The organism is Leisingera sp. ABM4_101 (assembly GCF_056158725.1).
In genome coordinates this window covers 1142583-1198691 of record NZ_JBSWTV010000002.1, presented here as the reverse complement: position 1 = coordinate 1198691, position 56109 = coordinate 1142583, and the positions used below count along the sequence as shown (strand labels likewise).

Annotated in this window: 58 protein-coding genes and 1 riboswitch (2 of these 59 running past the window's edge); of the genes, 30 read left to right on the top strand and 28 right to left on the bottom strand. The window is 63.1% G+C overall.

Annotated elements, in window-relative coordinates; all coding sequences use genetic code 11:
* The 16 genes from ACXAEK_RS06755 to ACXAEK_RS06680 form a co-directional block, all read left to right on the top strand.
* A protein-coding gene (locus ACXAEK_RS06755; protein WP_475040702.1) for a hypothetical protein crosses the window boundary here: on the top strand, positions 1-305 show its 3' portion. 223 nt of this gene lie to the left of the window's left edge; the window shows 305 of its 528 coding nt (coding positions 224-528); its start codon lies off the left edge, out of view; its stop codon occupies positions 303-305.
* A 210-nt stretch (positions 306-515) separates the two neighbouring features.
* Entirely contained in the window at positions 516-2036 is a 1521-nt protein-coding gene (gene ffh / locus ACXAEK_RS06750) for a signal recognition particle protein (RefSeq protein ID WP_475040700.1), read from the top strand.
* A gap of 3 nt (positions 2037-2039) precedes the next feature.
* On the top strand, positions 2040-2591 hold the full coding sequence (locus ACXAEK_RS06745; RefSeq protein ID WP_475040698.1) for a GNAT family N-acetyltransferase: 552 nt from the start codon (positions 2040-2042) through the stop codon (positions 2589-2591).
* A 149-nt stretch (positions 2592-2740) separates the two neighbouring features.
* Entirely contained in the window at positions 2741-3307 is a 567-nt protein-coding gene (locus ACXAEK_RS06740; RefSeq protein ID WP_475040696.1) for a GNAT family N-acetyltransferase, read from the top strand.
* Between the two features lie 61 nt (positions 3308-3368).
* Entirely contained in the window at positions 3369-3971 is a 603-nt protein-coding gene (locus tag ACXAEK_RS06735) for a GNAT family N-acetyltransferase (RefSeq protein WP_475040694.1), read from the top strand.
* A 114-nt stretch (positions 3972-4085) separates the two neighbouring features.
* Entirely contained in the window at positions 4086-4394 is a 309-nt protein-coding gene (locus ACXAEK_RS06730; protein WP_475040692.1) for a chorismate mutase, read from the top strand.
* A 59-nt stretch (positions 4395-4453) separates the two neighbouring features.
* On the top strand, positions 4454-4822 hold the full coding sequence (rpsP, locus tag ACXAEK_RS06725; protein WP_475040690.1) for a 30S ribosomal protein S16: 369 nt from the start codon (positions 4454-4456) through the stop codon (positions 4820-4822).
* A 4-nt stretch (positions 4823-4826) separates the two neighbouring features.
* Positions 4827-5465, top strand: coding sequence for a 5,6-dimethylbenzimidazole synthase (gene bluB, locus ACXAEK_RS06720; protein WP_475040688.1), 639 nt, complete (start codon positions 4827-4829; stop codon positions 5463-5465).
* A gap of 6 nt (positions 5466-5471) precedes the next feature.
* Positions 5472-5612, top strand: coding sequence for a hypothetical protein (locus ACXAEK_RS06715; protein ID WP_019296656.1), 141 nt, complete (start codon positions 5472-5474; stop codon positions 5610-5612).
* Positions 5613-5616: 4 nt separating this feature from the next.
* Positions 5617-6120, top strand: a complete 504-nt coding sequence (rimM, locus tag ACXAEK_RS06710) for a ribosome maturation factor RimM (protein ID WP_475040687.1) — start codon at positions 5617-5619, stop codon at positions 6118-6120.
* A gap of 173 nt (positions 6121-6293) precedes the next feature.
* On the top strand, positions 6294-7103 hold the full coding sequence (gene trmD, locus ACXAEK_RS06705; protein ID WP_475040686.1) for a tRNA (guanosine(37)-N1)-methyltransferase TrmD: 810 nt from the start codon (positions 6294-6296) through the stop codon (positions 7101-7103).
* Between the two features lie 127 nt (positions 7104-7230).
* The gene (locus tag ACXAEK_RS06700) at positions 7231-7566 is read left to right on the top strand and encodes a YegP family protein (RefSeq protein WP_475040684.1); all 336 of its coding nucleotides are present in this window, start codon (positions 7231-7233) and stop codon (positions 7564-7566) included.
* A gap of 342 nt (positions 7567-7908) precedes the next feature.
* Entirely contained in the window at positions 7909-8283 is a 375-nt protein-coding gene (gene rplS, locus ACXAEK_RS06695; protein ID WP_475040682.1) for a 50S ribosomal protein L19, read from the top strand.
* Between the two features lie 11 nt (positions 8284-8294).
* Positions 8295-8516 (top strand): 50S ribosomal protein L31, encoded by a 222-nt coding sequence (gene rpmE, locus ACXAEK_RS06690; RefSeq protein WP_039132115.1) that lies wholly within the window; start codon positions 8295-8297, stop codon positions 8514-8516.
* Positions 8517-8630: 114 nt separating this feature from the next.
* A complete protein-coding gene (locus ACXAEK_RS06685) occupies positions 8631-10721 on the top strand; it encodes a DEAD/DEAH box helicase (protein WP_475040680.1) in 2091 nt (696 codons plus the stop codon).
* A gap of 111 nt (positions 10722-10832) precedes the next feature.
* On the top strand, positions 10833-11642 hold the full coding sequence (locus ACXAEK_RS06680) for a division plane positioning ATPase MipZ (RefSeq protein WP_475040678.1): 810 nt from the start codon (positions 10833-10835) through the stop codon (positions 11640-11642).
* 18 nt (positions 11643-11660) lie between these two features.
* On the opposite strand, the gene ACXAEK_RS06675 is transcribed toward ACXAEK_RS06680, so the two are convergent.
* On the bottom strand, positions 11661-12890 hold the full coding sequence (locus tag ACXAEK_RS06675; protein WP_475040676.1) for an adenylate/guanylate cyclase domain-containing protein: 1230 nt from the start codon (positions 12888-12890) through the stop codon (positions 11661-11663).
* A gap of 51 nt (positions 12891-12941) precedes the next feature.
* On the bottom strand, positions 12942-13382 hold the full coding sequence (locus ACXAEK_RS06670) for a MarR family winged helix-turn-helix transcriptional regulator (protein ID WP_475040674.1): 441 nt from the start codon (positions 13380-13382) through the stop codon (positions 12942-12944).
* A gap of 71 nt (positions 13383-13453) precedes the next feature.
* Here ACXAEK_RS06670 and hmgA point away from each other — a divergent pair, with 71 nt between their 5' ends.
* The 9 genes from hmgA (at position 13454) to ACXAEK_RS06625 (ending at position 21286) form a co-directional block, all read left to right on the top strand.
* On the top strand, positions 13454-14809 hold the full coding sequence (gene hmgA, locus ACXAEK_RS06665) for a homogentisate 1,2-dioxygenase (protein WP_475045212.1): 1356 nt from the start codon (positions 13454-13456) through the stop codon (positions 14807-14809).
* Between the two features lie 105 nt (positions 14810-14914).
* Complete coding sequence (gene fahA, locus ACXAEK_RS06660; protein ID WP_475040673.1) at positions 14915-16171, top strand: fumarylacetoacetase; 1257 nt, start codon at positions 14915-14917, stop codon at positions 16169-16171.
* Between the two features lie 83 nt (positions 16172-16254).
* Positions 16255-17205, top strand: coding sequence for an MBL fold metallo-hydrolase (locus ACXAEK_RS06655; RefSeq protein WP_475040671.1), 951 nt, complete (start codon positions 16255-16257; stop codon positions 17203-17205).
* A gap of 5 nt (positions 17206-17210) precedes the next feature.
* Positions 17211-17477: a hypothetical protein gene (locus ACXAEK_RS06650; protein WP_475040670.1), complete on the top strand. Its 267-nt coding sequence runs from the start codon at positions 17211-17213 to the stop codon at positions 17475-17477.
* Positions 17478-17618: 141 nt separating this feature from the next.
* The gene (locus tag ACXAEK_RS06645) at positions 17619-19229 is read left to right on the top strand and encodes an FAD-dependent oxidoreductase (protein ID WP_475040668.1); all 1611 of its coding nucleotides are present in this window, start codon (positions 17619-17621) and stop codon (positions 19227-19229) included.
* A 5-nt stretch (positions 19230-19234) separates the two neighbouring features.
* Positions 19235-19450, top strand: coding sequence for a DUF2783 domain-containing protein (locus tag ACXAEK_RS06640; RefSeq protein WP_475034193.1), 216 nt, complete (start codon positions 19235-19237; stop codon positions 19448-19450).
* The gene (locus ACXAEK_RS06635; RefSeq protein ID WP_475040667.1) at positions 19447-19989 is read left to right on the top strand and encodes a VOC family protein; all 543 of its coding nucleotides are present in this window, start codon (positions 19447-19449) and stop codon (positions 19987-19989) included. Before ACXAEK_RS06640 ends, ACXAEK_RS06635 begins: the two co-directional genes overlap by 4 nt.
* Before the next feature lie 58 nt (positions 19990-20047).
* Positions 20048-20686, top strand: a complete 639-nt coding sequence (gene maiA, locus ACXAEK_RS06630; RefSeq protein WP_475040665.1) for a maleylacetoacetate isomerase — start codon at positions 20048-20050, stop codon at positions 20684-20686.
* 126 nt (positions 20687-20812) lie between these two features.
* Entirely contained in the window at positions 20813-21286 is a 474-nt protein-coding gene (locus tag ACXAEK_RS06625; protein WP_475040663.1) for a nuclear transport factor 2 family protein, read from the top strand.
* 51 nt (positions 21287-21337) lie between these two features.
* Here ACXAEK_RS06625 and ACXAEK_RS06620 read toward each other — a convergent pair whose 3' ends face one another.
* From ACXAEK_RS06620 to ACXAEK_RS06610, 3 genes are all read right to left on the bottom strand, one after another.
* Entirely contained in the window at positions 21338-22321 is a 984-nt protein-coding gene (locus ACXAEK_RS06620; RefSeq protein WP_475040661.1) for a GlxA family transcriptional regulator, read from the bottom strand.
* 22 nt (positions 22322-22343) lie between these two features.
* Positions 22344-24818: a GcvT family protein gene (locus tag ACXAEK_RS06615; RefSeq protein ID WP_475040659.1), complete on the bottom strand. Its 2475-nt coding sequence runs from the start codon at positions 24816-24818 to the stop codon at positions 22344-22346.
* Positions 24819-24970: 152 nt separating this feature from the next.
* The gene (locus ACXAEK_RS06610) at positions 24971-26491 is read right to left on the bottom strand and encodes a trimethylamine methyltransferase family protein (protein WP_475040658.1); all 1521 of its coding nucleotides are present in this window, start codon (positions 26489-26491) and stop codon (positions 24971-24973) included.
* Between the two features lie 95 nt (positions 26492-26586).
* Between ACXAEK_RS06610 and ACXAEK_RS06605 the strand changes: the two genes are divergently transcribed.
* Positions 26587-27501 (top strand): LysR substrate-binding domain-containing protein, encoded by a 915-nt coding sequence (locus ACXAEK_RS06605; protein ID WP_475040657.1) that lies wholly within the window; start codon positions 26587-26589, stop codon positions 27499-27501.
* 1 nt (position 27502) lies between these two features.
* On the opposite strand, the gene ACXAEK_RS06600 is transcribed toward ACXAEK_RS06605, so the two are convergent.
* From ACXAEK_RS06600 to ACXAEK_RS06585, 4 genes are all read right to left on the bottom strand, one after another.
* Complete coding sequence (locus ACXAEK_RS06600; RefSeq protein WP_475040655.1) at positions 27503-28363, bottom strand: metal ABC transporter permease; 861 nt, start codon at positions 28361-28363, stop codon at positions 27503-27505.
* Entirely contained in the window at positions 28363-29241 is an 879-nt protein-coding gene (locus ACXAEK_RS06595) for a metal ABC transporter permease (RefSeq protein ID WP_475045210.1), read from the bottom strand. The genes ACXAEK_RS06600 and ACXAEK_RS06595 overlap by 1 nt, the downstream gene beginning before the upstream one ends.
* Positions 29241-30146: a manganese/iron ABC transporter ATP-binding protein gene (locus ACXAEK_RS06590; protein ID WP_475040654.1), complete on the bottom strand. Its 906-nt coding sequence runs from the start codon at positions 30144-30146 to the stop codon at positions 29241-29243. The genes ACXAEK_RS06595 and ACXAEK_RS06590 overlap by 1 nt, the downstream gene beginning before the upstream one ends.
* 98 nt (positions 30147-30244) lie before the next feature.
* Positions 30245-31147, bottom strand: a complete 903-nt coding sequence (locus tag ACXAEK_RS06585) for a metal ABC transporter substrate-binding protein (RefSeq protein WP_475040653.1) — start codon at positions 31145-31147, stop codon at positions 30245-30247.
* A 330-nt stretch (positions 31148-31477) separates the two neighbouring features.
* Here ACXAEK_RS06585 and ACXAEK_RS06580 point away from each other — a divergent pair, with 330 nt between their 5' ends.
* Positions 31478-31831, top strand: a complete 354-nt coding sequence (locus ACXAEK_RS06580) for a hypothetical protein (RefSeq protein ID WP_475040651.1) — start codon at positions 31478-31480, stop codon at positions 31829-31831.
* A 27-nt stretch (positions 31832-31858) separates the two neighbouring features.
* A complete protein-coding gene (locus ACXAEK_RS06575) occupies positions 31859-34903 on the top strand; it encodes a M10 family metallopeptidase (RefSeq protein ID WP_475040649.1) in 3045 nt (1014 codons plus the stop codon).
* 72 nt (positions 34904-34975) lie between these two features.
* On the opposite strand, the gene ACXAEK_RS06570 is transcribed toward ACXAEK_RS06575, so the two are convergent.
* The 6 genes from ACXAEK_RS06570 to ACXAEK_RS06545 form a co-directional block, all read right to left on the bottom strand.
* Positions 34976-36547 (bottom strand): alkaline phosphatase family protein, encoded by a 1572-nt coding sequence (locus ACXAEK_RS06570; protein ID WP_475040647.1) that lies wholly within the window; start codon positions 36545-36547, stop codon positions 34976-34978.
* Between the two features lie 140 nt (positions 36548-36687).
* Positions 36688-37443, bottom strand: coding sequence for a maleate cis-trans isomerase family protein (locus ACXAEK_RS06565; RefSeq protein WP_475040645.1), 756 nt, complete (start codon positions 37441-37443; stop codon positions 36688-36690).
* 14 nt (positions 37444-37457) lie between these two features.
* Positions 37458-38624 (bottom strand): M24 family metallopeptidase, encoded by a 1167-nt coding sequence (locus tag ACXAEK_RS06560; protein ID WP_475040643.1) that lies wholly within the window; start codon positions 38622-38624, stop codon positions 37458-37460.
* Complete coding sequence (locus ACXAEK_RS06555; protein ID WP_475040641.1) at positions 38617-39807, bottom strand: diaminopropionate ammonia-lyase; 1191 nt, start codon at positions 39805-39807, stop codon at positions 38617-38619. Before ACXAEK_RS06555 ends, ACXAEK_RS06560 begins: the two co-directional genes overlap by 8 nt.
* Before the next feature lie 2 nt (positions 39808-39809).
* The gene (locus tag ACXAEK_RS06550) at positions 39810-40955 is read right to left on the bottom strand and encodes an amidohydrolase (protein ID WP_475040639.1); all 1146 of its coding nucleotides are present in this window, start codon (positions 40953-40955) and stop codon (positions 39810-39812) included.
* 143 nt (positions 40956-41098) lie between these two features.
* Positions 41099-41641 carry a hypothetical protein gene (locus ACXAEK_RS06545; RefSeq protein ID WP_475040637.1) on the bottom strand — a complete coding sequence of 181 codons (543 nt, stop codon included), beginning with the start codon at positions 41639-41641 and terminating at the stop codon, positions 41099-41101.
* A gap of 237 nt (positions 41642-41878) precedes the next feature.
* Here ACXAEK_RS06545 and ACXAEK_RS06540 point away from each other — a divergent pair, with 237 nt between their 5' ends.
* Positions 41879-42358: a YHS domain-containing (seleno)protein gene (locus ACXAEK_RS06540; protein ID WP_475040635.1), complete on the top strand. Its 480-nt coding sequence runs from the start codon at positions 41879-41881 to the stop codon at positions 42356-42358.
* A gap of 108 nt (positions 42359-42466) precedes the next feature.
* Here ACXAEK_RS06540 and ACXAEK_RS06535 read toward each other — a convergent pair whose 3' ends face one another.
* From ACXAEK_RS06535 to miaB, 12 genes are all read right to left on the bottom strand, one after another.
* Entirely contained in the window at positions 42467-43099 is a 633-nt protein-coding gene (locus ACXAEK_RS06535) for a (d)CMP kinase (protein ID WP_475040634.1), read from the bottom strand.
* Complete coding sequence (aroA, locus tag ACXAEK_RS06530; RefSeq protein WP_475040632.1) at positions 43096-44442, bottom strand: 3-phosphoshikimate 1-carboxyvinyltransferase; 1347 nt, start codon at positions 44440-44442, stop codon at positions 43096-43098. Before aroA ends, ACXAEK_RS06535 begins: the two co-directional genes overlap by 4 nt.
* 86 nt (positions 44443-44528) lie before the next feature.
* Positions 44529-45305 (bottom strand): tRNA (guanine(46)-N(7))-methyltransferase TrmB, encoded by a 777-nt coding sequence (gene trmB, locus ACXAEK_RS06525; protein ID WP_475040631.1) that lies wholly within the window; start codon positions 45303-45305, stop codon positions 44529-44531.
* A gap of 104 nt (positions 45306-45409) precedes the next feature.
* Positions 45410-46054 carry a COG3904 family protein gene (locus tag ACXAEK_RS06520; RefSeq protein WP_475040630.1) on the bottom strand — a complete coding sequence of 215 codons (645 nt, stop codon included), beginning with the start codon at positions 46052-46054 and terminating at the stop codon, positions 45410-45412.
* A 277-nt stretch (positions 46055-46331) separates the two neighbouring features.
* Positions 46332-47513, bottom strand: a complete 1182-nt coding sequence (metK, locus tag ACXAEK_RS06515) for a methionine adenosyltransferase (RefSeq protein ID WP_475040629.1) — start codon at positions 47511-47513, stop codon at positions 46332-46334.
* A gap of 6 nt (positions 47514-47519) precedes the next feature.
* A riboswitch (SAM-SAH riboswitch) is annotated at positions 47520-47569 on the bottom strand.
* Between the two features lie 61 nt (positions 47570-47630).
* A complete protein-coding gene (gene lnt, locus ACXAEK_RS06510; protein WP_475040628.1) occupies positions 47631-49130 on the bottom strand; it encodes an apolipoprotein N-acyltransferase in 1500 nt (499 codons plus the stop codon).
* Positions 49127-50026: a hemolysin family protein gene (locus tag ACXAEK_RS06505; RefSeq protein ID WP_475040626.1), complete on the bottom strand. Its 900-nt coding sequence runs from the start codon at positions 50024-50026 to the stop codon at positions 49127-49129. Before ACXAEK_RS06505 ends, lnt begins: the two co-directional genes overlap by 4 nt.
* A gap of 22 nt (positions 50027-50048) precedes the next feature.
* Positions 50049-50561, bottom strand: coding sequence for an rRNA maturation RNase YbeY (gene ybeY / locus ACXAEK_RS06500; protein ID WP_475040624.1), 513 nt, complete (start codon positions 50559-50561; stop codon positions 50049-50051).
* A gap of 80 nt (positions 50562-50641) precedes the next feature.
* Positions 50642-51652, bottom strand: coding sequence for a PhoH family protein (locus ACXAEK_RS06495; protein WP_475040623.1), 1011 nt, complete (start codon positions 51650-51652; stop codon positions 50642-50644).
* Between the two features lie 141 nt (positions 51653-51793).
* Positions 51794-52099, bottom strand: a complete 306-nt coding sequence (locus ACXAEK_RS06490; protein ID WP_475045208.1) for a hypothetical protein — start codon at positions 52097-52099, stop codon at positions 51794-51796.
* Between the two features lie 13 nt (positions 52100-52112).
* Positions 52113-52658 carry an OmpA family protein gene (locus ACXAEK_RS06485; RefSeq protein WP_475045206.1) on the bottom strand — a complete coding sequence of 182 codons (546 nt, stop codon included), beginning with the start codon at positions 52656-52658 and terminating at the stop codon, positions 52113-52115.
* 308 nt (positions 52659-52966) lie between these two features.
* Positions 52967-54289: a tRNA (N6-isopentenyl adenosine(37)-C2)-methylthiotransferase MiaB gene (gene miaB / locus ACXAEK_RS06480; protein ID WP_475040622.1), complete on the bottom strand. Its 1323-nt coding sequence runs from the start codon at positions 54287-54289 to the stop codon at positions 52967-52969.
* Positions 54290-54415: 126 nt separating this feature from the next.
* Between miaB and ACXAEK_RS06475 the strand changes: the two genes are divergently transcribed.
* Positions 54416-55285 (top strand): glycosyltransferase family 2 protein, encoded by an 870-nt coding sequence (locus ACXAEK_RS06475; protein ID WP_475040620.1) that lies wholly within the window; start codon positions 54416-54418, stop codon positions 55283-55285.
* Between the two features lie 70 nt (positions 55286-55355).
* On the opposite strand, the gene ACXAEK_RS06470 is transcribed toward ACXAEK_RS06475, so the two are convergent.
* Positions 55356-56109, bottom strand: the 3' portion of a protein-coding gene (locus ACXAEK_RS06470; protein WP_475040618.1) for a hypothetical protein. The gene runs 41 nt beyond the window's last position; the window shows 754 of its 795 coding nt (coding positions 42-795); the start codon falls outside the window, past its right edge — the gene reads right to left on this strand; its stop codon occupies positions 55356-55358.

The window sequence follows — 56109 nt, the reverse complement described above, 5'->3', positions numbered from 1 at the left end:
TCGACCGCCCCGGCGGCAGCGTGGTGATCCGGCGCCAGTCGATGTTCGGCTACAACCAGGTGGAGCACCGCCTCGCAGACCTCTCCCACGCCGAGGTGGAAAGCACCACCAGCCGCCGCGAGGGCCGCACCCGCACGCTCCACCGCCCGGTTCTGGTGCTGGACGGCGGCATGAGCGCCGGCCGCCACCCGGTGGTCGAGGCCTACACCAATGGCCGCGGCGCCCAGCGGCTGAGCGATGCGATCAATGCCTGGCTCCCCGCCGAAAGCCCGGCAAAGGTTGACTCCGGCCCCCAATCCGCGTAACGCCTGCCCCAACATCCGGGAGATCTGAGTTTTCCGGTCCCTGCCCGTGCCAGGGATCGCCCCCCACCAGCGTGGTACGCCCGTGGGGGCAAACTCGTTTGGTTTGCCCCAACGACTGACACGAGGACCGGCGGGCATTTGCGCATGGACCGCATGTCCCCTACATACGGGGGCGCCACGTATTGAAACCGGCAACAGGAGGCCGCAGGCATGTTTGAAAATCTATCCGAACGCCTTTCCGGCGTCTTTGACCGGCTGACCAAACAGGGCGCCCTGAACGAGGAAGACGTCAAATTCGCCCTGCGCGAAGTCCGCGTCGCCCTGCTGGAAGCCGACGTCTCGCTGCCGGTTGCCCGCGACTTCATCAAGAAGGTGCAGGACCAGGCCACCGGCCAGGCGGTCACCAAATCCGTGACCCCGGGTCAGCAGGTCGTGAAGATCGTGCACGACGCGCTGGTCGACGTGCTGCGCGGCGACGAGGACCCTGGCAAGCTCAAGGTCGACAACCCGCCCGCCCCCGTCCTGATGGTCGGCCTGCAGGGCTCCGGTAAGACCACCACCACCGGCAAGCTGGCAAAACGGCTGAAGGAGAAAGAGGGCAAGAAGGTCCTGATGGCCTCGCTCGACGTCTACCGCCCGGCGGCGATGGACCAGCTGGCCGTCCTCGGTACCCAGATCGGCGTCGACACCCTGCCCATCGTGCCCGGCCAGAAACCCGTCGACATCGCCAAACGCGCCAAGCAGCAGGCGATGCTGGGCGGCTATGACGTCTACATGCTCGACACCGCCGGCCGCCTGCACATCGACGAGACCCTGATGCAGGAGGTCGAGGACGTCCGCAACGTGGTGTCCCCGCGCGAGACCCTGCTGGTGGTCGACGGCCTGACCGGCCAGGTCGCGGTTGAGGTGGCCGAGGAATTCGACGCCAAGATCGGCATCTCCGGCGTGGTCCTCACCCGGATGGACGGCGACGGCCGCGGCGGCGCTGCGCTGTCGATGCGCGCCGTCACCGGCAAGCCGATCCGCTTTGTCGGCCTCGGCGAGAAGATGGACGCCCTGGAAACCTTCGAGGCCGACCGCATCGCCGGCCGCATCCTCGGCATGGGCGACATCGTGGCGCTGGTCGAAAAGGCCCAGGAAACCATCGAGGCCGAACAGGCCGAAAAGATGATGAAGCGCATGATGAAGGGTCAGTTCAACATGAACGACCTGAAGATGCAGCTTGAACAGATGCTCCAGATGGGCGGCATGGAGGGCATGATGCAAATGATGCCCGGCATGGGCAAAATGGCCAAGCAGGTGCAGGACGCCGGCATGGACGACAAGGTGCTCAAGCGCCAGATCGCCATGATCCAGTCGATGACCAAGAAGGAACGCGCCAACCCCGCCCTGCTGCAGGCCTCCCGCAAGAAACGCATCGCGGCCGGTTCCGGCATGGAGGTCTCCGACCTCAACAAGCTTCTGAAGATGCACCGGCAGATGGCCGATGTGATGAAGAAGATGGGCAAGATGGGCAAAGGCAAGATGCTGAAGCAGGCCATGAAGGGCATGTTCGGCAAGGGCGGCATGCCGGATATGGGCGGCATGGATCCCAGCCAGATGGACCCCAAGGCGCTGGAAGCCGCGGCCAAGGCAATGGGCGGCAAAGGCGGCCTGCCCGGCGGCCTCCCCGGCCTCGGCGGCGGCATGGGCCTGCCCGCGGGCCTCAGCGGTTTCGGCAAGAAGAAGTAAGCCATGCAGCTCCCCGCCATCCCTCAGCTTGAAACCGAACGCCTGGTCCTGCGCGGACCGGAGGCGGCGGACTTCGGGCCGGTGGCAGCGTTCTTCGCGGATGAGGCACGCTCCTGGGGATTTGGCGGCCCGCTGGACCGTAACGAGGCTTGGCGCTGGTTCACCATGTCGGTGGGCCACTGGGCAATGCGCGGCTTCGGCTTCTGGACCATCACCTGCAAGGACAGCGGCGCGGCGCTTGGCATCACCGGCATCTGGCAGCCCGAGGGCTGGGCGGAACCGGAACTGGGCTGGGTTGCCTTCCCGGCGGGCGAAGGCCGCGGCGTCATGGCCGAGGCCGCTTTGGCGGCGCGCACCCATGCCTATGAGGTCATGGGTCTGCCGGCGCTCAGCTCCAATATCTTCCCTGGCAATACACGTTCGGTGGCATTGGCCGAACGGCTGGGTGCCGTATTTGAAAAAGAAATCGACAACCCGAAACACGGGCGCGAGCTGGTTTACCGCCACCCCGCCCCTGCTGCGCCCAGCGACGGCGGGATGGAGGCTTACGTATGAGCTTTCATCAAATTGACCTGAAAACCACTGCTCTGCCTGTGGTTGCCGCAGCCCGTTTAACTGAAAATTACGCCCTCTCCCCGATACTCCATCATTGGATGGGTAAATTATATGCCGGGCGGCCCGCCGCCCGGGCAAAGGGGTGTAATATGACTGACGTGCGAAAGCCGTTTCCACGGCTTGTATCTAAACGGCTGATGCTGATCTCTCCGGCAGACCCGGAGTTTGACGCCAATGCCGCCTTCCTCGACGCCGGCGCGCCGCGCTTTATCGATGCGGCGGAGGATCCCGATTCGCTGTGGTGGTCGATTGCCACCATCATCGGCCACTGGCACCTGCATGGCTACGGACTGTTTGCCGTGGTCGAGCGCAGCACCGGCACAACCGTGGGCCTGGTCGGCCCCTGGTTCCCCAAAGGCTGGCCGGAACCGGAACTGTCCTGGCACCTGATGGAGCCTGGCCGCGGCAAAGGCTATGCCAGCGAAGCCGCGCAGGCCGTGCTTGACTGGCTGTTCACCGAGGCCGGCTGGGACTCGATCGTCTCCTATGTGCCAGAGGAAAACGACGCCTCCGTCGCGCTGGCCCGCCGGGTCGGTGCGCGGCCCGAAAAACCGGTTTCCTTCCGCCTGCAGCCCGCGCCGAACATCCGCGCCTGGCGCCACATGCCGCCGCCGCAGATTTCCGGCCCGCAGGCCGTACGGGGCCTGCTGCACTGATGCGCCGGTACGGGATCATATCCCGGCTGTGCCGCGCCCTTCCCCTGGAAGGAGCGCGCTGATGCCGTTTGACATCCCGGTGATCGAAACCCGCCGCCTGGTGCTGCGCGGCCCCGCGCCGCAGGATTATCCTGACTTCAAGGCCACCTTCAGCTCCTACCGCTCGCGCTTCATGGGCGGGCCGCTGAACACCTACGAGGCCTGGATGCTCTATGCCGCCGAGATCGGCCACTGGCAGGTGCGCGGCTTTGGCATGTGGATGATCCACGACAAGGGCACGGATGAAACCTACGGCATGGCCGGCGGCTGGCAGCCCGCAGGCTGGCCGGAGCGCGAAATCGCCTGGATCATCTGGCCCGGCGCGGCCGGCAAGGGCTATGCGCTGGAGGCGGCCCATGCTGCCCGCCAGTATTTCTATTCGAAACTAGGCTGGGAGACTGCGGTCAGCTATATCGACCCGAAGAATCTCGACTCGATCCGGCTCGCGGAACGGCTTGGCGCCAGGAAGGACCACGAGGCCGCCACCATTGACGGCAATGACGCGGTCTACCGCCACCCCGCCCCGGACGCCCTGAAGGACAGCCAGATTGCGCATGGCATCGAAATGGAAATCGGGCATTACGCCGACCCGCTCTTCAAACCGGAGGGCTGGGCCATTGACTGATGTGCGCGTGATTTCCCGGATGCTGCGCTGCGGCGGTGCACAGGGGGTGCACAGCCGGTGCACGCCTGGCACCCCTTTGAGACACACCCGGCCTGCTGCATTGCGGAGAACCCGATGACAACAGATACCCAAGACCCCGCCGCCCGCGCAGCCCAGCTGCTGAAGGGCCACCGCGAAAGCATCGACCGCCTGGATGCGATCCTCGTCTATACCCTGGGCGAGCGCTTCAAGCACACCCAGGCGGTGGGCCGGCTCAAGGCCGAACACGACCTTCCCCCGTCCGATCCGACCCGCGAAGCGGCGCAGATCGCACGGCTCGAAGACCTGGCAGATCAGGCCGATCTCGACCCTGAATTCGCCAAGGCTTTCTTGAACTTCATCATCGGTGAAGTCATCCGCCACCATAAGAAACACCAAGAATAACAACGACAACAGGACAACCGGGGCATACCCCGGACAACGCCATCAAAGGAGATGTACCCATGGCAATGAAAATCCGTTTGGCCCGCGGCGGCTCCAAAAAACGCCCCTTCTACCGCATCGTGGCTGCTGACAGCCGCATGCCGCGCGACGGCCGCTTCATCGAGAAGCTGGGCACCTACAACCCGCTGCTGCCGAAAGATTCGGAAGACCGCGTGAAAATGGACCTGGAGCGCGTGCAGTACTGGCTGAGCCAGGGCGCCCAGCCCACCGACCGTATCGCCCGCATGCTGGAAGCCGCCGGCGTCCGCGAGAAGGCCGAGCGCAACAACCCGAACAAAGGCACCCCGGGCAAGAAAGCCCAGGAGCGCGCCGAAGAGAAAGCTGCAAAGGCTGCTGAAGCTGCCGAAGCAGCTGCAGACGCGGAATAATTCCGTGGAGCTGCGGGGCGCTTTTCCCGAGGAGTTCCGCAGCCAGCTTGATCTGCTGATGCGGCTCCGGCGCGACGTGCGCCGGTTCCGCAGCGATCCGGTGGAGGAGGCAGTGCTGATGCGCTGCCTCTCTGCCATTCAGCTTGCCCCCTCGGTGGGGCTGAGCGAACCCTGGCGCATCCTGCGGGTGGACAGCGGCACCGCCCGCGCCGCTGCGCTGAAGAATTTCCAAGCCGCCAATGCCCAGGCGCTGACCGGTTATTCCGGTGAAAAGGCCGAACGCTATGCGGAGCTGAAACTGTCCGGCATGCGCGAAGCCCCGGTGCAGCTGGCGGTCTACTGCGATGATGAGACCCTCCAGGGCCACGGGCTGGGCGCGGCAACCATGCCGGAGATGCGGCGCTACTCTGTGGTCACCGCCATCACCCTGTTCTGGCTGGCGCTGCGCGCCGAAGGGCTGGGCCTGGGCTGGGTTTCGGTGCTGGATCCCCAGCAGCTGAACCGCGATCTGAATGCACCCGAGGGCTGGCAGCTGATCGGTTATTTTTGCGTCGGCTACCCGGAACGGCTGTCAGACACGCCCGAACTGGAAGAAAAAGGCTGGGAAAGCCGGATGGCGGATCTGCCGCTCGAAACCCGCTGAGGCCTCATGGGACGGTTGATCCGGCTTGTGTTTTTTGTTGCAGTGGCCTTTACCGCGGGCATCTTCTTTGAACGCAACCACCAAAGCGAACTCTGCGAACAATCCGGCGGCCAATGGCTGCGCGCGGGGTTCTGTGCAAAGGACTGATACCATGAGCGATCTGATCTGCGTGGGCGCAATTGCCGGGTCCTTCGGGGTGCGCGGCGAGGTGCGGCTCAAAAGCTTCTGTGCCATCCCGGAGGAGATCGAGGACTACTCGCCGCTCAGCAGCGAGGACGGCTCCAAGACCTACTCGCTGACCATTACCCGCCCGATCAAGAACGGTTTCGCCGCCCTGCTGAGCGGTATTGAAACCAAAGAGGACGCCGACGCCATCAAGGGCCTGCGCCTGTTCGCCCGCCGCGATCAGCTGCCGCAGCTGCCGGATGATGAGTTCTACCATGCCGATCTTGTCGGGCTGGAGGTCTATGACACCGGCGGCACCCTGCTGGGCACGGTGAAATCGGTGCAGAACCATGGCGCTTCCGATCTGCTGGAAATCCATGGCCCCGGCCTGAAGGCCACGGTGCTTCTGCCCTTCACCCTGGAGGCGGTGCCGACGGTGGACCTGAACCAGGGCCGCATTATTGCCGACCCGCCGGAAGGGCTGTTCTGAAACCTGCATAGGGGGCTTTGCCCCCTCGCGCCCCTGGCGCTCACCCCCAGGATACTTCCCGCCAGAAGAAAACCGGATCCCTTGTTCATCTGGCCTGAAATATCCCGGAGCGCGAGGCAGAGCCTCGCATAACTCCGCTTTCTTCGCAGCGCTCCATCGCCTATGAGAACGCCATGACCGACACGCCCTCCCGATCCCACGGCCGCAAGGCCATCCGCCCCACGCTGAAACCGCGCGAGCTGATGACGCCGACGCCGGACCTGGCAGGCGTGTGGAAGGCCAAGATCATCACCCTGTTTCCAGGGGCCTTTCCTGGTGTGCTGGGCGAAAGCCTGACCGGCAAGGCGCTGCAGGAGGGTCTTTGGCAGCTGGAGACCACCGATCTGCGCGAATTTGGCGTCGGCAAGCACCGCAATGTCGATGACACGCCCGCTGGCGGCGGAGCAGGCATGGTGCTGCGCGCTGATGTGCTGGGCGAAGCGATCGAGCACACGATGGCAGACACCCGCGGCAACTGGCCTCTGGTCTACCTGACCCCGCGCGGACAGCCGATGAACCAGCAGATGATGCAGGGTTTCGCCCAATGCGACGGCATCACCCTGCTGTGCGGCCGGTTCGAAGGCGTCGATGAACGGGTGCTGGAACACTACGGCATCCAGGAGGTTTCCCTGGGTGATTTTGTCATGACCGGCGGCGAGCTTGCGGCACAGGCGCTGATCGACGCCACGGTGCGGCTGATCCCTGGCGTTCTGGGCAACCAGGCCTCGACGGAGGAGGAGAGCTTCTCCTCCGGTCTGCTGGAGCATCCGCAGTACACCCGCCCGGCCGAATGGAAAGGCCGCGGCATCCCCGAGGTTCTGATGTCCGGCCACCACGGCAAGATCGCCGGCTGGCGCCATCACATGAGCGAAGAGATCACGAAGGCCCGGCGCCCTGATCTTTGGGAGGCCTTCCAGCGCGCCAAGGACAGCAGCAAACCCTGATCCGGGACTTCCGGAGAGGCCGCAAGTGGCGCGGCCGCCGCGCTTTTTCCCCGGGAGAAGCCGTTGCCGCAATTCAAAACCCGTGTTTTACTCTCCCTGCATAAGTTAAATGACAGGAGTGAACAGGGTGGCTGGAAAATTTGAACTTTACGAAGACAAGGCAGGTGAATTCCGTTTCCGCCTGAAGGCAGGCAACGGCGAGAACATCCTGGCAAGCGAAGGCTACAAGCAGAAAGCCAGCGCGGAAAACGGCATTGAGTTGGTCAGGAAGAATGCCGGCGATGATGCGCGCTACGAACGCAAGGAAACCTCGGCCGGCAAGCATATGTTCAACCTGAAAGCCACCAACGGCCAGGTGATCGGCACCTCGCAAAGCTATGCCAGCGCTTCGGGCCGCGACAATGGCATCGAGTTGGTCAAGAAAAACGCGCCGGACGCAGCCCTGGACGATCAGACCGCGTAAAGGCCTGAAGAGCCGGGGGCGGCAGCCCCGAATCTTTTCCGAAATGATTTGGCAAGAGTTTTCAGAAAACTCTTGCTGACCATGCAGCTCAGCACTTGTTTTACTGGTCCTGCGGACGTATATAGCGCCGGTCTGGATTCGCATTTGCGGCTCCGGGCCGTTGGCTGTTGGATCGCTCACCTGAAAATCTTCTTCGGTTTTCCCCGGGATCCTGCTGCCGGCAGCAAGGAACAGACGGCGTGATCTCTGGCGGGCGCAACGGCGGACCCGGTGAAGACCAGGAGCTCTCATGACGGCACAAACCTCTGCGGAATAAACCGCAGGCAGATTAGGAGAGTTGCGATGGACCTGATCGCACAGCTGGAGGCGGAACAGATCGCCGCCCTGGGGAAAGAGATCCCCGACTTCAAAGCCGGTGACACCATCCGTGTCGGCTACAAGGTGACCGAAGGTTCGCGTTCGCGCGTTCAGAACTACGAAGGCGTTTGCATCAGCCGCAAAAACGGCTCGGGCATTGCCGGCTCGTTCACCGTCCGCAAGATTTCGTTCGGCGAAGGCGTGGAGCGTGTGTTCCCGCTGTATTCGACCAACATCGACAGCATCACCGTTGTGCGCCGCGGCCGCGTGCGCCGCGCCAAGCTGTACTACCTGCGCGCGCGCCGCGGCAAGTCGGCCCGTATCGCAGAAGACGCGAACTACAAGCCCAAGAAAGCCTGAGGAGTGGTATCATGAAAAAAGACACCCATCCCGACTACCACTTCATCGACGTCAAAATGACCGACGGCACCATCATCAAGATGCGCTCCACCTGGGGCTCCGAGGGTGATCAGCTGGCACTCGACATTGACCCGACCGTGCACCCGGCCTGGACCGGCGGCACCTCGCGCCTGCTGGACGCCGGCGGCCGCGTGTCGAAGTTCAAAAAGAAATACGAAGGCCTGGGCTTCTAAGCCGCCTGCCGTATTTTTCAGAACTCCCGAAGGCTGCCCCGGACGGGCAGCCTTCTTTCTTTTTCTTCTGACGCTGGGGCCGGATCATTGCCCCGCGGGAAAGACAGCCCCCTCGTGAAACAAGCCCTGGCCAACGCACTGCAAGAACGCGGATATGAAACCCTGACCCAAGTGCAGGAGGCCGTGACCCAGCCCGAGGTGGAAGGGCGCGACCTGCTGGTGTCTGCGCAGACCGGCTCCGGCAAGACCGTCGGCTTTGGCCTGGCTTTGGCCCAGGATCTGCTGGGCGAAGACGAGGTGTTCGGCGACGCCGCGGCGCCGCTCGCGCTGGTGATTGCCCCGACCCGCGAACTGGCGCTGCAGGTAAAACACGAACTGGGCTGGCTTTACCGCGGCGCGGGCGCACGGATTGCCTCCTGCGTTGGCGGCATGGACATGCGCGACGAGCGCCGGGCGCTGGAACGCGGCGCTCACATCGTTGCAGCAACGCCGGGCCGTCTGCGCGACCATATCGCGCGCGGCTCCATCGACCTCAGCCAAGTGCGCGGCGTGGTGCTGGACGAGGCCGACGAGATGCTGGACCTCGGCTTCCGCGAGGATCTGGAGTTCATTCTGGGCGAAGCGCCCGAAGACCGCCGCACCCTGCTGTTCTCCGCCACCGTGCCGCCGGCAATCGCCAGCCTGGCCGAAACCTTCCAGCGCGACGCGATGCGGATCAAGACCGCAGGCGAGACCAAGCAGCACGCGGATATCGAATACCGGCTGATGAGCGTGGCGCAAGCGGACGCGGAAAACGCCATCATCAACGTGCTGCGCTTCTACGAGGCGCCGAGCTCCATCGTCTTTGCCAACACCCGCGCAGCCGTGAACCGTCTGGCCGCGCGCCTGACCAACCGCGGCCTGCCGGTGGTGACCCTGTCGGGCGAGCTGTCCCAGACCGAGCGCAGCCACGCGCTGCAGGCGATGCGCGACGGGCGCGCGCGGGTCTGCGTGGCCACCGATGTGGCCGCCCGCGGCATCGACCTGCCGGGGCTGGAACTGGTGGTTCATGCGGAGCTGCCCTCGAACCACGAAACCCTGCTGCACCGCTCCGGCCGCACGGGCCGCGCGGGCCGCAAGGGCGTCAGCGCCCTGATCGCCCCGCCCAAGGCACGCAGCAAAGCTCTGCGCCTCTTGAAATGGGCCAAGCTGAACGCCGAGCATTGCGAGGCGCCCTCCGCCGACGATGTGCTGGCGCGCGACGAAGAACGCATGCTGGCCGATCCGGTCTGGCAGGAGCCGGTGGCCGAAAACGAGCAGGCCGGCGTGCAAACCCTGCTGGACACCTTCACACCCGAGCAGATCGCTGCCACCTACCTGCGCCTGTTCCGCAGCCGCCACTCGGCGCCTGAGGACCTGCGCCCGGCTGACACGCCGGAGCCGCGCAAGGAACGCAAGGAGCGCAAAGCCTTTGGCCCCTCCGTCTGGTTCTCCCTGTCTGGCGGCCGCGAGGCCGGCGCCGACCCGCGCAAGGTGCTGCCGATGCTGTGCAAGGCCGGCAACATCGACCGCGGCGCCATCGGCGCGATCCGGGTGCAGGAAAACGAGACCTTTGCCGAAATCAGCGAAGGCGCAGTTGAGGGCTTCCTCAAGGCGCTTGGCGGCAAGACAGAGCTGGAACCGGGCGCCGTGCTGACACAGCTGTCCGAAGCACCGGAACTGGCCCCTGCCCCGCGCCGCGGCCCCGGCGGGCCGAAAGGCGGCTTCAAGGGCGACCGCAAACCGCATCGCGGCAAGGACGATGGCCCGAAGCCCTACCGCGCTAAATCCGATCACCGCGAAGACAGCCGCCCGCCCCGCAAGGAATGGAGCGGCAAGCCTGAGCGCAAGGAGCGGAGCGATAAACCTGCACGCAAGGACTGGGGCGACAAGCCCGCGCGCAAAGACTGGGACAGCAAACCGGCCCGCAAGGAGGACCGCCCCAGCAAGCCCAAACCGGCCGTGACCGCCAAGCCCAAAGGCGCGTCCGACCCGTCCAAGCGGATGACCAAACCCGGCGCGCCTGCGGCCAAGCCGTTTACGGCGAAAGGTCCCAAGCCGCCGGTTGGCAAGCCCAACAGCAAGAAGAACAAGGCACGCGCCGCTGCAGCCCTGTCTGCAAAGGGCGGCAAAGGCGGCGATGCCCGCCCCAAGCGCAAGCCGGCGGGTCCTGCAAAACACAGGTGATACACTAAGTTTACCAGACTGCCCGCACCGCTTTTCTTGGCGGAATCCAGAGCCTATACAGGGACCCAAAGCGAAAGACGTGCAGCAAAGCACGAGCGAAGGGACCTGTATATGGCGCATATCATTGTCGTCGGCAACGAGAAGGGCGGCGCGGGCAAATCGACTGTTTCCATGCACGTCGCAACCACCCTGGCCCGGCTGGGCCACAAGGTCGCGGCGCTGGACCTGGACCTGCGGCAGCGCTCGATGGGGCGCTATCTGGAGAACCGCAAGGATTTCTGCGCAAAGGCCGGGCTGGACCTGCCGATGGTGGACATGCATGAACTGCCGGAAATTGACCCGGCCAGCCTGCAGCCGGGTGAAAACATCTATGACCACCGGTTGTCGGCAGCGGTTTCGGCCTTGGAGCCGGGCCATGACTTCATCCTGATCGACTGCCCCGGCTCGCACACCCGTCTCAGCCAGGTGGCGCATTCGCTGGCCGACACATTGATCACCCCGCTCAATGACAGCTTTGTCGATTTCGACCTGCTGGCGCATGTGGACCAGAAGGGTGAAACCATCACCGGCCCGTCGGTCTATTCCGAAATGGTCTGGAACGCCCGCCAGCTGCGGGCGCAAGCGGGGCTGAAGCCGATCGACTGGATCGTGATCCGCAACCGGGTCGGCACCCAGCGCATGGTCAACAAGGAAAAGATGGAACGCGCCATCAAGATGCTGTCCAAACGGATCGGCTTCCGCGTGGCGCCGGGCTTTTCCGAGCGGGTGATTTTCCGCGAACTGTTCCCGCGCGGACTGACACTGCTGGACCTCAAGGATATCGGCGTCAAGCAGCTGAACATCTCCAACGTCGCCGCCCGCCAGGAGCTGCGCGACATGATGAAAGAGGTGAACCTGCCCGGGGTCGAGATCAGCATCTGATCCCGCCCCGGCAGCCCGTCAGCTGCAACCGCAGCTGCCGCGGTAGATGGTATAAAGCTCGATCGGCTCAGCCACACCGCGCAGCATGTAGCGGCCCAGCGACACCAGATCATGTTCGGTGCCCTTGGCCGCCTTCATCACATCCTCGGACATGATGATGTTCTGCCCCACGGAACGGTGCATCCCGGCAATCCGCGCGGTCTGGTTCACGGTCTGGCCGATCACGGTGAAATCCAGCCGGTTCTTGGCCCCGATATTGCCATAGAGAATGTCGCCGGCATGCAAAGCCAGAGTGAACCCGGCGGTTGGCAGCCCTTCAGCCTCACGCTCTGCATTGAAGGCGCGGATCTTGCCGCAAAGCTCATTTGCTGCGGCAAGCGCTGCGTGGGCGTCTTCCTCGATGCTGCCAAGATTGAACATGGTCAGCATGCCGTCGCCCATGAACTTGAGGATATTGCCGCCATGGGCCTGGATGGTGGCAACCGCCAGGCCGAAATAGCCGTTCAGCATGTCGATCAGCTCTTCGCCCGGCAGCCGTTCAGCCAGCTGAGTGAACCCCTTCAGGTCGAACAGGCAGATCACCGCATCGATTTCCTGCGAGGATCCGCGCCGGATTTCACCCGACAGAACCCGGCGGCCCGCGTCGCGGCCCAGGTAGATCTGCAAGAGATCGCTGGCGATTTGCCGGTTCGATGAGGATTTCAGCGCCAGCCCCAGATGCGGCAGCGTGGTGCGGATCAGGTCCAGCTCGCGGCTGGAAAAACCGCCCTTGCGGTCAGTGGTCCAGGACACCAGGATGCCTTCGCCCGGGCGCCGCGGGTCTGGCTGCTTTTCTTCCGGCGGATGAAACCGGAGACCGGCCGCAAAATAATCGGTCGCGCCGGCCTCATAAAGCTCATCAATGACCGGGAAGTCAAACGGCGGGCCAGCCTCCATCTGCACCCGCAGATCCGGCAGCTCCTGTTGCAGCAGCCGGTAGAAGGGGCTGTTCAGCCAATCCTCTCCCGGGTTCTCCTGGTATTCGTAATGATGGCTGGTGATGCTTTCGCCGCGGATCCAGCGGATTCCGATGCCCCCGAACTCCGGGTGATAGGCCCGCTGCGCCAGGTGAAAACGCATCAGCGGCACCCCGGCCTCGGTCAGGCGCTGGCAGTAGCCGTCCAGCAGTTGCTGCTGGCTGGTGCCCTGCAGGCCCTGCTCCATCAGCCAGGCAATCAGCGGCCCTGAATTGACATCAATCTGTATCATCGCTTCACCTTCAATCCCGCTGCATTATCTGGGGGCTGGGCCCTTCAATGTCTATGGCTCGATCCCTGCTAAATTGCGCAGCATATACCGCAAAATTGCAACCTCGCCGGTGGTGAAGCGGGCGCAGATTTGGGTATCGAAATCCAGCGCGTGCTCGCGCAGGTCCTTGTACGCCGCCTCCCCCGCCGGCGTCAGTGCCAGATGTTCAGCGCGGCGGTCGTTTTCATCGCGGGTGCGGGTCACGAAACGCTTCTCCGCCAGCTTGGCCACGGCGCGGCTGATTTTGGTTTTGTGGATCTTGGCCCGGCTGCCGATCTCCTTGGCGGTCATCTGGCCGTAGTTGCCCAGGTGAAACAGCACCCGCCATTCTGTGCGCAGCATCCCGTAACGGTTCTTGTAATGCTTTTGGAACCCCAGCGAGCTTTCCTCGGCAGCGCGGTTCAGCAGATAGGGCAGGAAATCCTGCAAAGCGAAATCATCTTTTTCGTTCATTTTCGTCCCCTCTCCCTTGTTAGTTACAAAAACAACTAATATCCCGCAAGCAGCAAGAGGAGAAACGCGCGATAAATCGGCCAGCCGATCCCCATGAAATGATTCAGGCTCCCTCGCTTCAGGGGCCGCACGAGGGCTATATGCCCGGCTTTGCCAACGACTTTGAAACCGAGGCGCTGCCCGGCGCGCTGCCGCAGGGCATGAACAGCCCGCAAAAGTGCAACTATGGCCTCTACGGCGAACAGCTGAGCGGCACCGCCTTTACCGCTGATGTGCCGGAACGGACCTGGTGCTACCGCATCCGCCCGTCGGTCAAGCATTCGCACCGCTATGAAAAGATTGACCTGCCGCATTGGAAATCGGCGCCTTGCGTCGACCCGGATGTGATCTCGCTGGGCCAGTACCGCTGGGACCCGGTGCCGCATTCGGATGAAGGCCTGACCTGGCTCACCGGTATGCGCACCATGACCACCGCGGGCGACGTGAACACCCAGGCCGGCATGGCAAGCCACATCTACCTGGTCACCGAGTCGATGGTGGACAGCTATTTCTTCTCTGCCGACTCCGAACTTCTGGTGGTTCCGCAGGAGGGCCGGCTTCGGTTCGCCACCGAACTCGGCATCATCGACCTGGCACCACAGGAAATCGCCATCATCCCGCGCGGGCTGGTCTACCGGGTGGAAGTTCTGGAAGGCCCGGCCCGCGGTTTTGTCTGCGAGAACTACGGCCAGAAATTCGACCTGCCGGGCCGCGGGCCGATTGGTGCCAACTGCATGGCCAACCCGCGCGACTTCAAGGCGCCGGTGGCGGCGTTCGAGGACCGCGAGGCGCCCTCCACCGTGACCATCAAATGGTGCGGCCAGTTCCACGAGACCAGGATCGGCCACTCGCCGCTGGACGTGGTTGCCTGGCACGGCAACTACGCGCCCTACAAATACGACCTCACCGCCTATTGCCCGGTCGGCGCGATCCTGTTCGACCACCCGGACCCGTCGATCTTTACCGTGCTGACCGCACCGTCGGGCGTGCCCGGCACTGCCAACATCGACTTTGTGCTGTTCCGCGAGCGCTGGATGGTGGCCGAAAACACCTTCCGCCCGCCGTGGTACCACAAAAACATCATGTCGGAGCTGATGGGCAACATCTACGGCCAGTACGACGCCAAGCCGCAGGGCTTCGTGCCGGGCGGCATGTCCTTGCACAACATGATGCTGCCGCACGGGCCGGACAAGAACGCCTTTGAAGGCGCGTCCAACTCCAACCTCGGCCCCGAGAAGCTGGAGAACACCATGTCCTTCATGTTCGAAACCCGCTTCCCGCAGCATCTGACCGCATTTGCAGCCAAGGACGCGCCGCTGCAGGATGACTACATCGACTGCTGGAGCGACATCGAAAAGAAATTCGACGGCACGCCCGGCCTGAAATGAAACGGTGAGGGGGCGCTGCCCCCTCTGGGCCTCAACGGCCCATTCACCCCCGGAGTATTTCCGGAAAGATGAAAAGGATCTTCGGATCCGGAAACTGGAGACACGATGCCTCTGCTGAAATCCTGGGTGGCCTCGGCCAATGATGCAAACCACCCGTTCCCGCTGAACAACCTGCCTTATGGCGTGTTTTCCGTTGATGGCGATGATCCCCGCTGCGGTGTGGCCATCGGCGATATGATCCTGGACATGCAGGCCACTGAGGAGGCCGGGCTGGTCCAGCTGAGCGACGCGCCGCTGTTCGATGTGCCCTACTGGAACGACCTGATGGAGGAAGGCCCGGCCGTCTGGGCCGCCCTGCGCGACCGTCTGACGGCGCTGCTGTCCGAAGGCGCCGCCGAGCAGGACAAGCTGGAACCCCTGCTGGTTGCCGCCGCCGATGCCGAGTTGCACATGCCCTTTGCGGTCAGCGAATACACCGACTTCTACGCCGGCAAACACCACGCCTTTAACGTCGGCACCATGTTCCGCGGCCCGGAAAACGCGCTGCCGCCGAACTGGCTGCACATCCCGATCGGCTACAATGGCCGCGCGTCCTCGGTCGTGGTCTCCGGCACCGATGTGCGCCGCCCCTGGGGCCAGCTGAAAGGCCCGAATGACGACAAGCCGCGGTGGGCGCCCTGCGCACGCTTCGATATCGAGCTGGAGATGGGCGCCATCGTGGGCACCCCGTCGGACGGCCCGATCACCGTGCAGGAAGCGGATGACAACATCTTTGGCTATGTGCTGCTGAACGACTGGTCGGCGCGTGACATCCAGGCCTGGGAATACCAGCCGCTTGGCCCGTTCCAGGCCAAGGCCACTGCCAACACGATCTCCCCCTGGATCGTGACCAAACCGGCGCTGGAACCGTTCCGCTGCGACACGCCGGAACGCGAAGTAGAGCTGCTGGACCACCTGAAGGACTGCGGTCCGATGCTCTATGACATCGGCCTCGAAGTGACTCTGGCGCCGGAAGGCAAAGAGGCCACCACCATCGCGCGGACCAATTACAAGGAAATGTACTACTCCGCCGCACAGCAGCTGGCGCATCACACCACCTCAGGCTGCCCAATGAACGCGGGCGACCTCTTGGGCTCCGGCACCATCTCCGGCCCGGTGAAGGAAAGCCGCGGCTCACTGCTGGAACTCAGCTGGGGCGGCAAGGAGCCGCTGACGCTGGACACCGGCGAAGAGCGCTCCTTCATTGCGGATGGCGACACGCTGACCCTGAAAGGCGCGGCCAAGGGCGACGGCTACACCATCGGCTTCGGCGATTGCACCGGCACCGTCCTGCCCGCACTGGACGACCCGTTCAAGCGCTAGGATCCGCATTTCTTCTGGCTGAAAATATCCCCGCCGGAGGCTCCCGCACTTGCCTCCGGCGCACCGTAGAAAGGACCGAACACATGGCCAAGGCATTCGCATCCCAAGGCGACCTGACCGAAAAGAAGATCACCTTTGATGAGATCGGCGAGGGGCTCTATGCCTTCACCGCCGAGGGCGACCCGAACTCCGGCGTGATCATCGGCGACGATAGCGTGATGATCGTCGAGGCGCAGGCGACACCGCGGCTGGCGAACAAGGTGATCGAATGCGTGCGGTCAGTCACCGACAAGCCGATCACCCATGTGGTGCTGACCCATTACCACGCTGTGCGGGTGCTTGGTGCCTCCGCATTCGGCGCGAGCCAAGTGATCATGTCCAACGCCGCATACAACATGGTGCTGGAGCGCGGGCAGGAAGATTGGGACAGCGAGTTCCAGCGTTTCCCGCGCCTGTTTGAAGGCCACGAAAGCATTCCGGGACTGACCTATCCCACCACAACCTTCACCGATCAGATGACTGTCTTCCTCGGCAAACGCCGGGTCGACATAAAACAGATCGGCCGCGCCCATACCGCTGGCGACGCGGTGATCCATGTGCCGGACCAGAACGTCATGTTCACCGGCGACATCGTCGAATACCACTCCGCCTGCTACTGCGGAGACGGGCATTTCGCCGATTGGGGCCAGACGCTCGACAACATCAAGGCCTATGACGTGGACGCCATCGCGCCGGGCCGCGGCGATGCGCTGGTGGGCAAGGAAATGGTCAACGCCGCCATCGAGAACACCCGCGACTTCGTCGAAAGCACCTACCGCCCGGTTCAGCGCATCGCAGCACGCGGCGGCTCGCTGAAAGAAGCCTGGGATGCTGTGCGCGCGGAATGCGATCCGAAGTTCGCGGATTACGCAATCTACGAGCATTGCCTGCCCTTCAACGTCGCCCGCGCCTATGACGAGGCCCGCGGCATCGCGCACCCGCGCATCTGGACAGCACAACGTGACATTGATATGTGGGAGCAGCTTCAAGGATAGGATGAATGGAGATAACGCACTTAAAAGCTGCCGCAATGAAAGCAGCAGTCGTATTAGTGCCTTCTTATCTAGCAGCGTATTTGAGCGACAAGATGGTCTGGGTTGTACCCACTCTTACAGCTTCAAGCTTCTTCGCGGCCACCATTGGCGTCAAAGAAGCAGACGTCGTTAGTCGCGTAGAAGATGCTCCAGATCACGCCGATACTCATAGTAACCAATATCAATCAGAAGGTTTCACAGGGGAAGCAGCGGGGGAAACAGAAGGCACCTAGACCTCTCCCCGGCAGGCGGTTTGATCCAGATCGTATCGCCCCGGCAGAACCTGTGAGACGCTAGACCATCCTCCCGGCGTGCCCATGCCGGGAAACGGTGAAGCTGTGCCTGACGGCACCCGGAAATTGGGAGGAGACCTGATGAACAAGATCTTTGAAGTCCCGTTGTACCCTTACGCGCGCCATGCGGATCAGGATGCCGCGGCACCTGTGCGCCGCAAGGTGGTGGTGATCGGCGCAGGCCCCATCGGCCTGGCAGCCGCCATCGACCTGGCGCAAGCCGGCACCGAAGTGGTGGTGCTGGATGACAACGACAAGGTGAGCTTCGGCTCCCGCGCGATCTGCTTTGCCAAGCGGCCCCTGGAAATCCTCGACCGGCTCGGCTGCGGCCAGCCGATGGTGGACAAGGGCGTGCAGTGGAACGTCGGCAAGGTGTTCTTTGACGACCGTCAGGTCTATGACTTCAACCTGCTGCCGGAAGAAGGCCACAAGCGCCCCGCCTTCATCAATCTGCAGCAGTATTATTTCGAGGAATACCTGGTGAACCGGGTCCGCGAACTGCAGGAACAGGGTGCGCCGATCGAAATCCGCGGCCGCAACAAGGTCTCGGCCATCGGCACCCACCCCAGCCATGTGGTGCTGGATATCGACACCCCCGAAGGGTCCTACAACCTGGAGGCCGACTGGCTGATTGCCTGTGACGGTGCAGGCTCCCCCACCCGGCAGATGCTGGGGCTGGATTTTGTCGGCCGGGTGTTCGAGGACAACTTCCTGATTGCAGACGTGATCATGGAGGCCGATTTCCCGACCGAACGCTGGTTCTGGTTCGACCCGCCCTTCAACAAAGGGCAATCGGCCTTGCTGCACAAGCAGCCGGATGGCGTCTGGCGTATCGACCTGCAGCTGGGCTGGGACATCGACAAGGAGCGCGAGAAGCGCCCCGAAAACGTGATCCCGCGGCTGCAGGCCATGCTGGGCGAAGATGTTAAGTTCGAGCTGGAGTGGGTCTCGATCTACACCTTCCAATGCCGCCGGATGGAGCAGTTCCGCCATGGCCGAGTGCTGTTTGCGGGCGATGCCGCGCATCAGGTTTCCCCGTTTGGCGCCCGCGGCGCAAACTCCGGCCTGCAGGACACCGACAACCTGTGCTGGAAGCTGCAGCTGGTGATGGACGGCAAGGCGCCGGAAAGCCTGCTCGACAGCTATGATGTTGAACGCATCCACGGCGCCGATGAGAACATCCTGAACTCCTCGCGCTCCACCGATTTCATCACCCCCAAGTCGGAGATGAGCCGGGTGCTGCGCGACGCGGTTCTGGACCTGTCCGAACAGTATGACTTCGCGCGCCCCCTGGTGAACTCCGGCCGCCTGTCGGTGCCCTGCACCTATGACGGCTCGCCGCTGAACTCGGCCGATGCGCTGAACGGGCCGGAACGCACCCGCCCCGGCTCCCCCTGCCCCGACGTGCCGCTGGCCGACGGGTTCCTGCTGGATCAGCTGGGGGACAGGTTCACCCTGCTGACCATCGACGCCGATGCCCCCGATGAGATCGAGGAAGAAGGCATCAAGGTCACCCGCCTGGCGCTCTCCATCAAGGACGACAAGACACTGGCGCTGAAGGACCGCTACCTGGGCAGCGCCGAAAGCGGCGTCTACCTGATCCGCCCGGACCAGCACGTGGCCGCCCGCCGCCCCAGCTTTGACGACAACCAGTTCCGGCACGCAATCCGCCGGGCCATCGGCAAGGAGTGATCAAGATGACCGAAGACCAACTGATCCTGACCGCCAACCTCGAACGCGCCGACGATTTCTATGCCGATCTGCTGGCCGCGCATGAGGACCTGAGCAAGGCCGAAAGCGATGCGCTGAACGCGCGTCTGGTGCTGGTGCTGGCCAACCACATCGGGAAACGCGCGATCCTGAAACAGGCGCTGGCAGCAGCCGCGCTGAAACCTGGGGAGGATACCGCTTGAAAATCGAACAAATCCACCACGTCGCCTACCGCTGCAAGGACGCCAAGCAGACGGTGGAGTGGTACAACAAGATGCTGAAGATGGACTTTGTCCTGGCAATTGCCGAGGACCATGTGCCGTCGACCCATGAACCCGATCCCTACATGCATATCTTCATGGATGCGGGCAACGGCAACGTCCTGGCCTTCTTTGAGCTGCCGACCAAACCGGAAATGGACCGCGACCGCAACACCCCCGTCTGGGTGCAGCACATCGCCTTCAAGGTGAAGGACCGCGAAACCCTGATCCAGTTCAAGGACCATCTGGAGGCCAACGGCGTCGAGGTGCTGGGCGTCACCGACCACTCGATCTTCCACTCGATCTATTTCTTCGACCCGAACGGCCACCGGGTGGAACTGGCCTGCCCCGACCCGGAGGAGGAGGCGCTGCTGCAAAGGCTGGACGCGGTGAAATGGGAAATGCTGGAAGAATGGTCGAAAACCAAAAAGGCGCCCCAGCACGCCGACTGGCTGCACGCCAAGGAATTGAACAAGGCCTGACTGGCACAGGCCGGCAAGGCAGCCCGGCGGGCTGCCTTTCTTGCACGGGAGGACACCGATGGGCAGCACCATCCTATATGACTACTGGCGCTCATCCGCCAGCTACCGGCTGCGCATCGCGCTGAACCTCGCCGGGATCGACTACACAGCGGTCCCGGTGGATCTGGTCAAGGGGGAACATAAGGGCGCGGAACATCTGGCCCGCAATCCGCAAGGGTTCGTGCCGGTGCTGGAAATCGACGGGCTGCGGCTGACCCAGTCGCTGGCAATCCTCGATTACCTGGATGAGACACGAAATCCCGGCCTGCTGCCGCTGGACCCCGGCCAGCGCGCCAGGGTGCGGGCACTGGCCCATTCCGTGGCGGTGGATGTGCATCCGGTCTGCAACCTGCAAGTGGCCAAACAGGCCACACACCTCAGCGGCGGCGCAGAAGACATGCCCAAGGCCTGGATGCAGCACTTCATCCGGCCCGGGTTGCAAGCCTTTGAGGCGCTGTTGTCAGGGTTCGAACAGGCGCCCTTTTGCATTGGCGATACACCGGGTCTTGCTGACATCTGCCTGATGCCGCAGCTTTATAATGCGCGACGGTGGGAGACGGATTTCTCTGATCTGCCCCGGCTTTGCGCAGTAGAGGCTGCCTGCTCTGCACATCCCGCCTTCAGCGCAGCGCATCCGGATAACACCTTATCCTCCTGACCGCCTGCGGCGGCTGTTCGGCCGATCCGGCCACGGGAAGATCACCAGAAGGTGATGGCATCCGGCTTGAATAGGCTAACCGGTTAGTACACCTTTTACCCATCATTGACAGATCGGTAAACCATCATGCAAGAAGCCCCCCGCCCGCCACTGCCGCCGTTCACCCGCGAGACCGCAATTGCCAAGGTCCGCGCCGCCGAAGACGGCTGGAACACCCGAAACCCCAAGGCCGTGGCGCAGGCCTATACCCCGGACACCACCTGGCGGAACCGCGCCGACTTCCCCCGCGGCCGCCAAGAAGTTCAGGCCTTCCTCTCCGCCAAATGGGAGCGCGAACAGGAGTACCGGCTGATCAAGGAGCTCTGGGCCTTTGACGGCAACCGCATCGCCGTGCGCTACGCCTACGAGTGGCACGATGCCTCCGGCCAGTGGTACCGCTCTTACGGTAACGAGAACTGGGAATTTGCCGAAGACGGCCGCATGGCGCACCGCTTTGCCTCGATCAACGACCTGAAGATCGCGGAAGCGGACCGCCTGTTCCACTGGCCCCAAGGCCCGCGTCCGGCGGATCACCCCGGCCTCAGCGATCTGGGGCTCTAAGCCCCTTGATCCTCAAAACGCCGGGCTGGACCCCAGCCCGGCGCAGCCGCCTCAGAACGGCCGTTCCTGATGCGGCGACTTGCCGAAATAGCGGCGGTAGACCTTGGCGAAATGGGTCTGGCTGTTGAAGCCGGACGCAAGCGCAATATCAATGATCCGCATATTGGTCTGCAGCAGCAGGCTGCGGGCATAGTCCAGCCGCAGCTTGGTGTAGTAAACCTTGGGAGTAGTCTGCAGGTACTTGGAAAACAGCCGCTCCAGCTGGCGCACCGACAGGCCGACCAGATCGGAAATACCGCCCGGTGTCAGCGGCTCCTCCAGGTTGCTGCGCATCAGGCTCAGCGCTGCCGCCAGTTTTTCATGCCGCACGCCGGTGCGCCCGAACTCGGAAACCGTCTGATCCTGGCTGCCCTTGCGGGCCGAGGAACAGACCATCAGGTCGGCGGCCCCGGTTGCAACATCCGCCCCGTGATGATCCGAAATCAGGTTCAGCATCATGTCGACGGTGGCGGTGCCGCCGGCACAGGTGATCAGCTTGCCCTCCATCGTGAACAGCGAATTCCTGACCTCCACATCCGGATGCGCCTCCGCCAGGATCGCCCGCAGCGCCCAATGAGCCGAAACCTCGCGTCCCGCCAGCAGGCCCGACCGCGCCAGCGCCAGCACACCGCCGCCCAGCGCGCCCAGGGTCATCCCCATGCGCTGCGCCTTGCGCAGCCAGCCCAGCACCTTCAGCGAGACGCCCGGCTCAGCCCCCTGGCCGCCGCAGACAAAGATCATGCCGCCGCGGGACAGCTCCGGCAGGCCGCCGTCCACGGCCACGCTCAACCCGTTTGGGGCGGTGACCGCCAAGCCGTCCTCGCTGACCACGCGCCAGTCATAGCGCGCGGTCCCGTCGTGCGTGTTCGCCGCCTCCAGCGCCGCCACAGCGCTGGACAGATCCAGCGGCGAGAAGGTGGGCAGCAGCAGGAAGATGCAGCGGCGGGCCGGCACGGCCTCAGCCGCTTCGGGGAGCGTCCGCATGGGTTTGGTCATGGCTTCCGCTCCCCTGCTTTGATCAGGCGCGCATATTGGCGCCGTTGGCGTCATAGATCGGCGCACCCAGCACCTCGGCGTCATACATCTCGCCCAGGATCTCGACCTGCAGCCTGGTGCCGGCCTCCGCGTGTTCCGCCGAGACATAACCCATCGCCATGGATTTCTGCGCGTGATGCGCATAGCCGCCGGAGGAGATGTAGCCCACCGCCTCGCCGTCCTTCAGGATCGCCTCGTCGTTGGACACATCAATGCCATCGACGTCGATGGTCATGGTGACCAGCTTGCGGCTTGGACCGGCCTCGCGGGCCTTCAGCGCGGCCTCCTTGCCGACGAAATCCTTCTTCCAGTTGATAAAGACATCCATGCCGCTTTCCGCCGCGTCGAAATCGGGGCGGAAGTCCAGCGTCCACACGCCCCACCCCTTCTCCAGCCGCATCGACATCAGCGCCCGCGCGCCGTACCAGCGGTAGCCCAGGTCCGCACCCGCCTCTTCGATCGCCTCCGCCAGACGCAGCAGATACTGCGGCTTGCAGTAGATCTCATAGCCCAGCTCGCCCGAGAAGCTGATCCGGTTCAGGATCACCGGCACGCCGCCGACAAAGGTCTGACGCAGGTCGCGGAACTTCATGGCCTCGCCCGACACATCCTCGCGGGTGATCCGCTGCAGCAGTTCCCGCGATTTCGGACCCGACAGCGCAATGCCGTGCCAATCGTCCGAGACGTTCTGGTACGACACATCCTCCGGCAGATCCTTCTCAAACCAGCGGCGGTGCGCCTCCTGCATGGCGCCGGAGCCGAACAGCATGAAATGCTCCTCGCCCAGGCACGCCACGGTCAGATCGCCGTACAGCTTGCCCTTGGGCGTCAGCATCGGCGTCAGGGTCAGGCGGCCCGGTTTCGGAACGTAACCCGCCAGCACCCGGTCCAGATAGGCCCGCGCACCGGCGCCCTTGAACTCATGCTTGGCAAAGTTGGCAACCTCGATGCCGCCCACGGCCTCGCGCACAGCCTTGACCTCACGCGCCACATAATCATGCGACCGGTTGCGCTCAAACGTCGGCTCCTCATGCGCGTCCTCCGGCCCGTCGGCAAACCACAGCGCATTCTCAAGGCCAAAGCCCTGGCCCATCCGCGCACCCTTGGCGACAAGCCGGTCATAGAGAGCCGTGGTCTTCTGCATCCGGCCTTTCGGCAGCGTCTCGTTCGGGAAGGTCATCACAAACCGGCGCTCATAGTTCTCGGTCGATTTCACCGTGCCCCAGTCGGGGGTCGCAAAGTCGCCGAACCGCGCCACATCCATCGCCCAGACGTCGATGGACGGCTCGCCGTCGATCATCCACTCAGCCATGGTCAGGCCAACGCCGCCGCCCTGGCAGAAGCCCGCCATCACGCCCACGGCGCACCAGTAGTTCTTCATGCCCGGAACGGGGCCGATCATCGGGTTGCCGTCAGGGCCGAAGGTAAAGGGCCCGTTGATCATATCCTTGATGCCCGCTTCGCCAATGGCCGGGATGCGTTCAAACGACATTTCCAAACGGTCGGCAATCCGGTCCAGATCAGGCTGCAGCAGTTCATGCCCGAAATCCCAGGGCGTGCCGCCGACTTTCCACGGCGTGCCCTTCGGCTCATAGGTGCCCAGCAGCATCCCCTGGCGTTCCTGGCGGAAGTAGATGTTGGCCTCATAGTCGATCCCGGCCGGCAGGCGGGTCGGGTGGTTCGCCACCGCGTCGATCTTGTCGGTGATCAGGTAATGGTGCTCCATCGGCTGCACCGGCAGGTTGATGCCCTGCATATGGCCGACTTCCCGCGCCCACAGGCCGCCGCAGTTCACAATATGCTCCGCATTGATCACCCCGCGCGGGGTCACCACGTCCCAGCTGCCATCGGGGCGCTGGGTGGTGCCGGTCACCGGCGTATGGGTGAAATACTGCGCGCCATGCACCCGCGCCGATTTGGCGAATGCATAGGTCGCGCCCGACGGGTCCAGATCGCCGTCCTGATCATCCCACAGCGCCGCGTGATAGTGCTTCGGGTCGATCAGCGGATGGCGCTCAGCCACTTCTTTGGGGCTGATGAACTCCTGGTTCAGACCCATGTAGCGCGCCTTGGAGCGTTCCCGCTTCAGGTAGTCGTACCAGGTCTTGTTTGACGCCAGGTAAAACCCGCCGGTGATGTGCAGGCCAACCGAGTGGCCCGAGGTCTCCTCGATCTCCTTATAGAGGTCGATGGTATAGGACTGCAGGCGCGAGATGTTCGGGTCTGACGAGATCGTATGGATCTGCCCCGCCGCGTGCCAGGAGGAGCCGGAGGTCAGTTCGTCACGCTCCAGCAGCACCACGTCCTTCCAGCCGAACTTGGCCAGATGGAACAGGATCGAGCAGCCAACCACACCGCCGCCGATGATCACCGCCTTGGCGTGGCTCGGCAGCTTCTTGTCGCCGGTGTTCTCCTCCTTGTGGATGTTGAGCGTCGATTGGGCAAAATTGTCTGACATGGGTTTGTCCTCAGATCTGGGGCAAAGCGCGGGAATTGCGGCAAGTGGCACCTAGGGGGTGCACAGGGGGTGTACGGGGGGTGCACAGGGGGTGCCGGGGGAAACCGGCATTTCCTGCATAAGCTGTAGAAATGGGTGAAGAATTCCTTACTTCAGTACCACGCATCCGGGATCTCCTCCTTGCGGCGGGCGACATAGGCAGCCAGTTCCTCTTTCACTGCCTCATCCATCGGCGGCGCCTCATACTGGTTCAGCATCTCGTTCCAGCGCTCATAGGCACGGCGGCGCATGTCCTTGGAGCCGCCTTCTTCCCAGCTCTCGACATTCTCGCTGTCGCTCAGCTTCGGCTCATAAAACGCAGTCTGGTAATTGCGCATGGTGTGGCCGGAACCCAGGAAATGCCCGCCCGGCGCCACTTCGGCGTAGGCATCACGGGCCATCGCCTCATCGCTGGTATCCAGCCCCTGGCTCAGCACTTTCTGGTAGGATCCCAGCCGGTCCGCATCCATGATCAATTTCTCAAACCCGGTGCACAGCCCGCCTTCCAGCCAGCCCGCCGAGTGCAGCACATAATTGGCCCCGGCCAGCATGGTGGAATGCATCGAGTCGGCACTTTCATAGGCCGCCTGCGCATCTTCGATCTTGGACGCCGTCAGCGACCCGCCGCAACGCAGCGGCAGCCCGGCCCGGCGGGCCAGCTGGCCGATGGCATAGTTCGACACAACCGGCTCCGGCATCCCGAATGTCGGCGCGCCGGACTTCAGCGACATGGAGCTGAGGAAGTTGCCCAGCACAAACGGCGCGCCCGGGCGCACCAGCTGGCTGAAGGCGCAAACCATCATCGCCTCCGCCATCGCCTGCGCCACGGATGCCGCGGTGGAAACCGGCCCCATGGCGCCCGTAAGGATAAACGGCACAACGACAATTCCCTGCCCGCGCGCGGAATAGGTGCGGATCGCCTCCGTCACCACCTTGTCGACCAGCAAGGGCGAATTGGTGTTCACATTGCCCATGATCACGCAGTTCTCGTCCATGACCTCTTTGCCAAAGACGATCTCCGCCATGTCGACGCTGTCCTGCGCCCGGGACATCTCGGTGATGGCACCCAGATGCGGTTTGTCACTCAGCGTCATATGGGCAAACAGCATATCGAAATGGCGCTTGCTCACCGGCACATCGCAGGGTTCACAGATCACGAACCCGCCGTGATGCAGGTTCGGATGCATATAGGTGAGCTTCACCAGCTTCTCGAAGCTCTCCATGTCGCCATAGCGCCGCCCGCCCTCCAGATCGCGCACAAACGGCGCGCCATAGATCGGTGCAAACACCTGATTGCTGCCGCCAATAGTGACAGAGCGCGCCCGGTTGCGGGCCAGCTGGGTGAACTCCCGCGGCGCCTTGGCGCATAAGCTGCGGATCCACTGCGCATCGGCACGCACGGTGTCCTCCTCGATCCGGGCACCGGCCTCTTTCCAGATCCGCAACGCCTCCGGATCATCGCGGAAGGCAATGCCGACCTCCTCGAAAATCCAATCAACCTGAGCCTCCAGCTTGACCAGCTTCTCCTCGTCCAGCACGTCAAAGAACGGCAGCGTGCGCTGGATCCAGGGCGATGCCGGAGCGCCGGCAGAGGCGGTGTTTCTGTCACGGGATGCGCGGGCGCGTCGGGCCATGGGGCTCTCCAAACTCTCAAGTGATGAATCACGATACGCCCGGGCCCGTCATTTGTGACGGTTGAAAAATCTGATAGTTTGGATAATTGAGAGTTATGCAAGAACTCTGGAAGCTCCTCACCAGCCCCCGCCACCTGATCGTCTTCGAATCCGCCGCGCGGCACGCCTCTTTCACCCGCGCGGCAGAGGAATTGAACGTGCAGCAGCCTGCCGTCAGCGCTGCGATAAAGCAGATGGAATCGTCTTTGGGCGTTATTTTATTCCGCCGCGGCCACCGCAAGGTGGAACTGACCGGCGCCGGGACAAGGCTCTATGCTGATGTCTCCAAGGCGCTTGAGGACATCCTGTCCTCGGCCAAGGCGGTACGGCAGTTCGGGCGCAACGACCATGTCACGCTCAATTGCTCCTCAGCTTTTGCATATTACTGGGTGATGCCAAAACTGACCCGGCTGCACGAAGCGCACCCCGATATCGACCTGCGGCTGCAAAGCTCCGACCGGGAGCCGGACATCAATACCGAGGGCATCTCGCTGGCGGTGCGGCGGGGGGATGGCAACTGGCCGGACTGCCACTCCGCTCTGATCGCGCCAGAAGTGATCTATCCGGTGGCCAGCCCGCGGGTGATGGCCTCGGCGGTCAACCTGGCGACGGTACCGAACCTGCTGCATGAGCGGCTGATTCACCTGGAGGAGCCGATCCGCGAGCGCCCCAGCTGGCGGCAGTGGTTTGCCCATTTCGACGTCACCGGCCGGCTGCCCGCCGCGGGCCTCAAACTCAATGACTATGCGCTGGTGCTGCAGGCGGCGATTGCAGGCGAGGGCTTTGCCTTTGGCTGGCAGCATGTGACCGAGCCCCTGATCAGACAGGGGCTGCTGGCGGCGCGCCAGGACTGGTCCTGGACCACCGGCGCAGGGTTTTACCTGGTGTGGTCCAAGAGCCAGGACCTGGTGCCCAACGCCGAACTGGTGCGGCAATGGCTGCTGGAGATGGCTGCCTCCGGAACCGCGTGAGTCACGCGATGCCGGAGCCATCCTTGGCCCGCTGCATCGACGTCCGGTGCGTCAGATACAGCCGCCGCACGAAGGCCAGGATGAACAGCAGCGTCAGGATCAGCACGATGGTCGGCGCCGGCGCACTGTCGAGGAAGAAGCTGGCATAGGTGCCCGCCACCATTGAGAACATGCAGACCAGCACGGAAACCCACAGCATGGTGCTGAACTTGCGCACCACCAGAAAGGCCACGGCACCGGGCGCAATCAGAAGACCGATCGCCAGGATCAGACCCGCCGCCTTGAGCGTGGCAACGATTGTCAGCGATAAGGCCGCCAGCAGCCCGTAGTGCAGCACCGTGACCGGCAGGCCCGAGGCCTGCGCCTGCGCCGGATCAAAGCTGTGCAGCAGCAGGTCTTTCCACTTCAGCACCAGCGCCGCGCCGACGGCCAGCGAAATGATGCCCGCGGTCCACAGTTCATCCGGCTCCACCCCCAGCATGTTGCCAAACAGGATGTGGTCCAGATGCGCGTTGGTCTCGAGACCGACGTAGAGCACGATGCCGAGGCCGAACATGCCGGAGAACACCACCCCCATCACCGTGTCCTGTTTGACCCGGCTGTTGCCCGCCAGGAACCCGGTGGCGACAGCGCACAGCATACCGGCGGCAAAGGCACCGATGATCAGCGGGATGCCGATGACATAGGCCACCACAATCCCCGGCAGCACCGCATGGCTGACGGCATCGCCCATCAGCGCCCAGCCCTTCATCACCAGAAAGCAGGACAGCAGCGCGGTAGGCACCGAGACAATCAGCGAGATCAGAAAGGCGTTCTGCATGAACGCAAATTGGAACGGCATCAGCAACGTATCGAGATCCATTACACCGCTCCCTCTTGTGCCATGGGCCCGCGCTTCAGCGCCTCGCGCGCCTTGCGCTTGGCGGCCAGCAGCCCGTGTTTCGGGGCGAATATGAAGACCGCCAGGAAGATCAGCGTCTGCAGCGTTACGATGATGCCGCCGGTGGCGCCGTCCAGGAAATAGCTGGCATAGGCGCCAATGAAGCTGGTGGCCGCGCCGATCAGCACGGACATCATGATCAGCCGCGGGAAGCGATCGCACAGCAGGTAGGCCGTGGCCCCGGGCGTCACCACCATGGCAATCACCAGAAACGCTCCCACGGTCTGCATTGCCGCCACGACAGAGGCCGACAGCAGCACAAAGAACACCGCCTTGAGCAGCCCGGGGCGCAGGCCGATGGTGCGGGCATGGTTTTCGTCAAAGAAGGTGACCATCAGGTCTTTCCATTTCACCAGCAGCACCGCCAGCGACACAAAGCCGATGATCGCCAGCTGCAATGTGTCTTCCGGCGTGATGGTCAGGATGTTGCCCATGGTGATGGTCTGCACCGAGACCGACATCGGGCTGATCGAAACGATGAACAGGCCAAGCCCGAAGAAGGACGTGAAGATCAGGCCGATGATCACATCGACCTTGAGGCCGGAGCGTTCGGATAGAAACAGCATCGCCCCCGCCGCCAGCCCGCCCGCGATGAAAGCACCCAGTGCAAACGGCAGGCCCAGGATGTATGCGCCGGCCACGCCCGGCACCACCGAATGCGAGAGCGCGTCGCCGATCAGCGACCAGCCCTTGAGCATCAGGTAAGCGGACAGGAAGGCGCAGACGCCGCCCACCAGCGCCGAGACCCACATCGCATTGGTCATGTAGCCGTAGGAAAATGGCTCCAGCAGATACTCCATCATTCCTGTTCCCGGCTTTCGCTGGTCTGGGTCTTTTCGCCGTATTGGACAAAGGGGCGCTCGTCGTCGGTCAGGATGGTGACCTCGCGGGTGTCGCCGTCATCGTGCAGCGCGTCACCGCCCAGGGTGAAATGGCGCAGCACGCCGCCAAAGGCGTGTTCCAGGTTGGCGCGGGTAAAGGTGGTTTCGGTCGGCCCGTAGCCCAGCACGGTGCCTTTGACCAGCACGGTGCGGTCGCAGAACTCCGGCACGCTGCCCAGGTTGTGGGTGGAGACCAGCATCACCCGGCCCTCGGCGCGCAGCTCGCGCAGCAGGGCAATGATCTGCTCTTCTGTCTTCACATCCACACCGGTGAAGGGTTCGTCCAGCAGGATCACCTGCCCGTCCTGGGCCAGGGCGCGGGCCAGGAACACCCGCTTGCGCTGGCCGCCGGACAGCTCGCCGATCTGGCGGTGGCGGAAGTCCTGCATGTTGACCCGGCGCAGCGCCTGATCGACGGCTTCGTGGTCGGCGGCCTTGGGACGGCGCAAAAAACCCATATGGCCATAGCGGCCCATCATCACCACGTCCTCGACCAGCACCGGAAAGGCCCAGTCGACCTCCTCCGACTGCGGCACATAGGCGACCAGGTTCTTGCGCAGCGCGTCCTTGACTGTCATGCCGAGAATGCGGATTTCGCCCTGTGCGGCCGGCACAAACCCCATGATGGCCTTGAACAGGGTCGATTTGCCCGCCCCGTTCACCCCGACCAGTGCCGTGACCGTACCGCGGGGAATGCCAAAGCTGGCATTCCACAGCGCGGTATGGCCGTTGCGGTAGGTCACCGTGACATTTCTGGCGGCAATCCCGCCATCCAGGGGCGCGGCGCTGGTATTCATGATGTGGGTCTCGCTGGCATCAAGCATTAGGCTGTCCTGCAGAGTTACACACAGAAATTGTGCTTTGTGAAATGAAACGCCCCGCAACTTGCGCTGCGGGGCAAAAGACTATGCCAATAAGCGGTTTAGTTGGTGACCTCAGTCAATCCGCGGGCGACAGTCTGAGAGGTCACCTTGAGCAGGTCCAGATAGGTCGGCACCGGACCATCCGCCTCGCTCAGCGAGTTGACATACAGCTCGCCGCCATAGGCCACGCCAGTTTCGCGGGCCACCTGCTCAGCCGGGGCGGTGTTCACGGTGCTTTCGCAGAACACCACCGGGATATCATTGGCGCGCACGCCGTCGATCACGCTGCGCACCTGCTGCGGGGTGCCGACCTGATCGGCGTTCATCGGCCAGAGATACAGCTCCTTCATGGCAAAGTCGCGAGCCAGGTAGCTGAAGGCGCCCTCGCAGGTCACCAGCCAGCGCTTATCTTCGGGGATTTCGGCGATCGCCTGGCGCAGCGGCTCAATGGTGGCGCGCAGCTTGTCCTTGTATTCACCCGCATTCTTGACATAGACGGCAGCGTTCTCCGGATCATGCTCGGCAAAGGCCTCGACGATATTATCGATATAGATCAGCGCGTTATCCAGACCCATCCAGGCATGCGGGTTGGGCTTGCCCTCATAAGAGCCGGCCGCGATCGGGATCGGGCTGATGCCGTCGGTCAGGGTAACGGAAGGCACGCCATCCAGGTTGGTCAGGAACTGCTCAAACCACAGTTCCAGGTTCATCCCGTTCCACAGGATCAGATCGGCATCCGACGCCCGCACGATGTCGCGCGGCGTCGGTTCATAGCCGTGGATCTCCGCCCCCGGTTTGGTGACTGAGACGACCTCAGCGGCGTCCCCTGCCACATTGGCCGCCATGTCCGCCAGCACGGTGAACGTGGTGACAACCTTCATCTTGTCTTCGGCCAGGGCAGAGGTGGCGGCAACTGCTGCGATGGCGGCGGCGGAAACTGTCTTGAGCAGGTTCGGAAACATCCGATTCTCCGTGTCTGTGCTGTCGTTGCCATATCGTTATTGCAAATCATTCTCAACTGTCAACGTTTTTGCGAATGACTTGCAAAAACAAGTTCGAGGCGCAGCACCCCTGCTGGAAATCCAGACATCTTTGCAAATGGTTAACGGGGGTTAACGACGTCTTAATCTTGCCCGGATCGCAACCGTCTTTTCGCCCGATTCCCTGCTTAGACCTGACCCTGCAGCCAGAACGGCGCGGGACTGAATCTGAACCTTCAACCGTCTGAGCGAGCATTCTTCATGCCTTCAACTGGAACTCTTTCCGGCTGCACAGCTGCAGTCTGGCTGCTGGTGTCCGGCACCGCCGCAGCGGATACCCCTGTGCGCACCGTTCAGCTTCTGTGCGGCGCTCCGCTGCAGCAACCCCTTTGCGATGCGTTGTCGCGCCACCTGCAGGAGCGCTTTCCCGCAGCCTCAGTTACTGCCGGGAGCACCGCCCAGGACAAGGCGGACCTGACGCTGCGCTACATCGCGCGACATCAGTCAGCAGACTGGATCAGCGGCCACCTGACCTGGGAGCACCGCGACGGCCGCCAAGGCCAAAGCCCGGTGATTGAGCATTCGGTCATGGATGGCCGGCTTAGCGGCGGCTCTCTTTCTGACTTTGCCGGGCAACTGCTCCGGCACACGGAATTTCCTTTGTAATTTAACGATCTAGGATGGAACACGGTCATGTGCGAATATTGCGGTCAAGCCAATCATAGAATTCCCGAAAATACCGACGGCAGCGGAACCGGCTCCGGCGGTGGAACTGCGGGCAGCAAGCCGACCTATACTGTCGACCAGGTGGCCGAGTATCTTTACAAGGGGTACTGGCAGTCCACCGGCCGGACAGAGCGGTCTTTCGATGTTCAAACCGGCGGGCAGCTGACGGTGAACCTCAGCGGGCTGAATGCCTATGGCAAAGAAACCGCCCGCAAGGCGCTGGAAAGCTGGACCGCACTGAGCGGGATCGAGTTTGTCGAAACCACCGGCAGCGCAAAAATCACCTTTGACGACAACCGCTCCGGCGCCTACGCCAGCTCATCCGTCAGCAACGGCACCATCCTGAGCTCGACCATCAATATCGACGATGCCTGGGCGAACTACGGCAACTACTACCTGCAGACCTACATCCACGAGATCGGCCATGCCCTGGGCCTGGGGCACACAGGCAACTACAACGGCAGCGCCAGCTATGGCGCAGATGCGCATTTTGCCAACGACAGCTGGCAAATGTCGATCATGTCTTATTTCAGCCAGGCTGAAAACACTGCTACAGACGCTTCATTTGCCTATCTGGCCACGGCTCAGCTAGCCGACATCGCTGCCGTTCACCACCTCTACGGCACACCGGTGAACATTGATACCGGCGACACGACATACGGCGACGGCCAAACCACCGGCCGCTTTGGCATGGACCTGAAAGGCGGTTTTGGCGTGGCCATCGTCGACAATGGCGGCACCGATGTTATCGACCTGGGTTCCCGCAGCTATAACCAGACACTGAACTTGAACGAGGAAACATTCTCGGACATCGACGGCAAGACCGGCAACTTCGCCATTTCCCGCGGCACCGTGATTGAAAATGCCATCACCGGATCCGGCACGGACAAGATCATCGGCAACGCTGCCGGCAACCATTTGAACAGCGGCGCGGGCAACGACCAGATCGAAGGCAACGACGGCAACGATACGCTGATCGGCGGCGATGGTGCGGACTTGCTGACCGGCGGCGCAGGAGCAGACCGTTTTGTCTATACGGACCTCAGCGAGGCAGGCGACTCCATCATGGACTTCGACCTGGCGGCAGGCGACCGCGTCGACATCAGCCAGCTTCTGCAGGAAATCGGCTATGCCGGCAGCGATCCGGCGGGCGACGGGGTGATTTCGCTGCAAGCGGGCAATGGCGGCTCCTGGCTTAAGGTGTCAAACGGTGGCTCCAATACGCTTCTGGTTTTCCTGACAGGCGTCGAAGGCACTGCCAACATTGCAGATATCATCGACACCTCCGGAACGCCTGCCCCCGATCCGGAACCGACACCTGATCCAGAGCCTACGCCCGATCCCGATCCAACCCCGGATCCGGACCCTGAACCCACGCCGGATCCAGACCCGGACCCGACACCGGATCCTGATCCGACTCCCGATCCTGATCCCGACCCAACACCGGGAACCATCGACAACGTCTATGTCTTCGACAACAGCTTCGTTCAGAACTGGACTGTGCAGCTTGGTACTGTCACTGACACCAACGGCGGCATCGACACGCTCGACCTGACAGCGGTCACCCTGCGATCCACCATTGATCTGTCCGGTGAAACCCCCGGCAAGATTGGCAGCAAGTCACTGGTGATCAGCAGCGGCACCGTGATTGAGAACCTCCTTCTCGGAAGTTCTTCGGACAAGGCCTATGGCAACAGCGAAGACAATGTGATCGAGGGCGGCGCCGGGAATGACCTGCTGGACGGCCGCGATGGCGATGACACGCTGGATGGCGGTACCGGCAACGACAAGATCTATGGCGGCCTTGGGGACGACAGCCTGACAGGCGGCGAAGGCAACGATAAAATCTATGGCGGCGAAGGCAACGACGCGATTGCCGGCGGCGATGGCAGAAATTTCCTGACCGGTGAAGACGGTGACGACACTTTGACAGCAGGTGCAGGAGATGACCGCCTGTATGGCGGTTTGGGCAATGACAGCCTAAATGGCGGCGATGGCAAAAACCGCATGGAAGGCGGAGAAGGCGATGACACGCTGATTTCCGGAGACGGGAAAGGCAAGCTAGACGGCGGCGCCGGGAATGACCTGCTGGCCAGCGGCAGCGGCAACGGTAAGCTAACCGGCGGCGACGGCGACGACACAATGTCCGCCGGCGGTGGTGATAACAAGCTGGACGGTGGTCTGGGCAACGACAGCATTTCCAGCGGCAGCGGCAAGGACAATCTCAAGGGCGGCGGCGGTGATGACACACTGTCAGCTGGCGACGGCGAAAACAGGGCTGACGGCGGCGAAGGGAACGACGTGATCACCAGCGGCAGCGGGTTTGACAAACTCAAAGGCGGCGGTGGTGATGATACACTTTCAGCTGGCGACGGCGACAACAGGGCTGACGGCGGTGAAGGGCATGATGAAATCACCAGCGGCAGCGGCAAGGACAATCTTAAAGGCGGCGGCGGTGATGACACATTGTCAGCTGGCGACGGCGACAACAGGGCTGACGGCGGCGAAGGGAACGACGTGATCACCAGCGGCAGCGGGTTGGACAAGCTCAAAGGCGGCGACGGCGATGACACTGTCAGCGGCGGAAGCGGCGGCGACAAGATCAAAGGCGGCGCAGGAGATGATGTTGTCGACGGCGGGTCTGGCGCTGACAAGATCGACGGCGGCGACGGCTTGGACCGTTTGGAAGGCGGCGCCGGCGCGGATACCCTCAAAGGCGGCGCAGATGCGGATGTGTTCGTGTTTGCATCCGCCGGCGATGCAGGGGACACCATCACGGACTTCAAGCTGGACCAGGGCGACAAGCTTGATGTGGATGATCTGCTTCTGGAACTGGGGACCAGCCTTGATGACGCGCTGACCAGCGGCGCCCTCAGCCTTGGCAGCGGGCGCGCGGTCTGGCTGGAATATGACGCCGATGGCGAAGGCGGTGCTGACGCGCTGCAGATCGCCTACCTGAAAGGGATCAAGGCCGGCGAGCAACTGACAGACGACTGGTTCGTCTGGGCTTAACGCCTGCAAAACGCCCGGTTTCCCCTCCGGAAACCGGGCGTTCACTTGGCAATAGTGCAGGCCGGCTTGACCTCAGCGCTTTCTGCCCGGATACCGTGCGGCAGCGCGCGGCCCCTGCGGCGTGATCGACACCAGCGACAATGTGTGGTCCGCATTCCTCATCCGGTGCCGCAGCATCCTGCGGGTCAGCCGGTTGAGATCAGCAGCATATTCCGGCTGTCCGGCGACGTTCTCCAGTTCACCGCGTCCCTCGGCATCAAACAGCATTGGCGGCAGGTCGGCGGCGAATTCGACCAGCGTGAACCGGCTGTCACGCAGGATGCCCAGGCTGCTGTCGCTTGGCGATGTGCCCAGCGCCTGCTGCCACAGCGTTGGTTTCTGCGGTTCCGAAAAGTCCAGTTCTGAGAAGGAATACTGCCGCCAATCCTGCGGCACATCCCCCTTGAGCAATGGCAGCAGTGACCGGCCGTCCATTGAATTCGGGATCTCTTGCCCGACCCAATCCAGAATGGTCGGCGTCACGTCGATCGACTCGGTGATCTGGCTGAGGCAAGCACCGGCATTGGCCTCATTGCCCGGCATCCTGATAATCAGCGGCGTATGGTAAGCCGCATCATAGACCGTCATCTTGCCCCAGGAGTGCCGGTCGCCCAGCATCTCGCCATGGTCGGCGGTGATCACCACCATGGTATCGTCGTACTGGCCGGTATCCTTGAGGAACTGAACCACCCGGCCGACATGGTGGTCGACTTCAGTGGCCAGCCCCAGATAGACGGATCGCAAAGTGGCAATGTTTTCGTCCGTCGCTTCCAGATCCGGGAAGCCCTCGACAAAACCTGCAGCGGTATTGTTGCGCAGGCCCGGATCAAAGAAAGGGTGCTGCGCGCATTCTGCCTCCGGCGAAGCCAGCCGTTCCGGCAGCGGCAAGGAAGCGGGGTCGTACATCGTGTTATAGGGCGCCGGCGCCACCAGCGGCGGGTGCGGGCGGATGTAAGTCAGATGCGCGAACCAGCTTTCCTTATGATAGGCAGTCATCTTGCCCAGGAAGGAATTGGTCAGAAAGGCAGTATCACTGTCCTCTGCCGCATATAGCGCGGGATCATTCAGCCTGGGCGCGCCGCCATCCGGAGAGACCGGTTTGTAGACATCCCAGTAGTTCTCAAACTCATACCCCCGGTTCATCAGATGCGACTGCCACGGATAGGACATCTCCATCCGCATCTCGGTCATCTCGTGGAACCCGTTCATCGGGAACTCATAGGTCCTGAGCGCCGGGTCATTGGCGTCAAAGGCGCGCGGGTCCTGCGAGGTGTCGGTATAGCCGAACAGCATCGGCAAATAACCGGCCTTGCGCATTTCGGTGGCGATATTCGGCGCATCATGGCGCAGGGGCGTGCCATTGCGGACCGAACGGTGGTTCATCGCATATTGCCCGGTCAGGATCGAGGCGCGCGACGGCCCGCAGGGGTTGGTCACCGAGAAATGCCGCTTGAACGACACTGCCTCCTTCATAAAGGCGCGGATGCTGGGCAGTTCCACATGTTCGGCCATGGCACCGAACACGCAATCCGCGCGCAGCTGGTCGATGATGATAAACAGCACGTTGCGGGTCGCAGGCCGGGTGGCGGATCGGGTGGCAGGCATCCGGGTTTCCCCTCAGTCTCGAATCGTTTTCAGAAGCGCAAACTGTGGTGATCTGCAGATGGATTACAAGCGCAGTTTAGGCCCCGCGGGTAGGGCCCACCCCGAATTGTCAGCTGACAAATCCCAGAAAATTTTAACGATCAGGCTGCCAATCCGCAGGTAAACAGCTTGCCAAACCGGGCGGGCTTCTCTGCCACCCCGGCCAGTCTCAGCATATGCCAGGCCAGCGCCTGATTGCTGGAGATCACCGGCAGCCCGGTCTGTTCCTCAATCGCGGGGATGACTTGCAGGCAGCGCAGGTTGGTGCAGGAGATCACGATGGCATCGCAGTCTTGCTGGCCCGCCACCTGCACCGCCGCGCCGGCGATTGCCGCCTCGGAGATCCGCGCAACGACCCGGTCGTCCATTTCCTCGAAAGACCCGAAACCGGCAATCGCGAAGCCTGCGTCCTCCAGCTTGTGCCGCATCTGCGCCGACACCTCCGGCAGGTAGGGCGTGACAAACCCCAGCCGCGCAGCGCCCAGCGCCCTGCCTGCGGCGATGATCGCCGCCAGCGGGTCAGTCACCTGAACGCCGGGCAGCACAGTCTGCACAGCCGCTGCCACCTTGGCCGAACCGATCACTGTCGACGCGGACGTGCAACCATAGCCAATCACGTCAAAGTTCAGCGAGGACGGCAGCAGCCTGGCAGCGGCTGGCAGATCCGCCTGCATCTGCGCCAACGTCTCGGGCCGGATCTCAGGCACCATCGGAATACGGCTGTGATACAGCGCCACCCCGTCCTGCGCCATCATGCGGGAGAATTCAGGCTCCAGTGTCTCGTCGGTTTCCAGCACGATCACACCCAGCGTGGCACGGGTGCCAATGCCTGCGTCCGTGTCAAAGGGCAGCTTCATGGGCCTTGTCTCCTTCAGATCACCGGCAGTTCGGGGGTGGCACGCGCTGTTAGCAGTTCAGCCCCATTTGCCCGCACGACAATGTTTTCCTCATGCACCATGATATGGCCATCACCAAAGCTCAGCGAGGGTTCCAGAGTCAGGACCATATTCTCCTCAATCACTGCCTCGTCAAACGCGGCGTGCGAGGGCCATTCGGTTAGCTGCATTCCCAGCCCGTGGCCCAGCCGTCCCACGTCGCCGCCTTGATCGTCCATTTCGGCAATCACGGACTGCATCGCCTGGAACAGATCCCGGCAGGTGGCCCCCGGTCTGGCCGCAGCGATGCCCGCCTCGGTTGCCCGCCACAAAACGTCATAGGCCCGTTTCGACAGGTCATCTGCGCGGCCGATTGCGAAGTTGCGGTCAAAGTCGCAGAAGTAGCCGTCCCAGGTGGCGCCGGTGTCCAGCATCACGATGTCACCCGCCTGCAGCGGTCTGGCCGTCGGCGGAGAAATGACATCGCTGTAGCCGCCCTGATCAGCGCCGCCGACCAGATAGGGCACATCGTCCGCACCCTGCGCCAGCGCCTCACGCCGGAAGGCGCGGAACAAGTCCTCAAACGGCTGGCCCTCATGGGCAATCTCCGGCACCCGTGCAAAGGTGCGCGAACCGATGCTGCAGATATGGCTCAGCTTCGCGATCTCGGCTGCGGATTTCACCATCCGCAGGCTGCGTACCAACGGTGTCGCGTCTGCCACTTTCAGCCCCGGTAGACCGGCTATCAACCGCTCGTAATCGCCCAGCGGCATCCGCAACGCAGTTTCATGCCCCTTCATAACCCCGATCGAGCCGCCGCGTCCGGCAATCGGAAACAGCAGCTCTGTCAGCAGGCTGATACCGTCATCCTGAGGCGCAGGCGCGCTCCAGGTGCGGATGTCCTCGATCCAGGTGCGGCGCATCAGGTCGGCGCCAATCTCCGGGATGATCGCAATCGGCTTGCCCGCAGGCGGCAGGAACAGGAACCAGGGCCGGGTCGGGCTTTGCCAGAACAGGGTGTGGAAGCCGCTGAAGTAGCGCACTTCCGGCTCTGTCAGCAGCAGCAGCCCGTCAAGCCCCTGCTGCGCCATCAGAGCCTGTGCCTTCTCTGTCCGGGCGGCAAATTCCGCCTCTGGAAACCCGCGGGCGGGGGCGTCAGACATGGTCCTTGCCTTCCATGATCGCGGCAAAAATCGCCGGGTCGGTCACGCCTTCGGATCCGATCAGCAGCACGCGGGAATTTTCATCCAGACCCAGGGTCTCCATCATCTGGGCAGACTGGCAGGCCGCGATGACAGCAGCCAGCCCTGCCACCGCGCTTTCGCCAGCCTCGACCACGGGATCGCCGGTTTCAGAATTGGCCAGCAGGCGGACCGCAGGGGCCACGATGCTGTCCGGGATGGTCAGAAAGTCTGAGGCCTCCTCGGCCAGGATCTCCCAGGCCATTTCCGACGGTTCACCGCAGGAGAGGCCCGCCATGATGGTCTCCTCCTGAATGGCAAAGTTAGTCGCCTTGCCGTTACGGGCGCTGTCGAACAGGCAGGCCGCCAGTTCCGGCTCGACGATCACCACCCGCGGCGCATTCTCTCGGTAGTACTGCCGCAAACCCGCTGCGACCGAGGCCGCCAGCCCGCCGACACCACCCTGAAGGAACACATGGGTCGGCGCCTGTTCCAGCGCTTCGCAGGCCTCGCGGGTCATCACGCTGTAGCCTGCCATCACGTCGCGCGGCGGCTCGGTGTAGCCTTCCCAGGAGGTGTCCGAGACCACGAACCAGCCGTTTTCCTCCGCTTCCTTCTTGGCCAGAAGAACCGACTCGTCATAGTCGCCGTCGATCCGGATCACCTCGGCACCCAATTCGCGCATCGCCACGGCGCGGCCCTCGCTCACCTCGGCGTGGATGTAGATACGGCACGGCGCACCAAAACGCTGGCAGCCCCAGGCCAGCGAGCGGCCATGATTGCCGTCAGTGGCAGAGACCAGGGTAATGCCTGCACAGGCCTCCCTGTGGTCGCCCTTGCGGATAAACTCAAGGCTGACATCCTGGCCCAGTGTCTTGCTCAGCTCCCGCTGCAGCACCCGCAGTGCGGCATAAGACCCGCCCAGCGCCTTGAAACTGCCAAGCCCGAACCGCGGGCCTTCGTGCTTGTAGTCGATCCGGCCGACACCGGTTTTGCCCGCTAGGCCGGTCAGCGCGACCAGCGGCGTCGGCTCATAGCCCTCCCATGCGGTGATTTCTGCCTGCGCATTGGCGAAATCCTGTTCCGACAGCACCGCGTAGGCGGCCTCGCCGGTTTTCGGGCTTCCAGCCGTATGGCGGATGGCAACGTCAAAATTCTCAAACATGGTCAGTCCTTTCCAGCAGGCAGCCGGTCGCGCACCAACTGCACCCAGAACTCCGCGCCGATCGGCAGCAGAGCGTCGTTGAAATCATAATCCGCTGAATGCAGCGGCTGGCCGTGGGGGCCGTCTTCGCCATTGCCCAACAGCAGGAAGCAGCCCGGGACCGCTCCCGCAAAATAGGCGAAGTCCTCGGAGAAACTCATCGGAGGCCGGTTGCGGATCACCTCGCGGTCTGCAGCCTCACCGGCGCGATAGACGGCCTCAGCCGGGCCTTCAGCGTTGATGGCCTCAACAAACTCTGTATCGAAGCTCACCTCTGCCTCCACCCCATGGGTGGCAGCAACCCCGGCAGCGATCTGGCGCATAAACCGCTCAACCGCTTTCCGGTCCTCTGGAACCCGTGCCCTGACGTCGCCTTTCAGAACCGCCTGGCCCGGCAGCACGTTGCGCTGGCCATCGGTCAGGAATTCAGTGACCGAAACCACGGCCCCTGCCCCCGGCGCCAGTTTACGCGAGACGATGGTTTGCAGCGCCAGCACCATCTCCGCCCCGACAGTGATCGCATCCACACCCGCCTGCGGCATCGAGGCGTGGCCGCCCTGCCCCGTGATCGCGATTTCAAACAGGCTCTCGCTGTTGCAGATTTGGCCAGCCCGGGTCGAGACCTGACCGACCGGCGCGCCTGGCAGGTTGTGGATGGCATAAACCTCTTCGATCGGGAATTTCTCCAGCACGCCTTCAGCAATCATCGCCTGCGCGCCCAGGCCGTGCTCCTCGTTGGGCTGGAAGATGAAGACCACGGTGCCGTTGAATTCCTGTTCCTGCGCCAGCCGTTCGGCCGCGCCCAGCAGCATCGCCATATGGCCGTCATGGCCGCAGGCGTGCATCTTTCCCGGTGTTTGCGAGACATAGCCGTGGGTGGAGGTTTCCGTTATCGGCAGCGCATCCATGTCGGCCCGCAAACCGATAGCCCGGTTGCCCTGGCCGCAGCGCAGCAAACCAACCACGCCTGCGCCCTCATGCACCTCCAGCCCCAGGCTGCGCAAATGCTCCGCGACCTTGGCCTTGGTACGGTGCTCTTCAAAGCCAAGTTCGGGGTGCCGGTGAAAATCCCGGCGCAGCGCTGTCATACGGTCCTGAAAGCTGGTCATTTGCGTTCCCCGTGCAATCTGCCGCGACTTTAAGCCGGCGGCTGCGACGGGGCGCATAGTATTCATGCAGATGGGCGACGAATTTCATCATGGTTTCGCCGCTTTGTGCCGAAACCCGTACTCATCTTTCAGGGACAGCGCCCTCAGATATCCTCACCCTTTTCCAAGAGCTCCTCGATCAGCTGCCGCTGAATGCCCGGACTGTCGCCGCCACCGAATTGCAGGGCACCGCCGGTATACAGCGTGCCATAGGTGCGGGCGATGTTAACGGTCTGGCCCAGCGAGGAAATCAGCTGGTCCTTCTTCAGCGGCGAAAGCGGATGGATGAAGACAGCCCAGAGCTGGCCGCGGGCCACGGCATAGCGGGCATCCAGTGCCGTATCGAAATTGGCCTGCATCATCCGCATAAGCTCTTCCGCCGTCAGCCCTTCGGCCGGGCGCAGCGGCACCATGGCCCGCATCCGGTCCGCAGCCCGGTCAGTGACCACCAGCATCGGCACCCCGGAAATCGTAAGCTGAAAGCCAGGGCCCGCAGGCTGTGCATTCTCATCCAGCGCAAAGATGATCCGGCCAAGCCGCTCATAGGTCATCGGCGGCTCCGCGGGCGCCGGCGCCTCAGGCGCATCCTGCGCCCAGGCAGGCGACGCCAAGACACATGCAGTCGCAACAATCCGCAGCCAGAACATGACGGCCCCTCCTCTTTGGCACAGCCCCCTCAGGCTACTGCCACATAGCGCCCGGCTCCATGCACAGATCGGTGAACGGCTGTGACAGAGGTGGCGCCAGGTTTCCGTACGATCTGCAATACCAACCGTACGATCAGGAATTAAACGTTCAAGTCTTCGGACCTAACTTCAGGTCACCGGGCCGCAGCGCCCGCCCCGATCAAACCGAACCTGCAACAAAACCTGATGAGGATGAACATGAAAACGCTTCTGACAACCGCCCTGATTTCGCTCTCCGCTGCCCTGGCCGCACCGGCATTTGCTGCCGATGAAGTGAACGTGTCCAACGGCATCTCGGCCGGCGGCGCGCCGCTGGCAGCCCATGGCGTCGACCTTGTGGCGCTGCTGGACAGCCGCAACCCGGTCGAGGGCATGGCAACCTACTCCGCCACTGTGGACGGCGCGTCGTATTACTTTGTCTCAGAGGAAAACAAGACGGCGTTCGAGGCCAACCCGGCGAAATACCTGCCGCAGCACGGCGGCTTCTGCTCCTACGGCGTCTCGGTCGGCAAGAAGTTCGACGGTGATCCGGACCAGTACCTGGTGCATGACGGCAAGCTGTTTCTGTTCCTGAACGCCGCCACCCGCGCCGCCTTCCTGGAAGACGTGGCCGGCACTGCCAAGACCGCTGACAGCCAATGGGGCAAGATTAAGCACACCGCCGTCAGCGAGCTCTGATCCCGCGCGATCCGGTGTCCCAGAGGGCAGGCTGAACATAGCTCCGTCCTGCCTGCCTTCCGCCCGCAGCTGGTGCGTCAGCTGCGGGTGTTTTCCGTGACTCGCGGCTTAGACCAGGGTTTCCCCGGCCGCCCGGCGGGCCTCGATGACTTCAATGGCCCTGGCCAGTGCCTCCTCGATACTCAGATCACTGGTGTCGATAAGAATGGCGTCGGCCGCCGGGCGCAGAGGTGCCTCGGCGCGGTTCATGTCACGCTCGTCACGGGCCTTCACGTCACCCAGCACTTCTTCGAGGGTGATCACCTTGCCTGCTGCAGCCAGTTCCAGGAACCGGCGCCGGGCGCGGACTTCGGCACTGGCGGTGACAAAAAACTTCACCTGCGCATAGGGGCAGATCACGGTGCCGATGTCGCGCCCGTCCAGAACCGCGCCGCCTGCGCGGCGGGCAAAGGCCCGCTGGAAGTCTACCAGCGCCGCGCGCACCTCGGCAATCACCGCGACCTTGGAGGCCGCCTGCGCCACCTCCGGTCCGCGCAGGTCGTCTCGCGCGAGGTCTTCCGGCATCAAATTCTGCGCAGCCTCAACCGGCGCCGCGCCGTCCAGCATCCTAGCGCCAACAGCACGGTACAAAAGCCCGGTGTCCAGATGGCCAAAGCCGTAATGTGCCGCCAGCGCCTTGGACAATGTGCCCTTGCCCGCAGCCGCAGGCCCGTCGACGGCTATGGTGTAACTTTCGCTCATGTGCGCTCCAGCTTGGCGCCGAGGCCCCCCATCAGGCCCTCGAAGATCGGGAAGGAGGTGGCAATCGGGCTGCCATCGTCAACCGAAACCGGGGTCTGTGCGCCCATGCCCATCACCATGAAGGACATGGCAATGCGGTGGTCCAGGAAGCTCTCGCAGGTGCCGCCGCCCGGCACGCCATTGATGCCAAGGCCGGTGACTTCCCACCAGTCCTCGCCTTCCTCGACAGTCACGCCATTGGCGCGCAACCCCTTGGCCATTGCGTCGATGCGGTCGCTTTCCTTGACACGCAGTTCCTTGACGCCCGCCATCATGGTCTTGCCCTCGGCAAAGGCGGCGACCACCGACAGAACCGGGTATTCGTCGATCATTGAGGCCGCGCGTTCCGGCGGCACCTCGATGCCCTTCATGTTGGGCGAGTATTTGGCGCGCAGATCGGCAACAGGTTCGCCGCCCTCCTCGCGCATGTTCTCGAAGGTCAGGTCCGCACCCATGTCCTGCAGGGTGTAATAGAGGCCCGCACGGGTCGGGTTCAGGCCGATGTTCGGCACCAGCACGTCAGAGCCGGGGGTGATCAGCGCTGCACAGACCGGGAAAGCGGCGGAGGATGGATCGCGCGGCACGGCGATCACTTGCGGCTTCAGCTCCGGGCGGCCCGTCAGGGTGATAACGCGGCCTTCTTCGGTGTCTTCGGTGGTGATCTCGGCGCCGAAACCTGCCAGCATCCGCTCGGTATGGTCGCGGGTGGCTTCTTTCTCGATCACCACGGTCTTGCCGGGCGCGTTGAGGCCGGCAAACAGCACTGCGGATTTCACCTGTGCCGAGGGCACCGGCACCACGTAACGCACCGGAACCGGGTCAGCGGCGCCGACGATGGTCATCGGGAGACGCCCGCCGGAGCGGCCTACGGACTGGGTGCCGAACAGCGCCAGCGGGTCGGTCACCCGCGCCATCGGGCGTTTGTTCAGCGATGCATCGCCGGTGAAGGTCGCCGTGATCGGAGAGGTGGCCATCACCCCCATGATCAGCCGCACCCCGGTGCCGGAGTTGCCGCAGTCGATCACGTTGTCCGGCTCGGCGAAGCCACCGACGCCAACGCCGAACACCGACCAGTTGCCGCCGCCGTGGTTGACCACCTCGGCGCCAAAGGCCTGCATCGCCTTGGCAGTGTCCAGCACATCCTCGCCCTCCAGCAGGCCGGAGATCCTGGTTTCCCCCACCGACAGCGCGCCCAGGATCAGCGAGCGGTGCGAGATCGACTTGTCGCCGGGCACCTCTGCCACACCCTTGAGAGGGTCAGCACGGTGGGAGGTCATCGGGATGGGCGTGCCGTGTCCGGACATGGGGCTTCCTTCGTCTGTCGGTCGTTCGTCTGTTCGTTTGCGCTATCGGTAACGGATTGGGTCTGGCCGGTCCAGCGCTATTGGACTTAGCCGAGGCGGCGGAAGGTCAGGTAATGCGGCGTGCGCCCCTCACGCAGGGCCTTTTGCTCATAGCGGGTGGAAATCCAGTCATCCCAGCACTGACGCCAGTCCGCCGGGCCTTCGGCCAGCCATTCGAAACCGGCCTTTGGCACTTCCTCCAGAGTCTGGCGGACATAGTCGGGAATATCGGTCGCAACCCGGAAGATCGCGCCCGGCTTCAGGCAGCGGGCCAGCGGCTCCAGATGTTCCTGCGTCACAAAGCGGCGGCGGTGATGGCGGGCCTTGGGCCAAGGATCGGGGTAAAGCAGAAAGGCACGGGAGATGGACGCCGCAGGCAGCACATCCATCAGGTCGCGTGCATCGCCGGGGTGCACGGCGATATTGTCGGCACCCGCATTGCGGATTTTGCCCAGAAGCATGGCTACACCATTGATAAAGGGCTCTGCACCGATGATGCCAACGTCCGGATTGCTGACCGCCTGATGCACCAGATGCTCACCGCCGCCAAATCCGACCTCCAGCCAGACATCCTTGCCGCCGAACAGCGCGTCCAGGTCCAGCGGTTTGCGGTCCGGGTTTTCCTCCCAGCCAACGGCCCCGGGGCTGAGGCTTGCCAGGTCCTCCTCCAGGTAACGCTTCTGGCTGTCTTTCAGGGTCTTGCCCTTGAAGCGGCCATAGAAGTTGCGCCAGGGCGCGCCGCTGGCGTGTTTCTCTGCCGCGTCCGCGGCGGCGGGCTGGGTATCCGCGGATTGGGTGCCGCTGGGCTTCTGGTCGCCGGACATGCGTCTGGACTCCTGTTCGAGGCAGTATTTGAAAGGCTGGCCGCTCCTCTGCCGCAATGGGGCCTCAGGGTCAAGCCGGCGTCACGTCTGCCCGGTCCGCCACCCTAGGGCCGCTGACCAGGCAGCACCTCCCGCAGCACCCCCGCCGCGATCAGCCGCAGACGGCTGGGGTACCATTCCCCATCCGGGTCCGTGCGCATGGTTTCGATCGCAAACCCCGGATCGACCCCGCGGGCCACCATATAGCTCAGATGGTCATAAATCTCGCGCTGGGTGTCCTCATAGATCCAGGAGCCGAATTCAAACGGCGTCGCCCAGCGCTGCGCCTTGCGTTCGCTGCGGTAGTATTTATGCACCGCTTCTGCAGGCCAGTTGCGCTGGTGAAACCCGATCCGCGACCCCAGAGTCATCCGCCGCCGCTGGCCAGCCAGAAACACATCAACACAGGCGCTGATGCAGTCCCCGTCAATCGAGGTATCCAGGCCGTATTCCAGCACCAGCCCCGCGATTTGCTCGCCGGCATAGACGCTGCCGCCGATACTGTTGAGCTGCAGTTCCGAAATCTCCGGGTTCTTTTTCAGGATCTTGCGCAACCGCCCGATGTCTTTCTCAGTGATCTCGGCCGGCTCGCCCTCCACCTTTGTCTCTGTGTCATAGACCAGGGTACCGCCCTGCAGGCTGAATTTCTGCGGCAGACCATCCCTGGCCGCGGCGCCCTGCGCCAAAGCAAGGCAAAAAAACACAGTCATCAATCGCAGCATCACAGTCCCGGCAGCTGAAAATCCCGCCCCACTATGGCGCAGCCCGCCACGGCGCTCCAGACGGAAAGAAGGTCAGCAGTATTGTCCCAATGTTTCGCGCGCGAAACATCCGGTCAGCAGTGCTGACTGGTCCGCCGCGCTGCAGCGCGGTGCCCGGCCCAACGGGAGAAGGGTATTTCCCGAATGCCCTTCTCCGGGCGGGAGCGCTTCGGCAAACGAAAAGAGCGGACCCCGCGGCCCGCTCTCTCAAACTGTCTTTCCGGTCTCAGACCGCTTTTTTCAGCGCCTCGGCCAGATCGGTGCGTTCCCAGCTAAAGCCGCCGTCGGCCTCCGGGTCGCGGCCAAAGTGGCCGTAGGCCGCAGTGCGCTGGTAGATCGGCTTGTTCAGGCCCAGGTGCGACCGGATGCCGCGCGGGGTCAAGTCCATCACCTGGTCAATCGCCTTTTCGATGGCCGCAGGCGCAACCTCGCCGGTGCCATGGGTATCAGCATAGATCGACAGCGGCTTGGACACGCCAATGGCATAAGACAGCTGGATGGTGCATTTCTCCGCCATCCCTGCAGCCACCACGTTCTTGGCCAGGTAGCGTGCGGCATAGGCTGCCGAACGGTCCACCTTGGTCGGATCCTTGCCGGAGAACGCACCGCCGCCATGCGGAGCGGCACCACCATAGGTGTCAACGATGATCTTGCGGCCGGTGAGGCCTGCATCGCCATCCGGGCCGCCGATCACGAACTTGCCGGTGGGGTTTACGTGCCATTCGGTGGCATCGGTCAGCCAGCCTTGCGGCAGCGTTTCGCGGATGTAAGGCTCCACGATGGCGCGGATGTCATTCGAGGTCAGCAATTCATCGAGGTGCTGGGTCGACAGCACCAGCGAGCTGATGCCCACCGGCTTGCCGCCTTCATAAACCACCGACAACTGCGATTTCGCGTCCGGGCCCAGCGCCGGCTCGGTGCCGTTCTTGCGCACTTCCGCCAGGCGGCGCAGGATTGCGTGGGAGAACTGGATCGGCGCCGGCATCAGCGCGTCTGTTTCATTGGTGGCAAAGCCGAACATGATGCCCTGGTCGCCGGCACCTTCGTCCTTATCGGCCGCCGCATCCACGCCCTGGGCGATATGGGCGGACTGTTCGTGCAGCAGGTTGGTCACTTCCACGGTTTCGTGGTGGAACTTGTCCTGCTCGTAACCGATGTCCTTGATGCAGGCGCGGGCAATCTCGTCGATTTTGCCCATGTAGTCGTGCAGCTTGTCCTGATCGGACAGGCCAACCTCGCCCCCGATGACAACACGGTTCGTGGTGGCGAATGTCTCTGCCGCCACACGTGCTTCGGGCTCTTCCGCCAGAAAAGCGTCCAGAACCGCATCCGAAATGCGGTCGCAGACCTTGTCCGGGTGGCCTTCGGAAACCGATTCCGAAGTGAAGGTGTAGTTCATACGGGTCATGAAAAGTGCTCCATTGGTTCCATCCTTGCCACGCCAGGAAGCCGTTGTGGCAGGTATCAAGCCGCATTACGCGGCTCATCCGCGCGGGTCAATCTATATTCCATCAGAGTTAAGCAGCTATGACCGCGTTGCAAGGGCGCGGGACCGCAACAGCACGGCGCCCGCGGCAAACAGGCATAGCAACAGGGCAGGCCAGTCTCCGGTCCTGCTATAAAGCGTCGGCGGCAACGGTGCCGGCAGGGCCGCATCAATATACCCTGCCTCGCCCAAGGGCAGATGTTCCAGCATGTTTCCATCCGGCGCGATCATTGCCGACACACCGGTATTGGCGGCCCGGATCATCGGCAGACCCTGTTCCAATGCCCGCATCCGGGCCTGAACCAAATGCTGATAAGGGCCGGAGCGGGTGCCGAACCAGGCATCGTTAGTGATCTGCACCAGCATCTGCGGCCGGGTTTCTGCGGCGTTCACATCCTGAGGAAAAACAGCCTCATAGCAGATTAGCGGGAGGGCGCTGCCAACCGGCAGGTCCATGAGTTGCGCCCCGGGTCCGGCAGCATATCCTGCCCCCGCCTGCGACGCGAAACCGTGGATGCCAAAGCGCGCCATCACATCGCCAAAGGGCACGTATTCCCCAAAGGGCACCAGATGAGCCTTGTCATAGGTGGCGGCAGGCAGGCCATCGGCCTCCAGCAGCACAGCGGAATTGAAATAGGCGCCCTGCTCCTCCCGCTGGATACCCAGCAGCACCGGCACGCCGCCTGCGCTGTCCGAGATGATCCGCAGCGTGTCCTCTGCATAGTTCAGCAGCTGCGGCACAGCGGTTTCCGGCCAGACGATCAGATCCGGGCGCGGCTCCGCTGCGGAAAACGCAACGGACCTGCGGACAAATTCCCAGCGGTGCTCCGGGTGCCACTTCTGATTCTGCGGTGCGTTGGGTTGAACGATTCGCACGGTCTTGCCGGTTTGTTCCGCTGGCGGCGGGGCAGGAATGGCAAGAACCGCAAGCGCGGACAGCGCAAGCGGCGCGGCGGCGGCAAGAACATTGTGCCGTAGCAGTGCCAGCGGCAGAAAGGCCGCAAGCAACAGCAGTGCCAGCCCCTGCGGCCCGATCCAAGGCAGCAGATGCGCAGCCGGTGTATCAATCCAGAACTGACCCAACCCCGCCCAGGGAAAACCGGTCAACAGATAGGCCCGGGCAAATTCAGCCAAGCTCCAGAGCGCCGCCAGCATTGGGATACGCCAGGCGCCGCGGCTGAACCGGGCTGCCAGGCCAAAGGCCGCACCCCAGAACAAGGCGAGGCCTGCCGCCAGAAAGACCAGCGCAAAAGGCGCCATCCAGGCGTGCCGCTCCGGGTCGATTTGGAACGGCTCGATGATCCAGGACAGGCCAAAGGCAAAATAGCCAAGCCCGAACAGCCAGCCCGCCAGCGCCGCGGCACGGGCCGAAGCGGACCGCAGAATCAGAAAACCCGCCGCGGCCAGGGCCGCAGGTACGCCGATCAGGACATGCCAGGGGGCCAGCGCCAGCGACAGCAGCGCCCCGCTGCCAACCGCCAGCCCGGCGGGTGCCAGCCTGAGCTGCCGCGCGGCGCTGCCCAGCCCGAGTGAGATCATGCGGCGGCGTCCGGCAGCCGGACCCGCAGGCGCTTGATCCGCCGCGGGTCGGCATCCATGACTTCAAATTCGGCGCCTTCGGGGTGTTCGATCACTTCGCCGCGGGCCGGCACCCGGCCGGACAGCATGAAAACAAGGCCGCCAAGCGTCTCGATCTCCTCCTCGTCCACATCGTCGTGGCTGGTGAGCGACTGGCCGATCTCTGCCTCGAACTCCGGCAGCGGAGTACGGGCCAGCGCGATGTAGCAGCCGGGCTTTTCCTGGAACCAGGTCTGCAGCTCGTCGGCGTCGTGCTCGTCCTCGATCTCACCCACCACCTGTTCGATCAAGTCTTCGATGGTGACCAGGCCGTCCACACCGCCGTATTCGTCAATCACCAGCGCCATATGGCGGCGCTCTGCCTGCATCTTGGTCAGCAGCACGCCAATCGGCATTGACGGCGGCACGAACAACAGCGGCCGCAGCATCTGCGACAGTTCAAAGTCAGAGGTGCCGCCATTGAAACCGTGTGTCAGAGAAAAATCCTTGAGATGAACAAAGCCCAGGGGCGTGTCCAGCGTGCCCTCGTATACAGGTATCCGGGTAAAGCCGCTTTCACGGAAAATGCCGACCAGGTCTTCCTTGGCAATGGTCACCGGCACGGCGGCCACTTCGGCAGAGGGGATGGCAACATCCTCGACCCGCAAACGGCGCAGGTTCATCATGCCGCGCGGCTCAGCCCCGGCAGCGGGCTGTTCGCTGCCGCTGTCTTCCTGGGCCGGGGTGTCGGTGTTGAAGGCGCCGACAAGCCGCGCCCAAAATCCCGGTTTATCCTCTGCAGGCGGCTCCGCGCCTGTCCCGTTCACGTTCTGCAGCGCGCCCTGCGCCGCGTTAGAACTGCCTTCTATGTCGCCCATCGGTCCTATCCAAAAACCCCGGTCACGGGGCGTCCTCACTCATATATGGGTTCGCGATACCCATTTTGCCAAGTATCTGCACCTCAATCCCTTCCATCAATGCGGCATCGCGGTCACGAATGTGATCATACCCCAGAAGATGCAACATTCCGTGAACGACCAAATGGCGCGTGTGGTCAGCCAGCGGCTTTCCTGCCTCTGCTGCTTCGCGGGCGCAGGTATCAAAGGCAATCGCGATATCCCCCAGCGGGATTTCACCGGTGAAATCCGGCTCAGGCGTCAGCGGAGAGCCGCCGTCCTCCTGGGGCCCCCGCTCTTCTGCAGGCCAGCTGAGGACATTGGTGGGGGCCGGTTTTTCCCGGAATTCCGCGTTCAGCCCGGCGATTTCTGCGTCATCGCAGGCCAGAAGAGAGATTTCACAGTCCTCCGGATCGAGCTGGAAATGCTCCAGAACGGCGGCAACAGCCTCTTCGGCCAGGACCTCAAGCCCGGCATCCTGCCAGCGGCGGTCTTCGATGGTGATGTCGAGCGTCATGGATCGGCTGCATACGCGGGGGCCGCCCCCCGCACCCCCGGAGTATTTTCACAAAGAAGAAGCCTGACGGGCAGAGCGCATCAGGCCGGTTTTGCGTCCGCGTCATAGGCTTCGATGATCGCCGCCACAAGGGGGTGGCGGACCACATCGCGGGCGGTGAAGTAGTTGAAGCTGATCTTGGGGATCGATTTCAGCAGCCGTTCGGCGTCAGCCAGGCCGGATTGCACCCCGCGCGGCAGGTCAACCTGGGACCGGTCGCCGGTGATCACCATGCGCGAGCCCTCGCCCAGGCGGGTCAGGAACATCTTCATCTGCATGGTGGTGGCATTCTGCGCCTCATCCAGCACCACAAAGGCATTGGAGAGCGTGCGGCCGCGCATGAAGGCCAGGGGCGCGATCTCGATGCGCTTTTCCTCAATCAGCTTGGCCAGCTGCTTGCCCGGCAGGAAATCGTTCAGCGCGTCATACAAGGGCTGCATGTAGGGGTCGACCTTGTCCTTCATGTCGCCGGGCAGGTAGCCAAGCTTTTCGCCAGCCTCAACAGCAGGGCGGGACAGGATGATGCGGTCAACATGGCCGGTGATGAACATGGAGACACCCACGGCCACCGCCAGATAGGTCTTGCCGGTGCCGGCCGGGCCGATGCCGAAAGCCAGTTCGTTCTCGAACAATGAATGCACATAGGCCTTCTGCGCCTCGGTGCGCGGCTCCACCAGTTTCTTGCGAGTCTTGATCTCCACCCGGCCGCCGTGGAACATCTTGAGCTGCCCGTCCGGTTCGGCGTCATCACTTTCCGGGCCCATCCGCAGCTCGCGGTCGATGTCGCCGCTTTCGACACTGCGGCCGGTTTCCAGGCGGTCATAAAGCGCTGTCAGCACACCTGCCGCCTGTTCGCGCGCCGAATCTTCGCCCATGACCGACAGCTGATTGCCGCGGCGGACGATCTGCACACCCAATTTTTGTTCGATGTCAGCCAGGTTGCGGTCGTATTCGCCGCACAGGTCGATCAGCAATCGGTTGTCGGGAAATTCCAGAAGCACTTCGTGGGTTGCGGACTGGTCTTGCGCGTCATTCAGGGCACTGAAGGCCAAGCTGATCTCCTCAATCTGGCGTTGCTCTTTCAGTTTGCCGCCCCGCCACCGTTTGCGCAAGCATGCGCAGCAGAAAATCACTCAAATGAAACAAAAGAGCCGCCCCGGAGGGCGGCTGCTGAGAAGGGTAATGCGCTGCAATCAGATCGGATCGCCGAAGGTCGAGCCCTTCTTGAACGGGCCGGTTGCCACATTGCGCGGCAGTTCGCTATTGCAGACGGGCTTGCCATCAGGCGTGCGGCGCAGGTCCGCATAACCTTCCAGGCCATCGTCAATAATCCAGTGCTCGCAGCCCTGGGGATCCACCCAGATGCCCGCGGTCAGATTGGACAGGTCCAATGACCTGCCATCACCGACGTGCTGGTCGGATGTTTTGTCGATTGCGGGCGTGCAGGCCGATACTGCTGCGGCAGCGGCAAGGAACACGGCGGCTTTTGCTGTTTTCATCATTCCTCTCCCCTCAGCGCAGGCAGTAAATTTCGACACGGCGGTTCTGCGCCATGTTGGCCGCGCTGGTGTTGGGCACCCGCGGGTCGCGTTCGCCATAGGCGCGCACATCGTTGATCCGGGCGCCGACTGAACGGGCCACTTGCGCCACCGCACCGGCGCGGCGTTCGGACAGGCGGATATTGTATTCATCCGAGGCCCGGCTGTCAGTGTGGCCCGCGATCACAAAGGAGCGCACGCCATCCGACTTGGCCTGCTGGAAAAACTCACCCAGGCGTTTGCGGCCGGCGGCGTTGATGTAGTGCTTGTCCGTGGCAAAAAACTGGTCGGTCGGCATGACGCCGCAAATGTTGCCCTGGCGGCAAACCGGTTTGCCGTCCGGGGTGACATGCGGGGTCATGAAGCCCTCTGCCCCGTCGTCCATCACCCAATGCTCGCAGCCATCCGGGTCAACCCAGATGGTGGGAATATAGCGTTCGCCCTTAATGGTCCGCTGCCCGGACTGCGCGCTGGCAGGCGCGGCGGCGATGCTGAACGCGGCCGCAGCAGCAGCGGCCATCGCAATCGCCTTGTTCAATTTGAGTGTCAACACAACCAGATTTCCTTCACCTAAGTTCCCCCAGGGTGTTTGCCGCATACGTGCCCACCGCTCAGGCCATAAGAGCAAAACTACCTGAAATTGATACAGCTTACCTGCTAAATTGATTATTATTCCGCGCAGACTATGCGCATTCGCGGAACACTCAAAGCGCCCAAGGGAAATTGTTGCCTGAACCGATGCAATCGGGACTCACTTGCTGTCCGCCGGAACGGGAAAAAGCCGCCCCTGCAAGGGCGGCTTGAGAGATTTGCGGCACTTTTGGGGGATCAGCCGATCAGCTCGCCCGCAAGGGAATTCGCGCCCGAGGACACGATCCTGACGCGGGCCAGATCACCAACCGCACGGCTGCAATCGGCGACGTGCACCGCGTGAAGGTAATCGGATTTGCCCACCATCTGACCTGGCAGGCGGCCCGCCTTTTCGAACAGCACGCCAACCTCGCGGCCGACCATGCTGTCCTGCACCTCGCGCTGCTGCTTGGTCAGCAGGGCCTGCAGGCGCTGCAGACGGTCGTCAGCTGCTGCCGGGTCGACCTGGGCACGTTCTGCCGCCGGGGTGCCAGGGCGGGTTGAGTATTTGAAGGAATAGGCGGTGCCGTATTTCACCTCTTCCACCAGGTCCATGGTGGCCTGGAAATCCTCCTCGGTCTCTTCCGGGAAGCCGACGATGAAATCTCCCGAAATCAGGATGTCGGGACGCGCGGCGCGGATGCGCTCGATCAGGCGGATATAGCTTTCCGCCGTATGCGAGCGGTTCATCCGCTTGAGGATCTTGTCGGAGCCCGCCTGCACCGGCAGGTGCAGATAGGGCATCAGCTTGGCACAGGTGCCATGCGCTTCGATCAGGTCGTCCTGCATGTCGTTGGGGTGCGAGGTGGTGAAGCGGATGCGCTCCAGCCCGTCGATCTTGTCCAGCTCCCAGATCAGCTGCGCCAGGGTCATGTCGCCATTGGGGCCGACCCCGTGGTAGGCGTTCACGTTCTGGCCCAACAGGGTGATTTCACGCACGCCGCGCTCCACCAGGTCCTGCGCCTCGCGCAGGATGCGGTCTGCCGGGCGAGACACCTCTGCACCGCGGGTATAGGGAACCACGCAGAAAGCGCAGAACTTGTCGCAGCCCTCCTGAACGGTCAGAAACGCGGTCGGGCCGCGTTTGGCCTTGGGGCGGTTTTTCAATTTCTCGAATTTGTCTTCTTCGGGGAAATCGGTATCGAGCACCTTCTCCCCTTCGCGCGCCTTGGCTTCCATCTCCGGCAGGCGGTGATAGCTTTGCGGGCCGACCACCAGGTCGACCAGCGGCTGGCGGCGCATGATCTCTTCGCCCTCGGCCTGGGCCACACAGCCCGCCACGCCGATCTTGAGATCCGGCTTTTCGGCCTTCAGACCCTTGAAGCGGCCCAGTTCGGAGTAGACCTTTTCAGCTGCCTTCTCCCGGATGTGGCAGGTATTCAGCAGGATCATGTCGGCGTCATCGGCCGATTTGGTCTCCACATAGCCCTCGCCGCCCAGCGCTTCGGCCATGCGTTCGCTGTCGTAGACATTCATCTGACAGCCATAGGTCTTGATAAAAAGCTTCTTGGGCGCGCTCATAAGTCTCAGCCTTCCAGCCTGATCCGGGGTCAGCGGCCTGCCTTACAGCCAAATGCCGCCGCTTGCAATGAGGCGGGAATTACCCGATTTTGACCGCAAAGGCCAGAAAGGCAAAGGCAGACAGGCATGATGTATTCTTCGCTGCAGGATTTTCTGAAAGAGGGCAAGGCACTGCTGGCCAAGGGGCCGGTTGCTCTGGTCTTTATCGAGGATGAAGCAGAAATCGCCACCACGTTGCGCCACCATTTGCAATGCGGCTTCAAGGCTGTCGTGGCGCTGATGCCGGATGCATTTGACCTGCCGCAAGACGTGCGCGCCAAGGTGCACCGGGTGCCGTTTGACTGCACCCCGGAGGGCGCTGTGACGAAGGCGGTCAATGCGGTGATCGGCGCTGCCCAGCCGGGTTGCTGGCTCTATTATTGCTACAACGCGGAATACCTGTTTTACCCGTTCTGCGAAACCCGCAGCGTCGGCGAGATGCTGGCTTTTCACACCGAGGAGCGGCGCGATGCGATGCTCAGCTATGTGATCGACCTTTATGCCGGCGATCTGGAGGCCTGTCCCGGAGCCGTGTCACTGGAGGCCGCCTATCTCGATAAGTCAGGCTATTACGCCCAGTCGCGCAGTGATCCGGCAACCGGCCATCCGCGGGAACGGCAGCTGGACTTTTTTGGCGGCGTCCGCTGGCGGTTCGAGGAGCACATTCCCGACAAGAGCCGCAAGATTGACCGGATTTCCCTGTTCAAGGCCAAGCCCGGGCTGGAACTGCAACCGGATCACACCTTTAACGATCAGGAATACAACACCTATGCCTGCCCCTGGCACCACAACCTGACTGCCGCGGTGTGTTCCTTCCGGACTGCCAAGGCGCTGAAACGCAACCCAGGGTCGACGTTCGACATCCAGACCTTCCGCTGGCACAATTCCGCGCCGTTCGAATGGCATTCACGCCAGTTGCTGGATCTGGGCCTGATGGAACCCGGACAGTGGTTCTGACCCGCTCCTGACCCTTCTTGAGCCGCGGACGTCCTGCAGCCTGCGCGATTTGTGCAAACGGTTGTGCGGTTCAGTTGCCGGGAAATATCCGGGCCCAATTGTCCAGCATTCTGCCTGCGGCCTCTGCACTTATAGCCAGCAGCATGGTGTCCTCTCCTGCGGACACCGCAAGAATGCAGTCTTGAGGCGTCACCGGCAGCAATAGGCACTCCGGCTTCTGTGGTGGCATTCTTGCGGAAACCGGGCCAGAGCCCTGCTGTGACATCGCGGACCGGACAGCCTCAAGCTGGCGCAGCTGGGCATCCGGCCCGCTGGTTTCCGGGAACTTGCTGTCCCGCCCGATATACAGCCACGCCTTAGCCTGCGCTGCTGCGAGCGGCCGGAGGCGGGCCAGCGGACCGCTGCTGCGGCTGCCCTGCAACGCGGTCTCCAGCATATCTGCAGAGCAGCTGCCGGCTTCAACCGGCGCCTTGCAGCGGCTTCGGCGGATGGAAAACTCCGGGGTTCCGGCTTCAGCCGCCAGCGTTTGCAACCGGGCTGCGAAGAGATGTGCAGCAGCCTCCGGACTGTCTGCACCTGTGCTGATGTCTGCCGGACCGCCCAGCGTCAGGCCGGAAATCCTTCGCTGCGCCGCGGTAAACTCTGCCGCGGGCTTTACCCCGAAGAACACAGCTACCCTGCGCGGCAGCATGGTTTCCCTGATCTCACGCAAAACCGCCGCGATCAGAGGCGGCTGCCCGCAGCCAGTCTGGCACAAACGCAACCGGGTTTGTTCCGGCGTTTCAGCCAGGCGGTGCAGCGCCTGCCAAAGGCGTTCCTTGCCA

Coding starts and splice junctions, on each gene's coding strand:
- ACXAEK_RS06675 (WP_475040676.1), bottom strand. CDS start 12,890: ATGATACAGATTGATGTCAATTCAGGGCCGCTGATTGCCTGGCTGATG.
- ACXAEK_RS06585 (WP_475040653.1), bottom strand. CDS start 31,147: ATGTTTCCGAACCTGCTCAAGACAGTTTCCGCCGCCGCCATCGCAGCA.
- ACXAEK_RS06625 (WP_475040663.1), top strand. CDS start 20,813: ATGCAAGAAGCCCCCCGCCCGCCACTGCCGCCGTTCACCCGCGAGACC.
- metK (WP_475040629.1), bottom strand. CDS start 47,513: ATGACCCGTATGAACTACACCTTCACTTCGGAATCGGTTTCCGAAGGC.
- ACXAEK_RS06620 (WP_475040661.1), bottom strand. CDS start 22,321: ATGACCAAACCCATGCGGACGCTCCCCGAAGCGGCTGAGGCCGTGCCG.
- trmD (WP_475040686.1), top strand. CDS start 6,294: ATGACCGACACGCCCTCCCGATCCCACGGCCGCAAGGCCATCCGCCCC.
- ACXAEK_RS06540 (WP_475040635.1), top strand. CDS start 41,879: ATGAAAACGCTTCTGACAACCGCCCTGATTTCGCTCTCCGCTGCCCTG.
- ffh (WP_475040700.1), top strand. CDS start 516: ATGTTTGAAAATCTATCCGAACGCCTTTCCGGCGTCTTTGACCGGCTG.
- ACXAEK_RS06680 (WP_475040678.1), top strand. CDS start 10,833: ATGGCGCATATCATTGTCGTCGGCAACGAGAAGGGCGGCGCGGGCAAA.
- rpsP (WP_475040690.1), top strand. CDS start 4,454: ATGGCAATGAAAATCCGTTTGGCCCGCGGCGGCTCCAAAAAACGCCCC.
- ACXAEK_RS06735 (WP_475040694.1), top strand. CDS start 3,369: ATGCCGTTTGACATCCCGGTGATCGAAACCCGCCGCCTGGTGCTGCGC.
- ACXAEK_RS06745 (WP_475040698.1), top strand. CDS start 2,040: ATGCAGCTCCCCGCCATCCCTCAGCTTGAAACCGAACGCCTGGTCCTG.
- ybeY (WP_475040624.1), bottom strand. CDS start 50,561: ATGACGCTCGACATCACCATCGAAGACCGCCGCTGGCAGGATGCCGGG.
- ACXAEK_RS06605 (WP_475040657.1), top strand. CDS start 26,587: ATGCAAGAACTCTGGAAGCTCCTCACCAGCCCCCGCCACCTGATCGTC.
- ACXAEK_RS06645 (WP_475040668.1), top strand. CDS start 17,619: ATGAACAAGATCTTTGAAGTCCCGTTGTACCCTTACGCGCGCCATGCG.
- ACXAEK_RS06610 (WP_475040658.1), bottom strand. CDS start 26,491: ATGGCCCGACGCGCCCGCGCATCCCGTGACAGAAACACCGCCTCTGCC.
- ACXAEK_RS06615 (WP_475040659.1), bottom strand. CDS start 24,818: ATGTCAGACAATTTTGCCCAATCGACGCTCAACATCCACAAGGAGGAG.
- ACXAEK_RS06650 (WP_475040670.1), top strand. CDS start 17,211: ATGGAGATAACGCACTTAAAAGCTGCCGCAATGAAAGCAGCAGTCGTA.
- ACXAEK_RS06595 (WP_475045210.1), bottom strand. CDS start 29,241: ATGGAGTATCTGCTGGAGCCATTTTCCTACGGCTACATGACCAATGCG.
- fahA (WP_475040673.1), top strand. CDS start 14,915: ATGCCTCTGCTGAAATCCTGGGTGGCCTCGGCCAATGATGCAAACCAC.
- ACXAEK_RS06485 (WP_475045206.1), bottom strand. CDS start 52,658: ATGGCCGCTGCTGCTGCGGCCGCGTTCAGCATCGCCGCCGCGCCTGCC.
- ACXAEK_RS06560 (WP_475040643.1), bottom strand. CDS start 38,624: ATGTCTGACGCCCCCGCCCGCGGGTTTCCAGAGGCGGAATTTGCCGCC.
- ACXAEK_RS06505 (WP_475040626.1), bottom strand. CDS start 50,026: ATGGGCGACATAGAAGGCAGTTCTAACGCGGCGCAGGGCGCGCTGCAG.
- ACXAEK_RS06715 (WP_019296656.1), top strand. CDS start 5,472: ATGGGACGGTTGATCCGGCTTGTGTTTTTTGTTGCAGTGGCCTTTACC.
- ACXAEK_RS06565 (WP_475040645.1), bottom strand. CDS start 37,443: ATGAAGCTGCCCTTTGACACGGACGCAGGCATTGGCACCCGTGCCACG.
- rpmE (WP_039132115.1), top strand. CDS start 8,295: ATGAAAAAAGACACCCATCCCGACTACCACTTCATCGACGTCAAAATG.
- ACXAEK_RS06655 (WP_475040671.1), top strand. CDS start 16,255: ATGGCCAAGGCATTCGCATCCCAAGGCGACCTGACCGAAAAGAAGATC.
- ACXAEK_RS06670 (WP_475040674.1), bottom strand. CDS start 13,382: ATGAACGAAAAAGATGATTTCGCTTTGCAGGATTTCCTGCCCTATCTG.
- miaB (WP_475040622.1), bottom strand. CDS start 54,289: ATGAGCGCGCCCAAGAAGCTTTTTATCAAGACCTATGGCTGTCAGATG.
- ACXAEK_RS06475 (WP_475040620.1), top strand. CDS start 54,416: ATGATGTATTCTTCGCTGCAGGATTTTCTGAAAGAGGGCAAGGCACTG.
- ACXAEK_RS06545 (WP_475040637.1), bottom strand. CDS start 41,641: ATGTTCTGGCTGCGGATTGTTGCGACTGCATGTGTCTTGGCGTCGCCT.
- rplS (WP_475040682.1), top strand. CDS start 7,909: ATGGACCTGATCGCACAGCTGGAGGCGGAACAGATCGCCGCCCTGGGG.
- ACXAEK_RS06575 (WP_475040649.1), top strand. CDS start 31,859: ATGTGCGAATATTGCGGTCAAGCCAATCATAGAATTCCCGAAAATACC.
- trmB (WP_475040631.1), bottom strand. CDS start 45,305: ATGTCCGGCGACCAGAAGCCCAGCGGCACCCAATCCGCGGATACCCAG.
- ACXAEK_RS06640 (WP_475034193.1), top strand. CDS start 19,235: ATGACCGAAGACCAACTGATCCTGACCGCCAACCTCGAACGCGCCGAC.
- ACXAEK_RS06730 (WP_475040692.1), top strand. CDS start 4,086: ATGACAACAGATACCCAAGACCCCGCCGCCCGCGCAGCCCAGCTGCTG.
- ACXAEK_RS06550 (WP_475040639.1), bottom strand. CDS start 40,955: ATGACCAGCTTTCAGGACCGTATGACAGCGCTGCGCCGGGATTTTCAC.
- ACXAEK_RS06570 (WP_475040647.1), bottom strand. CDS start 36,547: ATGCCTGCCACCCGATCCGCCACCCGGCCTGCGACCCGCAACGTGCTG.
- ACXAEK_RS06520 (WP_475040630.1), bottom strand. CDS start 46,054: ATGACTGTGTTTTTTTGCCTTGCTTTGGCGCAGGGCGCCGCGGCCAGG.
- ACXAEK_RS06740 (WP_475040696.1), top strand. CDS start 2,741: ATGACTGACGTGCGAAAGCCGTTTCCACGGCTTGTATCTAAACGGCTG.
- maiA (WP_475040665.1), top strand. CDS start 20,048: ATGGGCAGCACCATCCTATATGACTACTGGCGCTCATCCGCCAGCTAC.
- aroA (WP_475040632.1), bottom strand. CDS start 44,442: ATGTCCGGACACGGCACGCCCATCCCGATGACCTCCCACCGTGCTGAC.
- ACXAEK_RS06490 (WP_475045208.1), bottom strand. CDS start 52,099: ATGAAAACAGCAAAAGCCGCCGTGTTCCTTGCCGCTGCCGCAGCAGTA.
- ACXAEK_RS06590 (WP_475040654.1), bottom strand. CDS start 30,146: ATGCTTGATGCCAGCGAGACCCACATCATGAATACCAGCGCCGCGCCC.
- ACXAEK_RS06555 (WP_475040641.1), bottom strand. CDS start 39,807: ATGTTTGAGAATTTTGACGTTGCCATCCGCCATACGGCTGGAAGCCCG.
- rimM (WP_475040687.1), top strand. CDS start 5,617: ATGAGCGATCTGATCTGCGTGGGCGCAATTGCCGGGTCCTTCGGGGTG.
- ACXAEK_RS06535 (WP_475040634.1), bottom strand. CDS start 43,099: ATGAGCGAAAGTTACACCATAGCCGTCGACGGGCCTGCGGCTGCGGGC.
- ACXAEK_RS06600 (WP_475040655.1), bottom strand. CDS start 28,363: ATGGATCTCGATACGTTGCTGATGCCGTTCCAATTTGCGTTCATGCAG.
- lnt (WP_475040628.1), bottom strand. CDS start 49,130: ATGATCTCACTCGGGCTGGGCAGCGCCGCGCGGCAGCTCAGGCTGGCA.